Below are 54223 nucleotides of genomic sequence, written 5' to 3'. Positions count from 1 at the left end.
GGGGCGGGTGGGGTCTGTTGTGTGTCCAGGGGTGGGTTTACCTCAACACAACAGGCCCCTCCGGCCCGCCCCCTCCCGCCCGGTGGAGCGCCCCCGCCCCGGTGGGGATGTGTCAAAAAGACCAGAAGCTCGGCCCGTCACGATGCGGCCGAGCTTCTGGTCTTTTCGTCTTCCCCACCGGGGTGGGGTCCCGTTCGCCACCGGCACCCACCACCCACCCGGGGCCCCACCCCACAACCCACCCCGCTCCCGCCGAAGGCGGGGAAAAACGCACAGAAGAGACGCGGCGGGTCAGCCGGCAACGTGGGAAACAGCCCGCAGCAGCGCCTGCGCGCGGGGGTCCGCCGTCACATTGCGCTGCATGCCGTTGGTGACATAGCCGAAGGCGACCCCGCTTTCGGGGTCCGCGCACGCCAGCGCGCCCCCGCGCCCGGGGTGACCGAACGACCCGGGCGCGAGCAGCGGCGAGGCCGGGCCGTGCAGCATGAAGCCGAGGCCGAAGCGGGTGTTGACCAGGAGGGTGCGGTCGAGACCGGCGGACTCCTCGGTGCGGGCGAGGGTGAGGGTGGCCGGGGCGAAGAGCCGGGGCTGGTCGTCGACGGCGCCGATCAGCGCCGCGTAGCAGCGGGCCAGCGAGCGGGCGGTGGCGATGCCCGCGGAGGCGGGCAGCTCGCCGGCCCGGTAGGCGGGGTCGTTCTCGTCGGGGCCCGGGGAGATGGCGCCGAAGGCGCGGCTGGTGAGGGAGGTGGGGTCGGCGTAGGCGTCGGCCACCGACCGCTTCGGCCGGGCCCGCAGGCCCGACGCGGCCGGCGTCGCCGGCGGCTCGACGGCCGCGAGGCGGCCCACCCTCTCCTGCGCCGCGCGCGGAAGCCCGATCCACAGGTCGAGGCCGAGCGGCCCGGATATCTCCTCGGCGATCCAACTGCCGATGGTGCGTCCGGTGACCCGCAGCACCAGCTCGCCGATGAGCCAGCTGTAGGTCTGCGCGTGGTAGCCGTGGTCCGTGCCGGGCTCCCAGGCGGGCGCCTGGGCGGCGACCGCGGCGGGGCCGCTGACGCCGTCGACGGCCTGGGCGGGGGTGAGCGGGGTGTCCAGGACGGGCAGGCCGGCGCGGTGGGACAGCAGATGCCGGACGAGGACCCGTTCCTTGCCGGCGGCCTTGAACTCGGGCCAGTACGTGCCGACCGGCGCGTCGAGGTCGAGCTGTCCGCGCTGGTGCAGCAGCAGCGGGACGATCGCGGCGATGCCCTTGGTCGCGGACCGGATCACCTGGGCGGTGCCGGCCTCCCACGGCGCGGCGCCGCGCGCGTCGGCGTCGCCGTCCTTCGTACCGGCCCACAGGTCGACGACCTTCCGCCCGTGCCGGTAGACGGCGACCGCCGCCCCCCGCTCTCCGCGCTGGGCGAAGTTGGCCGCGAAGGCGTCCCGGACCGGCTCGAAGCCGTCCTCGACCGTGCCCTGGACGTCCACCACTGATTCCCGCTTCCCACTCATCCGTCGCTTTCGTGACCCATCAATGGTGCAACGCGCGGATCAGTGCTGATGACCAGGGCCACGGCCCGTGGTGTTCGTCACACGGCGACGGGGCGGCCGGCCGGTGCCCCGGGTCACCGGGGGACGGTCACCGACCGGGGGTCGAAGCCGAAGGGCAGCTCCAGGCGGTGGCTGCGCATCAGTTCCTCGTCGCAGAGCAGGTCCTGGGTGGTGCCGTCGGCGACCAGCACGCCCCCGGAGAGCACGACGGAGCGCGGGCACAGCTCCAGCGCGTACGGCAGATCGTGGGTGACCATCAGCACGGTGACGTCCAACGACCGCAGGATGTCGGCGAGTTCCCGGCGGGAGGCCGGGTCGAGGTTGGAGGAGGGCTCGTCCAGGACGAGGATCTCGGGGCGCATCGCCAGGACCGTGGCGACGGCCACGCGCCGGCGCTGGCCGAAGGAGAGGTGGTGCGGCGGACGGTCGGCGAAGCCCTCCATGCCGACCCGGGTGAGCGCCTCGGTGACCCGCGCCTCCAGTGCGTCGCCGCGCAGCCCCGACGCGGCCGGGCCGAAGGCGACGTCCTCGCGGACGGTGGGCATGAACAGCTGGTCGTCGGGGTCCTGGAAGACGATGCCGACCCGGCGGCGGATCTCCGCGAGGTTCTGTCCGGCGACCGGGAGCCCGGCCACCGCGACGCTGCCGGCGCCCGCTTCGAGGATGCCGTTGAGGTGCAGTACGAGGGTGGTCTTGCCGGCGCCGTTGGGGCCGAGGAGGGCGACCCGTTCGCCGCGGCCGACGGTCAGGTCGACGCCGAAGAGCGCCTGGTGGCCGTCGGGGTAGGCGTAGGCGAGCCCGGAGACGGCGAGGGAGGGGGCGGGCGTGGCGGTGCTCAAAGGGTCCATCCCAGGAGGCAGACGGCGAGGGCGGCGAGCGGGAGCGCGGCCGCGCGGGTCCATTGTGTGCGGGTGCCGGTGGTGGCGTCGATGACGGGCATGGTGCCGGTGTAGCCGCGGCTGACCATGGCGAGGTGGACCCGCTCACCGCGCTCGTAGGAGCGGATGAACAGCGCGCCGGCGGACTTGGCGAGCACGCCCCAGTGGCGCACGCCGCGGGCTTCGAAGCCGCGCGAGAGCCGGGCGATCCGCATCCGCCGCATCTCGTCGGTGATCACATCGCCGTAGCGGATCATGAAGGACGCGATCTGGACGAGCAGCGGCGGCATCTTGAGCCGCTGCAGACCGAGCAGGAATTCCCGCAGCTCGGTGGTGGCGGCGAGCAGCACGGAAGCGGCGACGCCCAGCGTGCCCTTGGCGAGGATGTTCCAGGCGCCCCAGAGCCCGGACCGGCTCAGGTCCAGTCCGATGAGGTGGATCTGCGGGCCCTCGGCGACGAACGGCATCAGCAGGGCGAAGGCGACGAACGGCACCTCGATCAGCAGCCGTTTGAGCAGGAACCCGGCCGGGATCCGGGCCGCCGCGGCGGCGGCCGCGATCAGCAGGGCGTACAGCCCGAACGCCCAGACCGCCGCGCGCGGGGTGGCGACGACGATCAGGACGAAGCCGAAGACCGCGGCGAGTTTGCACTGCGCGGGCAGGGCGTGCACCAGCGAGTGCCCGTGCCGGTAGAGCTTGTGGGCGTGGCCGGCTCCCATGTCAGACGTTCTCCGTCTGCCGCGCGGCGGGCCGAGCGCCGGTGTTCCTGCGGCGGCGCAGGACCACGAACACCCCGGTGCCCACCGCCAGTGTCGCGCCCACCCCGATGACACCGGCCAGGCCGCCGGACAGCCGCGGGTCGGTGATGTCCTTGACGCTGTAGTCGGCGAGCGGTGAGTCCTTGGTGGCGTGGTCCTTGGTCTTGGCGTCGATGCCCTGGTCGTGGGCGACCTTCTCCAGGCCGTCGGGGCTGGCGGAGGCGTAGTAGCTGACGCCGCCCGCGCACACCAGGGCGGCGGCCACCCCGGCCAGCCACACCCGGCGGGCCGAGCGGCGCGGGGCGGCGACAGCCGTGGGGGCGGGCGCGGTGGCGGGTGCGGTGGTGGCCGCCGCCACCGGCTCGGCGGTGCCCGGGGACGCAAGGGGCGAGGTCCGCAGTTCCAGCGGCTTGGTCAGCCCGCGCGCGCCGTAGACGAGATCGGGCCGTACGGCGATGACGGCCCCGACGGTCAGTGCGGTGATCGCCGCCTCGCCGATGCCGATCAGTACGTGCACGCCGACCATGGCCGTGAAGACCTTGTCGATCGCCACGTCCGCGGTCCCGCCCAGCGCGTAGAGGGCGGTGAAGGCCACCGCGGCGGCCGGCACCGAGACCAGCGCGGAGACGAACGACGCGACGGTGATCGAGCGCCGCCTCCTGGGCAGCACCTTCACCAGCCCCCGGAACAGGGCGTAGGCGACCACGGTCGTCACGAGCGCCATGTCGGTGATGTTGACGCCCAGGGCGGTCAGCCCGCCGTCGGCGAACAGCACCCCCTGCATCAGCAGCACGACCGAGACGCAGAGCACGCCGGTGTAGGGGCCGACGAGTATCGCCGCCAGCGCCCCGCCCAGCAGATGCCCGCTCGTACCGGCCGCGACCGGGAAGTTCAGCATCTGCACGGCGAAGATGAACGCCGCCACCAGCCCGGCCAGCGGCGCCGTGCGCTCCGCGGCCGCGGCGCCGCCCTGTCCCGCACCGGCCAGCTCCCGGCGGGCACCGCGCAGACTGACCGCGACCGCGACCGCGGCGACGGCGCCGGCCGCCACCGACACCGGCGCGTTGATGAATCCATCGGGTACGTGCATCTGGGGCTCTCCGCTTCGGGCTCCGCAAACCAGCCAGGGCTGGTACAACCGGCCAATCGTCGCGGCTACTGCAACCGATTCGCAAGAGCGCCCGTCATGCGGATGCGCGCCCCCCGCCGGGCAGCCGTCTCCGCCTGCGGGTCCGCGGGTGGCGACGGCGGGGTGGAGCGCCGCTCGCCGCGCGCTCGCGGGCCGGGCCGCCGCTGTCCGAGACCCGCCGGCCCGAGTTGCCACCCTCACCCCCGGCCGAAACCATGGATGGGTGAGCGATGCCCCAGAGGCCGTCGGGCCGCGAACGGAGTCGAAGGCCAAGCCGCGTGGCCGGCTGCGCCGCATGCCGACCACGCCCGACGCACCGCCCGGCTCGTACCTGCGCTTCCCCCATCTGCACGGTGACCTGCTCTGTTTCGCCGCCGAGGACGACCTGTGGGTGGCCCCGATCGCCCCGGACGGCCAGGAACCCGGCCGCGCCTGGCGGCTGACCGTCGACCGCACCCGCGTCGGACACCCCCGCTTCTCCCCCGACGGGCGGCACATCGCCTTCACCACCTGGCGCAGCCTCGACCCCGAGGTGTACCTCGCGGCGGTCGACGGCGGCCCGGCGCGCCGGCTGACGTACTGGGGCAGTACCGACGCGCGGGTGTGCGGTTGGACGCCGGACGGGCACATCCTGGCGGTGTCCTCGCACGGGCAGCCGTTCTCGTACTACTCCTGGGCGTACAAGCTGCCGACCGACTCCGGTCCGGGCGGGAAGCTGCCCTGGGGCCCGGTCTCCGACATCGCGGTCGCCGATGTCGCCGGTGAGCACAAGACGCTGCTGCTCAGCGGTACCCCGCCGCACGAGCCCGCCTCCTGGAAGCGCTACCGGGGCGGTGCGACGGGCAGGATGTGGCTGCACGGCGTCCGGCTGCTGCCGGACCTGTACGGGCATCTGGACTCGGTGATGTTCGTCGGGGAGCGGATCGCGTTCCTGTCCGACCACGAGGGCATCGCCAATGTGTACTCGTGCCGGCAGGACGGCACCGACCTGCGCCGGCACACCGATCACGCCGACTTCTACGCCCGGCACGCCTCGACCGACGGCGAGCGGATCGTCTACCAGTGCGCGGGCGACGTCTGGCTGATCGAGGACCTCGGCCCGCACGCCGTGCCGCGCAAGCTGGGGGTGCGCCTGGGCGGCCCGCGGGCCGGCCGCCGCAGCTACCAGGTCCCGGCCGCCTCGCACGTCACCTCGCTCGCGGTGGACGCCACCGGGCGGGCCAGCGCGGTCGGCGTACGCGGCAGCCTGTACTGGCTCACCCACCGCGACGGCCCGGCCCGGACGATCCACGACACCCCGGGCGTGCGCGTCCGGCTGCCCGAGATGCTCGGCTCCAGCGGCCGGATCGCCTACGTCACCGACGCCGAGGGCGAGGACGCCGTGGAGATCACCGATCTGCCGCGGGCCAGCGCGCCGGGCGAACCGCGCCGGCTGGCGGCCGGGCAGCTGGGCCGGGTCCACGAGATGACCGCCTCACCGGACGGCGAGCGGCTGGCGGTGGCCGCGCACGACGGCCGGCTGCTGCTGGTGGACGTGACCCGGCCGGAGGAGGGATCGACCGAGGAGGACCGGTCCGAGGAGGACGAGGCGGCCGGCCCCGGCGGCGTCACCGAGCTGATCCGCTCCACCAACGGGCCGGTCCGCGACCTCGCCTTCTCCCCCGACTCCCGCTGGCTGACCTGGTCGCATCCGGGCATCGGCCGTTCGCTGCGGCAGATCAAGATGGCCCGGCTGTCCGACCGGCACATCGTGGACGTCACCAACGGCCGCTTCGAGGACGAGCAGCCGGTGTTCACCCGCGACGGGCGCTATCTGGCGTTCCTGTCCTGGCGCGGCTTCGACCCGGTCTACGACGTGCACACCGGGGACCTGTCCTTCCCGCTGGGCTGCCGGCCCTACCTCGTACCGCTGTCGTCGGCGACCCCCTCCCCCTTCGCGCTGTCGCCGGAGGGGCGGCCCGCGGCGGGCGGCCTGGACCCGGACGAGATCCCTCCGCCGGCCGGCGAGGGGCCGGTGCTGGTGGAGGTGGAGGGGCTGGCGAACCGGGTCACGCCGTTCCCGGTGGCCGCCTCCAAGTACTCCTCGCTGGAACCGGTCGCCGGCGGCGGCCTGGTCTGGCTGCGCTGGCCGATCTCCGGCGCGCTGGGCGAGACCTTCGCCAACCCCGACAACACCTCCGGCAAGCCCACCCTCGAACACTTCGACCTGCCCAAGGCGCGCCGCACCGAACTCACCAGCTCCCTGGACGGTTTCGCGCTCAGCGGCGACGGCTCCCGGCTGGTGGTCAACGACGACGGCGAGCTGCGCGCGGTGCCGGCCACCGAGCCGGCGGACAGCGACTCGACGGTCTACCTGGACCTGCGGCGCATCCTGCACGACGTCGATCCCGAGGCGGAGTGGCGCCAGGCGTTCGACGAGGCGGGCCGGATCATCCGGGCGTACTTCTGGGAGCCGCGGATGTGCGGCATCGACTGGGACGCGGTGCTCGCGCAGTACCGTCCGCTGGTCGAACGGGTCGCCTCCCCCGACGAGTTCGCCGATCTGCTGCGCGAGGTGCTGGGCGAACTGGGCACCTCCCATGCGTACGTCACCGGCGCCCGGCGCAACGAGGGGCCGCCGCACTACCAGCGCGCGATGGGGCTGCTCGGCGCCAACTTCGCCTGCCGGGACGGCCGTTGGGTCGTCCAGCGGATCCTGCCCGGCGAGTCGTCGGACTCCAAGGCCCGCTCCCCGCTGGCCGGTACGGGCATCCGCGACGGCGCGGCGCTCACCCATGTCGACGGCCGGCCGGTGGACCCGGTCGCCGGCCCGTATCCGCTGCTGGCCGCGGCCGGCGGCACCACCGTCGAGCTGACGTTCTCCCCGGCGGAGGGCAACGGCCACGCCCGCCGGGTCGCGGTGGTCCCGCTGATCGACGAGCGGCCGCTGCGCTACCAGGACTGGGTGGCCAAACGGCGGGCCGTGGTACGGGAGTTGAGCGGCGGCAAGTGCGGCTATCTGCACATCCCCGACATGGGCGGCTCCGGCTGGGCGCAGTTCAACCGCGATCTGCGGATGGAGGTCTCCCGGCCCGCGCTGATCGTGGACGTACGGGGCAACGCCGGCGGCAACATCTCCGAGCTGGTGATCGAGAAGCTGACCCGGACCATCATGGGCTGGGACCTGACCCGCGACGCCGAGCCCGTCTCGTACACCGGCAACGCGCCGCGCGGCCCGGTCGTCGCGGTCGCCGACGAGATGACCTCGTCCGACGGCGACATGATCACCGCGGCCTTCAAGCTGCAGGGCATCGGGCCGGTGGTCGGCATGCGCACCTGGGGCGGGGTGGTCGGCATGACCGGGCGGCACCGGCTCGCCGACGGGACGACGATCACCGTGCCGATGAACGCGGCGTGGTTCCGGCTCTACGGCTGGGGCGTGGAGAACCACGGCGTGGAGGTGGACATCGAGGCACTGCGCTCGCCGCTGCACTGGGCCGAGGGCCGGCACCCGACGCTGGGGGTGGCGGTGCGTACGGCGCTGGAGTTGCTGGAGCGGCATCCGGCGGCGACGCCTCCGGACCTGTCGGACGTACCGGACCGGCGACGGCCGGCACTGCCGCCACGCAGCAGCGGCGCCACGGGGGCGGCGGGGGCCTGAACGGTCCGGCGACCGGGGCGAACCCGACGGGCGGCGAACTCGACGGGCAGGCGACCGAGGCGAACTCGCCTTCGCCCACGAACGAGGAACGGACGAGGAACGGACGAGGAAGGGCCTCGGCCGACAAGCCGATGGGGCGCACCCGGTCGACCGGGTGCGCCCCTCACGCATGGCGCGTACGTCGCCGCGCGTGGTGTTCAGGACGTGGCGTCAGCTCTGGTAGCGACCCTCGGCGTCGTCCAGCGCGTCCTGAGCGGTCCGGCGGCCCTGCTGGCCGCGGTCACGCTGCGGGTCGCGCTCCTGGCCGCCCTGGCGCCGGCCGCGCTCCTGCTCCTCGCGCCGACCGCGCTCGGGGGAGTTGCCGGCGCGAGGGCCGCTCGCGGCCTGGTTCGCCTGGTCACGGAGCTCGTTGGCCTTGTCCTGGAACTGGTCCTTGATGCCCATACTGTTCACTCCTAGTGGGGTGTGGGGGGCGGTTGGGCCCCGAAACAGCGTGACACGCCCGGACATTGCTCGCATTTCGATCACGAACGGCTACCCTCCGTGATCCGCGCGGCGGCCGGACAGGGCGGACTCAGGAGCCGAACTCGCAGGTCAGCGCGCCTTCTCGGCGGCGCGGGCCTTTTCGTCGGCCTCGCCGCCCGCACCGACCAGCCCGATCCGCATCCCGTCCAGCCGGTCCCCGAACCTGCGGATCTCGCGCTGGCCCACCGACCCGATGACGGCCGGCAGATACCCGCGCAGCGACTGCATCCCGCGCAGCCACCACTGCCCGTAGACATGGGCGGAGCGGCGCTCGATGCCGGCGACGATCCGGTCGACGGCGGGGCCCAGCGGATAGGTCTTGTTCGACGGCCAGGGCAGCCGGGAGCGCAACTCGCGCATGGTGTCGTCCTGGTCGGCGCCGCGCACCATGTCGGTGTCGGTCCAGCTCAGATAGCCGACGCCGACCCGTACGCCCTTGTGGCCGACCTCGGCCCGCAGGCAGTGCGCGAAGGCCTCCACGCCCGACTTGGACGCGCAGTACGCGCTCAGCATCGGCGCGGGGGTGATCGCGGCGAGCGAGGCGATCTGCAGGAAGTAGCCGCGGGACTCCATCAGGACGGGCAGGAAGGCCCGGCCGGTGACCGCGCTGCCTATCAGGTTGACCTCGACGACCCGCTTCCAGGCGACCGGGTCGGAGTCGACGAACGGGCCGCCGGTCGCCACACCGGCGTTGGCGACGACCACATCGACCTTCCCGAAGCGGTTCTTGACCCCGGTCGCGACCCGGGCCATGGCCTCGTGGTCGGTGACATCGGCGTGCCAGTGGTGGGCCGGGCCGTGCAACGAGGCCGCGACCTCGCGCAGTTCGTCCGGCTCCAGGCCGACCAGCGCCAGCGTCGCGCCGCGCGCCGACAGCTTGCGGGCCAGCAGCGCGCCGACCCCGCGCGCCGCGCCCGTCACCACCACGACCTGGCCGTCCAGGTTTCCGCTCGTCCTCATGCCGTCCGCTCCTTCTTCTGCCGCTGCTTGCCGTGGGGTGCCTGGGCGGGGACTTCCGAGCCGGCCGCCGGCTCTCCGGCACCGGTGCCGGCCGCCTTGAGGTGATCGCCTACGAGTTCGCGCAGCCGGCCGGCGACCGCGCCCGGGTCCTCGACCGGTGTCATGTGCCCCCGCCCCGGCAGCTCGGTCAGCCCCAGGAAGTCGGGGAGCACGGAGGCCATCCGGCGGGCGTGCACCGGCGGGGTGAGCCGGTCGGCGGTGCCCGCGAGGACCGCCGTCGGCACGTCCAGCCGGCCGACCTCGCCGGTCAGTTCGAGTTCGGCCAGCACCATGCCCCAGCGGGCCCGGACGCCCGGCGGGCAGCCGTGCACGATGCGCGCACAGGCCTCGACCTGCTCGGCGGTGGAGGCGGCGCCCATCGTCGCGTACTTCAGTGCGCTCTTGGTGAGCGGCGAAACGGGGCCCAGCGGCGCGCGGGAGCCCAGCAGCAGGCGGTGTGCGCGGCGCCGTCCGGCCGGGCCGCGCAGGGGGAACACCCGGGATTCCGCGGGTAGTTGAGAGAAGCCGGTGCTGCACAGCAGCGCGGCGGCGGCCCGTGCGCGCAGCTCCGGCCGGTCGGCGGCGGCCATGATCGTCATGCCGCCCATGGAGTGGCCGCCCACCACGGCGCGTTCGTCCGCCTCCAGGGTCGCCTCCAGTACGGCGGCGAGGTCGTCGGCGAGCGCACGGGTGCTGTAGCCGGCCGGGGCGACGGCCGGGCTGCGGCCGTGTCCGCGCTGGTCGTAGACGACGACCTTGTGATCGTCGGCCAGCTCGCGGACGACCGGGGCCCAGAAGGCCGTCGAGCAGGTCCAGCCGTGCGCCAGCACGACGGCCGGGGCCTGCTCGGGCCCGTGGAACTCGGCGTGGATCCGGGAGCCGTCGGCCGAGGTGACGGTCACTGTCCGGCGCGGCACCGGCGGGGCGTAGGGACCACTGGTGACGTGTCCGGGGCGGCGGCTCATGCGGCCACCTCCGCTCGCGCGTCGGCGGACCGCCCGGCCGTGGTCCCGGGTGGCCGCAGCACCTCGTACTCGGCGAGATCGACCTGCCGGGTCACCCTCTTGAACTCCGCGGTCGTCCCCGGCCAGGCGGTGGTGTTGCGCCCGTTGGCGTCCAGATACCAGCTGTCGCAGCCGCCGGTGTTCCACACCGTCCGCTCCATCCGCCGCTGGATGTGGCGCGTCCACTCGTCCACGGCGGACTGCCGGGCGCTCAGCGCGATCTTCCCGCCGAGAATGTCCAGTTGGCGCATGAAGTCCACCATGTAGTTCAGCTGTGCCTCGATCATCAGGATCATCGAGCTGTTGCCGAGACCGGTGTTGGGCCCGATGATCGTCAGGAAGTTCGGGAAGCCGGCCGCGCTGGCTCCGCGCAGCGCCGCCATCCCGTCCTTCCACTCCTCCGCCAGCGTCGTCCCCCTGGCGCCGGTGACCCGCTGCGCGATCGGCATGTCCGTCACATGGAAGCCGGTGCCGAAGACGATCGCGTCGGCCTCGACCTCGCTCCCGTCGGCCCCCACCAGGGTGCTGCCGCGCACCTCCTTCAGCCCGGCGGCGACGAGATCCACATTGGGCCGGGCCAGCGCCGGGTAGTAGGTGTTGGAGAGCAGTATCCGCTTGCACCCGATGCGGTAGTCCGGCGTCAGCGCGCTGCGCAGCTCCGGGTCCTTGATCGCCTTCTTCATGTGGCTCTTGGCCAGGAACTCGATCATCCCCAGCTCGTCGGGGCGCTTGGTGAAGGCGCTGACCTGCAGTTCCCTGATGCCCCAGAGCAGTCCGCGGCGTGCCGCGCGGGTGGCCGGCAGCTTGGTGTGCAGCCATTTCTCGGCCGCGCTGATCCTGCGGTCGGCACGCGGCAGCACCCAGGGCGGGGTGCGCTGGAAGAGCGTGAGCCGCTCCACGTCCGGCTGGATGGCGGGCACGATCTGGATCGCCGACGCACCCGTGCCGATCATGGCCACGCGCTTCCCGCGCAGGTCGTAGTCGTGGTCCCAGCGCGCGGAGTGGAAGACCTTCCCCGGGAAGGAGTCCAGCCCCGGCACGTCCGGGAGCTTGGGGTCCGACAGCGGCCCGGTGGCCGACACCACCACGTCGGCGGTCAGCGGCCCACCGGCCGTCTCCAGCTCCCAGTGCAGTTCGCTGTTGCTCCAGCGCAGGCTCCGCACCTCGGAATGGAACCGTATGTGCGGGCGCAGCCCGAAGGTGTCCGTCACCCGCTCCAGGTACGCCCGGATGTGCGGCTGCCCGGAGAAGTTCCGGGGCCACTGCGGGTTGGGCGCGAAGGAGAACGAGTACAGGTGCGAGGGCACATCGCATGCGCACCCCGGATAGCTGTTGTCGCGCCATGTGCCGCCCACCGAGCCGGCCCGTTCCAGGACCACGAAGTCGGTGATCCCCTGGCGTCGCAGCCGTACGGCCGCCCCCAGGCCACCGAAGCCCGATCCGATCACCGCCACGCGCACATGCTTCCGCTCGCGCTCGGCCATCCGCCGCCTCCCGAGTTCGACGCTCTGCACCGCAAACCTACGACGCCGACAGCCGCAGGCCCGCCCAATCGCGCCAGCAATCACTGGCACAGTTGGGCACAGGGGGAGAGTAGGGCAGCCGCGTACTGAGCGGTAGGGGTCCGGCGCCAGGAAGTTACCGCCGGTCGCACCCCGGTCCGCTGACACACCCCCGGCATAGGCTGACCCCGTGGCAGCGAACGAGAACTCCCAGGACGAGCGCCCGGCCCCCACCGCCCACACCCCCGCCGCGCGCGAGTTCCGCATGGCCGAGCTGGCCGAGGAAGCCGGCATCACGGTCCGTACGCTGCGGTTCTACCGCGAGCGCAAGCTCATCCCGCCGCCCCGCCGCGAGGGCCGGATCGCCTGGTACAACGAACACCACCTCGCCCGGCTGCGCACCATCGGCGCCCTGCTGGAGCGCGGCCACACCCTCGGCGGCATCGCCGAGCTCCTCTCCGCCTTCGAGTCCGGGCGCGACGTCGGCGAACTGCTGGGCCTGCAGACCCCGCTGCTCCCCCCGTGGTCCGAGGAGACCCCGGTCCGCCTCACCCCGGAGCAGCTCGCCGACCACTTCAGCCGGGACATCACCCCCGAGAACCTCACCACGTCCCTGGACATCGGCTATCTGGCCGTCGACGGCGACGAGTTCGTGCACATCAGCCGCCGCCTCCTGGACGCCTCCACCGAGCTGGTCAACAAGGGCGTCCCGCTGGCCGCCGTCCTGGAGGCCGGGCGCCGGGTGCGCGCCCACGCCGACGCCCTCGCCGACATCTTCACCACCCTCATCCGCACCCACCTCCTGGCCGACGTCCTGTCGCACCCGGGCGCGGACGGCCTGCCCGACCCCCAGGAGATCGACCGCATAGCCCAGACGATCGAGAAGCTCCGCCCGCTGTCCAAGGGCGTGGTGGAGGCCGAGCTCTCCATGGCCATGGACCGCCGGGTGCGCACGGAGCTGGAGCAGTGGCTGCGGGAGGACAAGGAGGAGGACGAGCCGGGCACCTGACCTCGGGGCGCGGGCGGCCGTAGCTCAGCCGCGCGCCGGCCGGGGCCGGGTGAAGTGGTCCAGCAGCCGCCGCACGGCGAGGTCCTGCGCGGACCGCGACTCCTCCGAGGCGACGCGTTGCGCGGCGTACAGACGCACCAACTCGGAGCGTACGTAGTGCCCCTGGGCCTGCTCCTGGAGCAGATGGGCGTCGCACAGCTCGGCGAGGTGGCGGCGGGTGCGTTCGAGGTCCTGCCCCGCCAGTGCCGCGGCGGCGGGCAGCTCCACCCCGGGTCCGGGGTGCAGACCGAGGACACGGAAGAGCCGGGCGGCGCCGCTCGACAGGGCACGGTAGCTGAGATAGAGATTGGCCTCCACGGCCAGATCGGCGTCGTGCGCGGACAGCTCCTGCAGGCGGCGGCGCTCGTCGGCCAGCTTCTTCGTCCAGAACTCCAGTGGCCATTCGGGGTGGGCCATCAGCCGTGCCGCGGCGATCCGCAGCGCCAGCGGGAGCCGTTCGCACCACTCGACCAGTCCCCGGGCGGCCGCCGGGTCCGCCTCGATGCGCTGCCGCCCCAGCGCGTTGCCCAGCAGCTGCAGGGCGTCGCCGGGGGCGAGCGGCCCCACCGTCACCAGTACGGCCCCGTCCCGGACCACCAGCCCGCTCAGCCGCCGCCGGCTGGTGACCACCGCCAGGCAGCCCGGCGCCGAGGGCAGCAGGGGCCGCGTCTGCTCGGCCGTGCCCGCGTTGTCCAGCAGCACCAGCATCCGCCGCCCGGCGAGCAGCGACCGGTACAGCGCCGCGCGCTCCGCCACGGACTCGGGGATCCTCGCCTCCGGGACCCCCAGCGCCAGCAGGAACGACGACAGTACGGTGCCCGCCCGCATCGGGGGGCGCTCGAAGCCCCGCAGATCGGCGAAGAGCTGACCGTCGGGGAACTCGGCCCGCAAGCGGTGCGCCCACTGCACCGCCAGCGTCGTCTTGCCGGCCCCGCCGCCGCCCGCCAGCACCACGCAGTGCGGCCGCGGCACCCGCTCCAGATGCTGGTCCAGCACCGCCAGCTCCCGTTCCCGGCCGCAGAAGTCCAGGACGCCGGGCGGCAGTTGGGCGACCCGCGGCAACGGAGCCGGCCGGTGGTCGGCGGCGTACGGAGCGGCGGGCGGCGACGCGGCCACCGGGCGACCGGGGCCCTGCCGCGCGGCGGCGCCGTTCCCGTCGAGCACCGCCAGGTAGGCCTCGCTCAGCACCCGGCCGGGGTCGATGCCCAGCTGGTCCTTCAGATGCCGGCGGGTGCGGTGGAAGTGGTCCAGGGCCTCGGCCTGCCGGCCGCTCGCCTGCAGGGCGCGCATCAGCAGCGCGGTCAGCTCCTCGTGCAGGGGATGCTCCGCGATCCACGCGGTCAGCTCCGTGACCACCTCGCCGTACCGGCCGAGCAGCAGCAGCTGCGCACCGAGCTCGTGCAGCGCGGCCACCCGCGCCTGGGCCAGGCCCGCCCCCACGGTCCGGCGCACCCGGTCGCCGGGCACATCCGCCAGTGCCTCGCCCCGCCACAGGCCGAGGGCCCGGCGCAGCATCGCGACCGCGGCCTGCGGCTCGGCCTCCCGGGCACCGGAGACCAGGCTCTGGAACCGGTGGACGTCCACCGCGCACGGATCGGCGAGCAGCACATAGCCCTGCCCCCGCGTGGCGAGCTCGGCCTGGCCGGCCAGCAGTTGCCGCAGCCGGTGCACGTGGTTGTGGACCACGCCGCGCGCGCTGGCCGGCGGATCCACGTCCCACGCCAGATCGATCAGCCTGCTCAGCGTGACCACCTGGTTGACCTCGCTGATCAGCACCGCGGTCACGGTACGGATCCGCCCCGACCCCAAGGCCAGCGGGCGGCCGTCGTCCGTCTCGCACTCCACCGGCCCCAGCAGCTTCAACTGAACCATCGTGCCCTCAAGTTCGTGACGCCGAACGGGCGCCTGCAGTCCGCCCCCTGTCTGCAAGGACCACCGGAAGGAAGGTCGGGTTCCGCTTGGCCGCCTCCCTCTCACTATGTGGACATAGTCCGCGAGTTGACAGAAATTCAACGCAAGTGCCGATCGGGCACACCCGCCCCATGAGCCCCACGTGAGCCGATCATGAGCGGCCCGGCCGAGCATTACTGCCGTACCGGTCGTGGCGGCCCACCCTTCCCGCCGCTCCGGCCGACTCTCCGCATCCCCGCGGTCCGGAGAGGTCGCACCCCCCACTCATGGAGGAGAACCATGTCCACTTCGGGCATCGTGAAGAAGAGCCTGGCAGCGGTGGCCCTGTGCGCCGCGCTCACCGCGACGGGTGCCGCCTTCCCGGCGACCGCCATGGCCGCACCGGCCGCCGCCGCGGCGCCGGCGGGTGACTCGCCGGTCGACATCGGCGCCAACGCGAACCTGAACTTCAACGTCGACGTGCTCGGCATAGCCAACAAGATCGAGTCGTCGATCAAGACCGCCCAGAACCGCGAGGGCTTCGTCAAGAACCTGATGGAGTCGGCGTTCTACGCCAGCAACGGCCAGTACAACGTCATGGTCCACAACCTCAGCCAGCCCTACGAGGAGCACGTCAACGGCGTCAAGGCGTACGGCTCGGCCACCTACGACGGCGTCGTCTACGGCATCTGGGTCTTCGAGGACGGCGAGTTCACCAACCAGGGCGACGGCGGCTTCATCAACTGGGCCTTCAAGGGCTGGTGGGAGCGCCCGAACAACGGCGGCTACGTGAAGTTCACCCGCCCCTGACCCACCCTCCCCCCAATCGGCCACCACCAAGGCCACCGACGGCCCGCCCCACCCCCGGCGGGCCGTCCCCCAACCGGGGCGCCCTCGTACTCCCCCGGAGGGCGCCCCACCTCACAGCGTCATGGACCGGCAGACGGAGGGGCGTTGTCACACGATCCAGGAGTCAGCCGGATCGTCCAGCCATACCCGCTGACTCTTGGCACTCACGGTCAGCCCGAACCGCGATGGGCCCGGCCGCCCATGGCCGTCCCACCATCGGAACGCGGCCTCCACGTCGTCCCACAGTCGGCGGGGTCCGTACTGCCAGACGCGCGCAGTGTCCCCGTCCCGGAACATGCAACACGCCCAGGACCGGTCGCTCAGGCTGTAGAACCAGACCGGCCGGGCTCCGTCGCTCTTCTCCGCCACGAAGTGCCAGCATTGCTGGACTCGAAGGCCCAGGGCGAACCGCTCCGGGCCGAATTGCTCCCCGACGAACTCCCCTTCCGTGATGGTCGTGGACGACTCGTCACCGTCGGCCACGCTGCCCGTGACGTACTCCTTGTGGACCACGGGCGATATCCGCTGGGACCGGAGTTTCATGAACTCCACGGGCCCGGTGAACTTCCCGGATGCGCTCTCTCCGTCCGACGCTACGACCAAGCGGGCCACCGCGTCGCCGTGGCTGTAGTTCGTCCCCCAGGGGGCCACGATGACGCCGCCGGGCCGGCACTGCTCCACCCACGCGAACGGGAGGGAGCGGAGGCCGCACGTGGCAATGACGCGGTCGTACGGGGCTCCCTCCGGGTAGCCCTGGAGCCCGTCGCCGTGGACGACGCGGACGGGGCTTCCCAGCCGCTCCACCGTCGCCATGGCAGCCGTGGCGACCGCTCGGTCCACCTCCATGGTGGTCACACTCCCCGGCCCCGCGCGGTGAGCCATCAGCAACGCATTCCAGGTGGTGGCCGTGCCGATTTCCAGGGCCGTATGACCCGGGTGGAGGTCCAGGGCCCGAAGCATCCGGAACACGACGGAGGGCATGGACGCGGAGCTGGTGGGGACGCGGCCGGGTTCGGTACCGGCGTGCATACCGTCGTCCCACTGGGTGACGATCGGTACGTCGGAGTCCGCGAACTCCTGCCACTTGGCGGGATCGTCCGCCTTCGATACGGCCACGCTCCGGCCGGCCTCCATGTCGAAAGGCCAGATGAGGACGGGCAGGACGGTGGAGCGGGGAACGGCCGCGTACGTGGGGGCCCAGTCGGAGGAGAGGGCCCCGGAAGACATGAGGGCGCGCCCCAACCCATCAAGGTCGGGACGGCCCTTGTGTGCGTCGGCGGTCACTCAGACAGCCTTGGGCGGGTTCGGCTGCCCTGGGCCCCCGTCGGGGGACGGGGGCTGATGCGGACCGGGGTACGGCTCTCCGGGGAGCTTGTCGCCACCGTCGTTCCGAAGTACTGCGTTCACGCTTCCTCCTCTTGAGGCTGTCGGCACGGAGTCTTTCCCTCGCATGGGCTGCTCAGGCACGGTGACCACGCTCGTGGTTCCTGATCCGCCGGCTCGCCACGACAGCCGTAGCGAACTGCCGGGATTTACGGGCCTCTTGGCGTTCCTTGTCCCATGCGCTGCACTCGACACAGCCAGGGCGTCAGGGTTCGCTCCCACCCCGGCGGGCCGTCCCCCAACCGGGGCGCCCTCGTACTCCCCCGGAGGGCGCCCCACCTTCTTCACCGCCCGAAGTCACCAGTGCGGAAAGGGCAGTTCCCTCCCGTGCGCCTGCCGCACATGCCGCCGCATCCGCACCCGCGCGTCCACCTCCAAGCTCGGATCGCGCGCGTCCCGCCCCCGGGCCTCCTGCGCCGCAAGCAGCTCGCACACGCCACATCCGTCATCTCTCCGCGTCTCGCTCTCCATACCGTGATGCTCCCGAGCCACGACAGGCCACTGCGACGGCATCAGGGCGTCATTCGGGCGTCACTCGAAGGCGTCAATCCGGTGTCATCGGGCAGGGCCAGGGGCTAGCGTGAAGCCATGACGACCGCCGAGCACGTACCGAACGACATGCTGCGCGCCGTACGCATCGGTCTGCGGCTCAGCCAGGACGACTTGGCCCGTGAGCTGCGGCAGGCAGGTGCCGAGGCCGGGGAGCCGAACGATGCCAGCAAGCGGCTCGTGCAGCGTTGGGAAACCGGCATCAGCCGTTCGCCGCGGCCCGTCTACGCCCGCGCCCTGGAGAAGGTGACCGGCCTGCCCGTCGAGGCGCTGGGATTCCGGCTTCCCGTCCCCATGGCCAGAGTCCGGGAGGACAGCGCGGGCGGCCACGACATGGCATCGGGCCCCGACGGGGTCGCCCCGCCGACCGGGAGCAGCCCCCGGCCGGTCGCGGAGGAGACCTCCCAGAGTGCGGGAGCGCACTACTCCGGGATCTGGCTGAGCCGCTACGAGTTCTTCTCGTCCGGGCGCGGCGAGACCTTCAGCGCCACCCACCATGTCGTCCTGGTGCAGCACGGCGCCCGCCTCACGGGCCACTCGCTGCCCGGTGCATCGTCGAACCCCGACTCGCCGCTGTCCCTCGACCTGAGCGTGGACGGCAATGTCGTCACCGGTACGTGGGTGGAACAGACCGCGGCCTCCGGCTACTACGCGGGCGCCCGCTATCACGGCGCACTCCAGCTCCTGGTGGAGCCCACCGGTCGGCGCATGGCCGGCAAATGGGTCGGCTTCGGCAAGGACTTCGACGTGAACACCGGCCCCTGGGAGCTGGTCTTCAAGGACCTGTCGATGAGCAAGGCCACGATGGACCGCTACAGCCGACCCCCCGAGTAGCGGCCGGGCCCGGGTACAGGAGCCGGCCCTGCACCCGATGCGTTCCTACTGCCCGTACGCCACCGTCACCGGCGCGTGGTCGCTCCAGCGCTGGTCGTACGCTGCCGCCCGCTCCACGTAGGCCTTGACCGCGCGCTGGGCCAGGCCCGGGGTCGCCAGGTGGTAGTCGATACGCCAGCCCGCGTCGTTGTCGAAGGCGCGGCCCCGGTAGGACCACCAGGAGTAGGGGCCCTCGGCTTCGGGGTGGAGGGAGCGGACGACGTCGACGTAGCCGCCGCGGGTCTCGTCGAGGACGTCGGTGAGCCAGGCGCGCTCCTCCGGGAGGAAGCCGGACTTCTTCTGGTTGGCCTTCCAGTTCTTCAGGTCGGCCTCCTGGTGGGCGATGTTCCAGTCGCCGCAGACCACGACCTCGCGGCCGTCGGCCGCGGCGCGCTTGCGCAGGTCGACGAGGTAGGGGAGGAACTCCGCCATGAAGCGTTCCTTCTCGTCCTGGCGCTCGGTGCCGACCTCGCCGGAGGGCAGGTAGAGGCTGGCGACGGTCACCCCGGGCAGATCGGCCTCGACGTAGCGGCCGCTGTCGTCGAACTCCGCCGAGCCGAAGCCGACCTGGACCCGGTCCGGCTCGCGGCGGGTGTAGAGGGCGACGCCGGCGCGGCCCTTGGCGGCCGCCGGGGCGAAGACCGTGTGCCAGCCGGCGGGCTCGCGCACCTCGTCCGGGAGCTGCGCGGTCTCGGCCCGTACCTCCTGCAGGCACAGCACGTCGGCGGCGGTCTGCGCCAGCCACGGGACGAAGCCCTTCTTGGCCGCGGCGCGCAGCCCGTTCACATTCACGGAGGTCACGGTGATCACAACGCTCGCCCTATCCCTTTCCGGCCCCTGCTCTCTCGTCGGGCCAGGGGTCAGGCTCCCATACCGGTAGTCGCCTCGATGACGGCCGGGCGCCACGGCCCGGCCGCCCCGGCTCGGCCGCGCCGCGCGCACACTCCGCCGTAGCCACACATATCCGGCATGTTCAAGCCCCGACTTCTCGGGTCGGGACGCGGTCGTCGCGACGGGTTTCCATCGGATCAGGCATTTCGCCGAACCAGGCTTCCCCCCGACGAAAGGAACCCGTCATGCCGATCCACCACTCCAAGCGCCGCCTCGCCTGCGCGGCCCTGCTCGTCGCGACGATCGCGGGCCCGCTCGCGACGAGCGGCACCGCGACGGCCGACTCGCACCCCCCGAAGCCCGTGATCAAGACCGGCCCGATCAAGGTGAAGAAGGGGCCGGGCCAGGCCGTGGCCCAGCAGTCGGGCCCGTCCACGGAGGGGCCCGACAGCGCGGTCATGCCCAACGGATGGAAGGTCGAGCAGGGGCACCAGTACACGCGCTGCTGGGAGGACCACGAAACGCTGCAGAGCGTCTGCGAGACGTTCATCAGCTGGCCCGACGGCAGCGAGACCGTGGTCGGGTGAGGGTGCGCCCCTCCCGCCGGGAGCGACCGCGGCCCGTCCCGGTCACGCGGTCGCTCTCCCGTCCCGCCACGCCCGCCACTCGCACGCCCGTACGCTTCATGGCATGGAGACTCGCCCCACCGGGACACCCCACGTCGAGATACGCGCCGTCCGCTACGACCACCCCGACGCCGTCGCCCTCGACGGACTGGTCCAGCAGGAGTACGCCCGGCGCTACGGCGACGGCGATATGACGCCGCTGGATCCGGAGATGTTCAACCCCCCGCACGGCGCGTATCTGATCGCGTACGAGGGCGGCCGGGCGCTGGCCAGCGGGGGCTGGCGGGTGCAGGACGACACCGGCAAGGGCTACGCGGTCGGGGACGCCGAGATCAAGCGGATGTTCGTGCTGCCCGAGGCGCGGGGGCGGGGGCTGGCGCGGCGGATCCTGGAGGTGCTGGAGGCGGACGCGCGGGCCGCGGGGCGGTCCCGGATGGTGCTGGAGACCGGCATCAAGCAGCCGGAGGCGCTGCAGCTGTACGCGTCCTGCGGCTATGCGCTGGTGGAGAAGTTCGGTCTGTACCGGACGTATGAGGAGAGCCGGTGCATGGCGAAGCCGCTGACGGGGACGGCCGGCTGAGGGGCGCCCCACCCGCTCACCGGCTTTGTTGACAGGCGTCCGGGCCGCTCCCCATACTCATTCCACTAATGAACTAGCTAAAGGGGGGATCCGGGTGAGCGACCCGAGCCCGTGGGCCGTCGAGGCCGTAGGACTGGGGAAGAGGTACCGCCGCGGGTGGGCGCTGCGAGACTGCTCCTTCCGGCTCCCCGCCGGCCACATCTGCGCGCTCGTCGGCCCCAACGGCGCCGGCAAGAGCACGTTCCTGGGCACCGCGACCCGGCTGGTGCAGCCCACCACCGGGACGCTGAAGCTGTTCGGCGTCCCGGTCTCCGACCCGGCCGCCCTGGAGCGGATCGCCTTCCTCGCGCAGGACAAGCCGCTCTACCCGCGCTTCACCGTGGCCGACACCCTGCGGCTCGGCCGTGAGCTGAACCCGCGCTGGGACCAGGCGCTGGCCGAGCGGATCGTGCGGTCCGGGAACGTGCCACTGACGGCCCGGATCGGCACCCTCTCGGGCGGCCAGCGCACCCGCGTCGCCTTCGCCCTCGCCTTCGGCAAGCGGCCCGAGCTGCTGCTGCTCGACGAGCCGATGTCCGACCTCGACCCGCTCGCCCGGCACGAGCTGTCGGGCCTGCTGATGGCCGAGGCCGCCGAGCACGGCACGACCGTGCTGATGTCGTCCCACATGCTCGCGGAGATGGAGGAGATGTGTGACTACCTCGTCGTCCTCGCCGAGGGGCGGCTGCGGATGGCGGGCCCGACCGAGGAGCTGGTGCCCTCCCACCTGCTGGTGACGGGCGTGGCCGACGGAGCGGACGGGGTGCCCGAGGAGCTGCGGCGGCAGCACACCGTGATCGAGTCCCGGGTCAGCGGGCGGCAGTTCAGCGCGCTGATCCGGTCCGGCGGACCGCTCGCCGAGCGCTGGGAGGCCCTGGTGCCGAGCATGGAAGAGGTCCTGCTGGCCTACCTGCGCTCGCCCGAGGCGCCCGACCTGATCGCGGACGGGGCACGGATCGACGGCGGAACGCAGGAGGCGGCATGAGCCGGACCGGCACCACCCACGACGCCGTCGCGGCGGCCCCGGCGGCCGGCCCGCCCACGTCCGCCACCGCGGACAACCGTCGCCGCGCCCTGCTGCGCGGCCTGCCCTGGCTGGTCTGGCACCGGCACCGCGCCTTCCTGCGCACCGGTCTGCTGGTCACGGCCGCGGCCTGCGCGCTCTTCGCCTACCAGCGCATCGGCGTGACGGAGTTCCTGGACCTCAAGGGCGCCACCCCGGACGCGGACGGGGAGCTGCTCAACGACTTCCGCAACCACTTCCATTCGGCCTTCGACCTCGACGTGGAGTTCCTGCAGTTCCTGCCGCTCTTCGTCGGCATCTTCCTCGGCGCACCGCTGATCGCGAGCGAGCAGGAGCACGGCACGCTCAAGCTGGTCACCACCCAGTCGGTGAGCCGCGGCCGCTGGATCGCCGCCACCCTCGGCCTGCCGCTGGCCCTCGCCGCGCTGTGCACCGGTCTGCTGTCGGCCGCCTTCACCTGGCTGTGGTCGCCGGCCCGCAACCTGGCCCTGGGCGGCGACTGGCTGGCGGGCGGCGCCTTCGACACCACCGGCCCGATACCGGTGGCCACCACCCTCTTCCTGACCGCCTGCGGCATCGCCATCGGCATGCTGGTCAAGCGGACGGTGCCGGCGATGGCGGCCACCGCCGTCTTCGCCGTGGTCGCCTCCCTGATCTGGAGCGAGAAGGTCCGCGACCGCCTCGGCACACCGCGCAGCGTCAGCTACCCGTACAACGGCGACGGCCCCGACCTGCCGCTGGGCTCCGTACGCATCGACGACTGGGTGTCCACCGCCGACGGCAGGCTCTACGGCTACGGCACCTGCGTCGACGGCGATGCCGAGGCCTGCCGGGCCAGGCTGGGCATCGTCAACCGCGTGACCCAGTACTTCGACTACGAGCAGATGGCCGGGATGCAGTGGCTGGGCGCGGGGATCCTGCTGGCCCTGACCGCCGTGGTGCTCGCGTTCGTGGTCTGGCGGGCCCACCGGCGGCCGCTCTGAACAGCCGGGCGCGGCACACGCCGGGCGGCGCTTTGACACCCGGCACCGGCGGCCGGATCATCAATCGGTCGGGCGGCCGAGGCCCGGCGGCGCCGCCACCGGCCCGGTTGGCGGCATGGTCGGCCCGCCGGGCGAGAGCATCGGCCCTACGGGCGAGAGCAGCAGAGAGGTGGTGAGCGTCGTCGAGTTCCGCATCGACCGCCGCAGTGGTGTCGCCACCTACCTCCAGATCGTCCAACAGGTCCACCAGGCGCTGCGTTTGGGCATCCTCGTGGAGGGCGACCGCCTGCCGACCGCCGCGCAGGTCGCCGCCACGACCAAGGTCAACCCCAACACGACCCTGAAGGCCTACCGCGAACTGGAACGCGAAGGCCTGGTCGAACCGCGCCCCGGCCTGGGCACCTTCGTCAGCCGCACGCTGGCCCGCCCCGAGTCCGCGGCGGACGCCCGGCTGCGCGAGGAACTGCGCTCCTGGATGGCGCGGGCACGGACCGAGGGCCTGGACCGGGAGGACGTCCAGGCACTGGTGAACTCGGTGCTGGAGGAGCGGTACGCGCAGGAGTGAGACGTACGGGAGTACGGAGTGCGGGGAGGGGCGGTCGTCTTGGCGGACGGCCGCCCCTCCTTCCCGTTTCGGCCCGCCGCTCCTCCGTCTCTCCCCCCCCGCTTGACCCTTACGTAACGTCAGGCCGCAGCCTGGGCGGCGGCGTGGACGGCTCGTCCGCCGTCCACGCCGCGTCCCCGTCACCACGAACGAAAGGCGCCGAGCGTGGGCTACTCGGTCGGGCAGGTCTCCGCCGTCGCGGGAATCACCGTGCGCACCCTGCACCACTACGACAAGGCCGGACTCCTCTCCCCCACCGACCGCAGCCCGGCCGGCTACCGCCTCTACAGCGACACCGACCTCGCCCGGCTGCAGCAGATCCTCTTCTACCGGGAACTCGGCTTCCCGCTCGACGAGATCGCCACGATCCTCAAGGACCCGCAGGCCAACGCCCTCGACCACCTGCGTGCCCGGCACCGCCTGCTCAACGAGCAGATGACCAAACTCCAGCGCCTGGTCGAGGTCGCCGAACAGGCCATGGAGGTCCAGCAGACCGGCGTGGAGCTGACGCCCGAGGAGCGGTTCGAGGTGTTCGGCGAGGTCGCCTTCGACCTCACCTACGCCACCGACGCCCAGCTGAAGTGGCATGACCGCGCGGGGCACCAGCGCTCCATGGCGAGCGCCGCCACCCACACCAAGGAGGACTGGGCGCAGATCATGGCCGAGGCCGCCGAGTGGCGGGCCCGGCTGACCGCCGCCTTCGACGCCGAGGACCCCGCGGACGGCGAACGCGCCATGGACCTGGCCGAGGAGCACCGGCAGAGCATCAGCCGCTGGTTCACCCCGTGCCCCACCGATATGCACGGCCGGATCGCCGACGACTTCGCGGCCGACCCCCGGGCGTTCGCCCTGATCGTCCCGCCGAGCGAGCAGCGGCCCGGCCTCGCCTCCTACCTGCGCACGGCCGTCCACGCCAACGCCGTACGCCAGTCGAAAGGCTGCTGACGCCCCATGAAGATCGTGATCACGGCCGCCGGCTCGTACGGCGACGTCGCCCCGTACACCGGCCTCGGCGCCCGGCTCCGCGCAGCCGGCCACGACGTCGCCCTCGCCACCCACGACGCCTACGCCCCGCTCGTGCGGACCGCGGGCCTGGAATTCCGCCGGCTGCCCGCCGACCCGCGCGCCGGGCGTCCGGGCGGCGGGCAGGCACCGGAGGCCTCCACCGGCGACCGACGCGCCCTGATGCGCAAGGCCGCCGCCTTCATCCGGGAACTGGGCACCGGGGTGGCCGAAGCCACCACCGAGGGCACCGAGTTGCTGCTGCTGTCCACCACCACCGCGCCGCTCGGCCGGAGCCTCGCCGAGGCGTACGGCATCCCGTCCTTGGAGCTTCCCCTCCACCCCAACGCCCCCACCGGCGACTTCGCCCCTCCCGTCGGCGGCGCCCGCTCCCTCGGCCGCTGGGGCAACCGCGCCGTCGGCCGCCTCTCCCACCGCGTCGTCGACCGCCTCTACGCCGACGCGAGCCGCGAACTGCGGGCCCGCCTCGGCCTGCCGCCCGCCACGCCCCGTACGCTCCGTCGCCGCGCCGAAGCGACCGGCCGGCCGGTCCTGCACGGCTTCAGCGAGGTCCTGGTGCCCCGCCCCAAGGACTGGCCCAGCGGCCTGGAGGTCGTCGGGAACTGGTGGCCCTGGCACGCACCCGACGCCCAACTCCCCTCCTTCGTCGAGGACTTCCTCGCGGCCGGGCCTCCTCCGGTGTTCATCGGCTTCGGCAGCATGGCGGGCGGCGAGGGCGAGCGGCTGAGCGCCCTGGCGGTGGCGGCCCTGCGCCGGGCCAAGGTCCGCGGCGTCCTCCAGTCCGGCTGGGCCGGTCTGACCACCGGCCCCGACGCCCTCGCGACGGACGACGTCCTCACCGTCGGCGAGGTCCCGCACGCCCTGCTCTTCCCGCACATGGCGGCGGTGGTGCACCACTGCGGTGCCGGTACCACCGCGGCGGGTCTGCGGGCCGCGGTCCCCACCGTCCCCGTACCGGTCACCGCCGACCAGCCCTTCTGGGCCGCGCGGCTGGCCGCCGTGGGCGCCGCCACGGCCCCGATCCCCTTCCGGGACCTCGCAGCCGAGCACGCCGCGGACCGGCTGGCCGACGCCCTCACCCGGGCCACCGCCGACCCCGCCCACCGCGAGCGCGCGCGGGGCGCCGCCGGCCGTCTCGCCGTCGAGGACGGTGCCGGCGCGGTCGCCGAGGCGGTGGCCCGCCTGACCGCGTAAGGCCGCACGCCGTGAGGCCCCGTCGCGTAAGCCCCCACCACGCAGGGCGGCACAATAGCCAGATTCCCGGCGCACCGATATAGGACCAATTTCTCATACCGAAGATCCTTGACGGCCGGATGGCGTTCCCGCAGGCTCGTGCTGAAATCCTCACGCCCTCAGCATTCAGGTAATCACCCCCTGGAGCACGTCTTGCCGGAAAGCCTGGAAACAGGGCGCTCCACCTCATCCTTATCCGATGAGGAACGAGCGCCGCTCGACGTACTGGGTGTCGGGTTCGGCCCCTCGAATCTGGCCCTCGCCATAGCTCTGCGCGAAACCTCCCACCCACGGTCCGGGGTGCACTTCTACGAGCGGCACCCCGGATTCTCATGGCATGGCGGCATGCTGCTGAAGAACGCCACCATGCAGGTGCACTTCCTCAAGGACCTGGTGACACTGCGCAACCCGCGCAGTGAATTCACCTTCCTCAGCTATCTGCACGACCGGGACCGGATGGTTGATTTCATCAACCACAAGGCCCTCTTTCCGAGTCGTGTGGAATTCCACGACTACCTGGAATGGGCCGCGGGCGCGCTGGCGGACCGGGTCAGCTACGGCCATGAGGTGCTGCGGATCGAACCGGCGGCATCGGCGGGGCGGGACCAACTGGACGTGACGATCGGCATACCCGGTTCCGACGGCATCCGGCGGATCGTGCGCCGGGCCGGGAACGTGGTGCTGGCACCCGGTCTGCGCCCGTCCCTGCCGGACGGTGCACGGGAGTCGGAGCGGATCTGGCACAGCAGCGGCCTGCTCCACCGGCTCGACGGCATACCGAGCGCGGCGCCCCTGCGCTTCACCGTCGTGGGTGCGGGCCAGAGCGCGGCCGAGGTCACCGCCCACCTCCACGAGCGCTTTCCCAACGGGCGGGTACGGGCCGTCTTCGCAGGCTACGGATACAGCCCCGCGGACGACTCCTCGTTCGCCAACCGGATCTTCGACCCGGTCGCCGTGGACGACTTCCACCGGGCTCCGCACTCCGTCCGGGACATGCTCGTCGACCGGCACCGGAACACCAACTACTCGGTGGTCGACAACGAGCTGATCTCGGAGCTCTACCGCATCTGGTACCAGGAGAAGGTGACCGCCGAGCAGCGGTTGCTGATCGACCACACCTCCTGCCTCATCGATGTCGAGGAGACCGCCGGCAGCCCGCTGTCGCTGACGGTCGAGTCCCTCACCTCGGGCGAGAAGCGCACCCTGGAGTCCGACTATCTGGTGTACGCGACCGGCTACCGCCCGGTCCCGCCCGACGAGTTGCTGAGCCCCGAGCTGCTCGGCCTGTGCAAGCGCGACATCACCGGCCGGCTGGACGTGGGCCGCGACTACCGCATCCGCATGGAGGACGGGGTGCGCTACGGAATCTATCTGCAGGGCGCCACCGAGCACACGCACGGCCTGTCCTCGACGCTGCTGTCCAATACGGCGGTCCGGGCCGGAGAGGTCGCCGACTCGCTCCTGCGCCGCCGGTAGCCGTCGGCGCAGAATCTCGGCCCCGAAGGAGAACCGCGCTATGTACGTTCCCGCACATTACAAGGGGAGTTCGGCGGCAGCGGTGGCCACGGTGCGCGCCAACCCGCTGGCCACTCTCGTCACCGGAGCGGAACCGGTGCCCTTCGCCACCCACCTGCCGGTCGTGCTGCCCGAGGACGTGGCCGACGCCGTCGACAACGGGCCCGCGGATCTGCGCGGCCACCGGGTGCTCGGGCATCTGAACCGGGCCAATCCGCACTGGCGCCACCTCACCGCCGGGCAGTCCGCCCTGCTGATCTTCCGCGGCCCCGACGGATACGTCTCGCCCGAGGTCTACGGATACACACCGGCCGCGCCCACCTGGAACTTCACGGCCGTCCACCTACGAGGCACGATCCAGCCGCTGCCGGCCGGCGAGGAGACCCGCCGCGTCATCCACCGCACGGTGCGCGAACTGGAGGGCCGTTTCGGCCGCCAGTGGGACATGGCGGGGTCGCTCGACTACTTCGACAAGATCCTGCCCGCGGTGGGGGCGTTCGAACTGCACGTGGAAGACGTCGACGGGATGTTCAAACTCAGCCAGGAGCTGGACCCGGAGACCAGGGACACAACCACTTCGCACTTCGCCGCCAGCCCGGAAGGCACACACCGGGAGTTGGCGTGCGCCATGGAGCGGTGGACCGGCGCCGATGGCCGGCCACCCGAGGGGAGACTCTGAAATGGGCAAGCAGTACGACGTCGCCGTGGTCGGCCTGGGCGGACTGGGCAGCGCGGCCGCCAACGCGCTGGCCGCGGCCGGCCTGAAGGTCCTGGGCCTGGAGCGCTACAGCCCGGTCCACGACCTGGGTGCCAGCCACGGCGAGTCCCGCGGCGTGTGGCAGGCGTACTTCATGGGCCCCGAGTACGTGCCGTATCTGCGCCGCGCCTACACCCTGTGGTCGGAGCTGGAGGAGGCCAGCGGCGAGCGCCTCTTCCACCGCACCGGCGGTCTGTGCCTCGGGCCCGCCGACGGCGCCCTGATACCCGCGGCCCGCGCGAGCGCCGAGAAGTGCGGACTGGAGCACGAGTACCTCACCGCGGACGAAGTGCACGCCCGCTACCCGCAGTTCGAGCCGGCGCCGGACTGTGTCGCGGTGTACGACCCGGGCTCCGGCTACGTCCAGCCCGAGCAGACCGTCCGGGTCGGACTGGCCCTCGCCCGGCGGCACTCCGCCGACCTGCACTTCAACGAGACGGTGCGGGAGATCACCGAGAACCCCGGTGGTGCGCGGGTGTCCACCGACCGCGGGACCTACGAGGTGGGACACGTCGTGGTGACCGCGGGCTGCTGGTCGCCGGACCTGCTGCCCGAACTCACCTTCCCCGTCGACGTGCTGCGCAAGGTCATGTTGTGGTTCGAGCCGGGCGGCGGCGCACAGGACTTCCAGCCCGGTCGTTTCCCGTACTGGATATGGGAGGGCGACGGCATGGTCGGATACGGGCACCCGGCCGCGAACGGCCTGAACGGCGGGGTGAAGGCGGGTGTGCACAGCGGCGGCACGCCCACCGACGCGGACGGCGTGGACCGCTTCGTGCAGCAGCGCGAGATCGCCGAGATCCAGGACTTCCTGCGTACCCGCATTCCCCGCCTCGGCGCGAGCGGCCGCTACCGCAAGAGCGCCGTCTGCCTCTACGACAACACCCCGGACCAGGCGTTCGTCATCGGTCCGGCCTCCGCGCACGGCCGCGTCGTCGTGGCGGCCGGCACCTCCGGCCATGCGTTCAAGTTCCTGCCGGCCATCGGCGAATCCGTCATGGAGATCGTGACGAAGGGAGCCGCAAGCCAGAATCTCTCGATCTTCGACCCGGCTCGTTTCGCGGGCAGCCGCTGACCACAGCGGAGGATGAACGGTCCCGCGATCAGGCTCGCCGCGGCGCGGAAGGCGGTCATCGGCAGGAACATCGTGCCGGCCTTCCTCGCCGCGGCGGCGCTGCCGTCGACCATGGCGCTGCCGACGGCGCGCCCTGCTCCTCGCCCCCTGGCAGGAAGTTGTCGGCGTCGGCTCCAGGGCCCTCAGCGCCGGTAGCGTCGCCGACAGTTGAACCCCCGGGGACCGTCGCCGACCTCGCAGCCGTCCGCGCTCGTGACCTCGCATGCCGACCGCAGAGCGGCGGAACGATGTGGAGGACGTACGCGTGGCTGGATCACCTGCGTTTGACGAGAAACACGGCAGCACCGGACGAGTGGCCGCCGTCGCCCCTCTCACCCCTCGTGAACTCGACGTCCTCCGGCTCGTCTCCAGGGGACTGGCGAATCGCCAGATCGCCCGCGGCCTGGGCATCTCCGAGAAGACCGTCAAGAACCACCTCAGCGCGATCTACGCGAAGATCGGCGCGGCCGACCGCACCCAGGCGGCGATGTTCGCCCTGGCCGCCGACGCCACCGGCGCCCCGCGGACGGACATCCGCGACGAGGAGCGCCGCGCCCGGCGACGGGAGGGAACAGCGGATCACGAGGAGCACCCCGGACCGCGCAACCGGCCCGCCGGCCTGACCGTTCGGGAGATGGACGTCCTTCGGCTGGTCACCCGCGGGATGACCAACCGGATGATCGCCTGCGACCTCGGCATCTCGGAGAAGACCGTCAAGAACCACCTCAGCGCGATCTACACCAAGATCGGCGCGGCCGACCGCACCCAGGCCGCCCTGTACGCGGTGACGAGCGGGCTGCGCGCTCCGGGACGCCGGGTGACGTTCCGCCTCACCGAGGCAGCACACCTCCCGGCCTGATCCACCCCTACTGGCAACAGCCTGCCACCGCGAAAGACCAGGTCGAAAAGGGCGTACCTCGACGCGCCGGGTACCCCACACTGGACCGGGGGGAAGCCCTCGATGCCGGGAGGGGCGCGTCGTCCTGCGGAAGCGGTCCCACCACCAGCGCGGAGGCGTCACCGCGGTGCCCTAAGGGACCCCCGACGCACCCGACCGCCCCTCCCGGCCCTCTCCCCGCCCCCACACCGCCGGCCACTTGGCACCCTCGCGGGTGCACTCCGCTGCCGGGCGATGGTTCGCAAAAGGTCCCGGCACTGACGGCGAAGGCGCCTGCGCCGCATGAAGCCCGCTGTTCCTGTGACCGCTCGCCGGCTGCCTCAAGGTGCCGGGTTCTTCGTCAGCGGCTCGTCCTCACGCAGTAGTTCGCGCTCGACCGGCGTCGATCTCGCATGCGAAACGTCCAATGACGTTGGCACCGGGCGACCGGTGGCGGCAAGCCGCGCTCGTGAACTTCCTTGGCCGGGCGGGGAACAGGTGGTCCGCGTCGATCCGCTGGACCGATCCGCATGGCCGAAAACGCGGGTGTTCCACCGCGGAAACGGCCCAAGTAGATCACCGCCGATCCCGCACCTTCGGCCACACTTCCGCGGAACCGTCCGGCAAGGCCGCGCAACGGCATCCAGTCGCTCGTCGCACAGCAGGACAGCCCCGAGGACGGTGCGGATGATCGCCCCGAGCGCGGGCGCGACGACACCGGCGACGCCCGACGGACTGCTCAAGATGATCGGCCGGGTCCGCGCCTCACCGCGGCACGGCGCGAAAAAGCCCCCACCGGATCTTCCCGGAGGGGGCTTTGACGTGTGCGGTGGACCTGAGGGGATTCGAACCCCTGACCCCCTCGTTGCGAACGAGGTGCGCTACCAGCTGCGCCACAGGCCCTTGCGACGAGTGAAACTCTAGCATCTCGGTCGCGGTGCTCGGAAATCGCTTCCGGCGCTGGTCAGCGGAGGGACCGTGCCGCGCCCGCCGGTGCGACGTGGGTCACTCGTTCGCGGCGCGCGGGCGGTCCTCGTTCTCGTACTGGTCGAAGAGCGGGGTGCGGCCGCGGGGGCGGCGGGCCGGGGCGTCGGGCTGGGGGTGGTCGGGGGCGGCGCTGGAGCGGGCGGAGCTCCAGGCGTCGTCGGCCTCCAGATCGACGTGGCTGGTGGCACGCGGGGCGACCGGGGCGGTGACGTAGGTGGGGAGCGGGACCGGGACGGGCTCCCAGCTGCCGGCCGCGGGGCGCGGGCGTTCGCGCTCGCGCTGCTGGTCGACCCACTCGGCGTGGTCGGTCTCCTCCACCACGGCCCGGCGGCCCGCGGTGTGCGCGGGGGGCGCGACGCGGGGCGGTTCCGGGACGGCGTCGACGGGGGCCTCAGCGCGGGCGTCGGCCGGGTGGTCGTCGGCGGGCGGCTGGTCGGCCGCCTGCCGAGGGCGGGGCCGGCCCTCCCGCAGTCGCTGCGCCGCCGCCTCCGCCTTGCGCTGGTCCATGGTGAACGTGAAACGGCGGCGCTCCTGGGCGCGCAGGTAAACGATGTAGGAGGTGAGCAGCAGGGCGGGCAGGGCGGGGGCCCACAGGAAGGGCAGGCCGCCCACCGCGGCGACGACGGCGCCGACCGTGAAGGCGAGGAAGAGCACGGTGATGGTGCGCCGGCGGCGGGCGAGGACCTTGGCCCGCTTGGCGCGCTCGGAGAGCGACGGGCGCGGCGGGGCGGGCTGCACCCGGGTGTGGTGGGCCTCGGGCTCATCGGCCGCGGGGTCGCCGAAGGGCCCGGCGACGGCCTCGTCGGCCGGGGCGTCCGGGTCCTGCTCCTCGCCCTCATCGTCGGCGGGGTACTCCCCGCGCTCCTTGTCGTAGCGGCGCTGCATGGCCGCGCGTCCGGACAGCAGCCGGATGGCGGTGCTGAAGCGCTCGGTCGGACGGGCCTCGTTGAGCTCATCCTGTCTACGGAGCCACATCGGCACCAAGTAGGCGGCCCAGGCCCCGACGATGACTGCGTAGATGAGGCCGCTGCTTCTCACAACTCACACGGTAGAGGGGTTTGCAGGGGGCCATCCGCCAATTGGGCCGGTGTGTCGCACGATCTGGCTGATATCTCGAACTTTTTTGTGATGGTAGAGATCCGCGCCCTCACCAATCCGGCCAATCGGGAATTTTGTTCGAACATTTATTTCATTTGTGGTGCGTGCCGGGCCTGCTGGGATTCTCCCGGTGCCAGCGGTGGAGCAGGCCCCCGGGCACCTCTTCCGCGGTGAGGGCGAAAACCGCGTGGTCGCGCCAGGCCCCGTCGATGTGCAGGTAGCGGGGCCGGATGCCTTCCTCGCGAAAGCCGAGCTTTTCGACCACCCGGCGGCTGGGGACGTTCTCGGGGCGAATGCAGACCTCAATGCGGTGCAGCCCCACGGCGCGGAAGCAGTGATCGACGGCGAGCGCCACGGCGGTCGGGATCACACCGCGGCCGGCCACTTCCTGATCGACCCAGTAACCGATATGGCCCGAGCACATCGAACCCCAGGTGATGCCGGCGACCGTCAGCTGTCCGACGAGCTGCCCGCGGTATTCGACGACGAACGGCAGCATCCGGCCGGCGTGTGCCTCCGCGCGCAGATGGCGGACCATTTGACGGTACGTGGGACGGTGCGGCGGGGCCAGGCCGGGCGGGGGCGGCGGGATGGTGGCTTCCCAGGGGCGCAGCCAGTCGCGGTTGCGGCGGTTGACCTCGCGCCAGGCGCGTTGGTCGCGCAGCCGTATCGGGCGGAGGGTGACATCACCGTCCGTCAGGACCACCGGCCAGGGCGCGTTCAGCTCGGGCTCCCGGAGGGGCGGGGGTGGTCGCCGCCGCGGATCTGGTCCACGGCGTGCGGGAGGAGGTCGGCGAGGACGGCGAGGCCGTCGCGGACGCCGCCCGTCGAGCCGGGGAGGTTGACGATCAGCGTCGTGCCGGCGACACCGGCCAGGCCGCGGGAGAGGGCGGCGGTGGGGACCTTCTCGCGCCCGGCGGCGCGGATCGCCTCGGGGATGCCGGGGACCTCGTGGTCCAGGACCCGGCGGGTGGCCTCGGGGGTGCGGTCGGTGGGCGACAGGCCCGTACCGCCGGTGGTGAGGACGACGGCGTAGCGGTCGGCGCCGACGGCTTCGCGCAGGGCGGCCTCCACCGGGTCACCGTCGGGGACCACCTGCGGGCCGTCGACCTCGAAGCCCATGGCCGTCAGGCCCTCGACCAGCAGCGGGCCGCCCCTGTCGGGGTAGACGCCGGCCGCGGCGCGGTTGGAGGCGGTGACGACCAGGGCGCGGGCGGGTCTCATGACCGGCTCCAGTCGCCGGACTTGCCGCCGGTCTTCTCCTCGACCCGGATGTCGGAGATCACCGCGGCCTTGTCGACGGCCTTGATCATGTCGACGACGGTGAGGGCGGCCACCGAGACGGCGGTCAGCGCCTCCATCTCCACGCCCGTGCGGTCGGTGGTCTTGACCGTGGCCACGATCTCGACGGCCTCGTCGGTGAGGGAGAGGTCCACCTTCACACCGGAGACGGCGAGGGGGTGGCAGAGCGGGATCAGCTCGGGGGTGCGCTTGGCGCCCATGATGCCGGCGATCCGGGCGGTGGCCAGGGCATCGCCCTTGGGCATGCCCTCGCCCCGCAGCAACTCGATGACCTGCGGCGATACCAGGACCCGGCCGCGGGCGCGGGCCGTGCGGGCGGTGACCTCCTTCGCGGAGACGTCGACCATCCGCGCCGCGCCCGACGCGTCGAGATGGGTGAGGTGTTGCTGGCCGCTGCTCATCGTTCTCCCGGTCGAAACTGCCGCCTGTGGGACGACACCGTACCCCCGGCGGCTCCGGGTCACCCGGCGGGCTGTCCCAGCGGGACGACCTCCACGGTCCCGCCCGCGGGAACCTCGGTGGTGTCCTCGGGGACGACGATCAGCGCGTTGGCGTGCGCCATGGCCTTGATCAGGTGGGAGCCGGCGCCGCCGACGGGGGTGACCGTGCCGGCCTCGGCGTCGTAGGAACCGCGCAGGAACTGCCGCTTGCCCTTGGGCGAGGAGGTGATGGCCTGGGCGCACCGGGCGGAGGCGGTCGGGCGGTGTACGTCCGCCAGGCCCATCAGGGCGCGGATGGCGGGGCGTACGAACACCTCGAAGGAGACGTACGAGCTGACCGGATTGCCGGGCAGGGCGAGGAGCGGGGTGCGGTCGGGGCCGATGAGACCGAAGCCCTGGGGCTTGCCCGGCTGCATGGCGAGCTTGCGGAACTCCACGCCGCCGCCCGCGAGGGGTGAGTCGTCGGGCTCGGCGGCGGACAGCCCCGCGAGGGTCTCCTTGACCACGTCGTACGCGCCGACGCTGACCCCGCCGCTGGTGACGAGGATGTCGGCCCGGATGAGCTGGTCCTCCAGCGTGGCGCGCAGCGTCTCGGCGTCGTCGGCGACGGCGCCCACGCGGTAGGCGATGGCGCCGGCGGCGCGGGCGGCGGCGGCGAGCTGGAAGCTGTTGGAGTCGTGGATCTGGCCGGGGCCCAACGCCTCGCCGGGCTGGACCAGTTCGCTGCCGGTCGACATCACCACGACGCGGGGGCGGGGGCGGACCCGGACCGTGCCGTGGCCGAGGGCGGCGAGCAGGCCGATCTGGGAGGGGCCGAGGACCGTGCCCGCCGCGAGGGCCGGCTCGCCTTCGGTGACGTCGCTGCCGCGGCGGCGGATGTGGGCGCCGGCGGCGGCCGGGCGGTGGACGCGGACCTCGCCGCCGGCGTCCTGCGGGGCGGCGCTGTGGGCGCGCATCGTGGCGGCCGGTCCCTGGCCCGTGCCGCCGTCGGTCCACTCCACGGGGACGACGGCCTCGGCGCCGGGCGGCAGGGGGGCTCCGGTCATGATCCGGGCGGCCTGGCCGGGGCCGACCTCCGGCAGCGCGCCGCTGCCCGCCGCGACATCGCCGATGACGGTCAGGGCGACCGGGGCGGCTTCCGTGGCGCCCGCCACGTCGGCGGCGCGGACGGCATAGCCGTCCATGGAGCTGTTGTCGAAGGGCGGCAGGGCGACGGCGACCGTGACGTCCTCGACCAGGACGCAGCCCTGGGCGTCGAGGAGCTGCAGCTCGATCGGTTCCAGCGGGGTGATCTGGGACAGGACGTCGTCGAGGTGCTCGGCCACCGACCAGACGCGGTCCTGGTGGCTGGTCCGGTCGGTGGCGTGGTTCAACGTCCTACATCTCCTCGGTCACGTAACTGCGCAGCCAGGTCCTGAAGTCCGGGCCCAGGTCCTCACGTTCGCATGCCAGTCTGACAATGGCACGCAGATAGTCGCCACGGTCACCGGTGTCATAGCGGCGGCCCTTGAAGACCACGCCGTGCACCGGCCCGCCCAGGGACGGGTCGGCGGCCAGCGCCTGGAGGGCGTCGGTGAGCTGGATCTCGCCGCCGCGGCCCGGGTCGGTCTTGCGCAGCACCTCGAAGACGGCCGGGTCGAGGACGTAGCGGCCGATGATCGCGAGGTTGCTGGGGGCCTCGGCCGGGTCGGGCTTCTCGACCAGGTCCGAGACGGTCACCACGTCGTCGTCGCCGGTGGGAGCGGCGGCCGCGCAGCCGTAGAGGTGGATGTTCGCCGGGTCGACCTCCATGAGGGCGATGACGGAGCCGCCGTACTGCTCCTGGACCTCGACCATCCGCGCCAGCAGCGGGTCGCGGGGGTCGATCAGGTCGTCACCGAGGAGGACCGCGAAGGGCTGGTCGCCGACGTGGGGAGCGGCGCAGAGCACGGCGTGGCCCAGGCCCTTGGGGTCGCCCTGGCGTACGTAGTGCATGGTCGCCAGGTCGCTGGACTCCTGCACCTTGGCGAGGCGGGACTCGTCGCCCTTGCGGTGCAGGGCCTCTTCGAGCTCGTAGTTGCGGTCGAAGTGGTCCTCGAGGGGGCGCTTGTTGCGGCCGGTCACCATCAGGACGTCGGAGAGCCCGGCGGCGGCCGCCTCCTCCACCACGTACTGGATGGCGGGCTTGTCGACGACCGGGAGCATCTCCTTGGGTGTGGCCTTCGTGGCGGGGAGAAACCTGGTGCCGAGGCCGGCTGCTGGGATGACAGCCTTGCTGATCCGTGTGTGCGATGGGGTCATGCGCGACACCATAACCGGCCCTATCGGAACGATGATGAGGGTCCGGTCAATAGAGCACGAGAGCGGGAGCAAGGGCACACAGTGAGCACGAACCACGATAGAAAGCGCAGGTTGCGGCGCGATCTCCTGGAGGTGAGGAGATCGTTGCCGGCGGATGTCATCGCGGCGACGGGCGAGGCGCTGGCCCGACGGACGCTGGAGCTGGACGAGTTGGCCCCCTATGTCGCCCCGCCGCCGGACGCCCCGCGCCCCGAGACCCCGCCGACCGTCGCCGCATATGTCTCGATTGGTGGCGAACCTTCCACCCGCGCCCTGCTGGACCGGCTGCGGGCGGCCGGGGTGCGGGTGCTGCTGCCGGTGCTGCTCCCGGACAACGATCTGGACTGGGCGCTCTACGAGGGCGCCGAGCGGCTCGTACCGGCGGGCTGGGGGCTGCTGGAGCCCGACGGCGAGCGGCTGACCCCGAAGGCCGTCACACAGGCGCAGGTGGTGCTGCTGCCGGGGCTGGCGGTGGACCGGCGGGGGTTGCGGCTGGGGCGCGGCGGCGGCTCGTACGACCGGGTGCTGGCGCGGCTGGAGCGCGCCGGTGCGCAGGCGTCGCTGGTGGTGCTGCTCTACGACGCGGAGGTGCTGGCCGAAGTGCCGGCCGAGCCGCACGACCGGTATGTGCACGCCGCGGTGACGCCGTCGGCGGTGCACCGCTTCCGGCACTGAGCACCACGGGCGGGCCGCGTACCGGCCTGCGGCGCAAACGCCTACGGGCGGGCCGGGAGACCTTCGTGGAGGTCTCCCGCCCGCCCGTAGGCGTCACAGGACGGCGGCGCCCCGGCGGGGCGGCGTCTGCCCTAGGGGGACAGCGTCAGCGTGTCCTTCCCGGCCTTCTTGACCGCCTCTTCGCCGAACGCCCAGGGCAGCAGTTCGCCCTTGGCCCACTTGTCCGTCTGGTCGTAGTAGTGGGTGTCGTAGGCGTGCCCGGAGGCGCCGGTGAGGTTGATCCAGCGGGACTTGTCGAGGTCGGCGAGGTTGACCACCATCCGCATCGACGGGACCCAGGTGACCTTGTAGCCGCCGGCGGCGTTCCAGCCGGTGGCGTCGACCGCGGCCTCACCGCCACCGAGGTTCCAGGGGCCGCGGTTGAACAGGCCCTGCAGCATCCCCGGCCCGTCGGTGCCCAGGGTCTGGTTCTTCAGGAACAGCTGGTGCAGCCGGCCCCAGCTCCAGTTGTCGATGTTCTTGCCCAGCTTGGAGGTCAGCTCGTAGCGCGCGTCGGTCATGGCGTGCGCGAGGAGCTGGTCGCGGTTCTTGTCGCCGGGCCGGCCGGGCCGGTCCTCGGTCTTCCACCAGGCGTTGTCGGGGTCGTCGAGGATGTTGCGGACCACCTCGTACCAGCGGTCGCCGCCGTCGGGCTGGGCGGTGTCGCCGTCGCGCTCACCGCATTCGCGGACGTAGGTGTCGTTCTCGTCGGCGGGGCCGGTCTCGTCGGCCGGGCGGACGTTGAGGCACTGGCCCTGGACCCGCAGCTCCTTGGGCATCTTGTTGCCGAAGGCGAGCTTGAGGGTGTTGCGCCAGACGGCGTTGAAGTAGGCGGCCGCGGCGGAGTCGGGCTCCTGGGTGAAGTCCCAGCCCTCCAGCAGCTGCTGGGCGTCGCGGACGTAGCCGTCCTTGATGTCGATCTTCGTCAGGTAGGGCGTCAGCAGCCGGGCGATCTCGCTGCTGTTGTCCTTCTGGAAGGTCTGCATGTCGTCGGTGGAGACCTTGCCGCCGTCCTTGATCTTCGACTGGATCAGGTCGTTGATCCGCTGGCTGCGGGAGCCGTAGCCCCAGTCCTTGGTGATCAGGTAGGGGTACTTCTCGTCGACGACGGCCTGGTTGGCGGTGACGATGTAGCCGCGCCGGGGGTTGTACTCGTACGGCAGGGACTTCTGCGGGATGTAGCTCTTCCACTGGTAGGCCGGGTCCCAGCCGGGCGCCGGGTAGGTGCCGTCGAAGTGCCCGTCGCCCTTGCCGCGGACCGGGATCCGGCCGGGCGCCTGGTAGCCGATGTTGCCCTTGGTGTCGGCGTAGATCAGGTTCTGGGAGGGGACCTCGAAGTGCTCGGCGGCCTTGCGGAAGCCGCTCCAGTCCTTGGCGCGGTTGAGCTCGAAGACGCCGTCCATGGAGTTGCCGGGGTCCAGCGCGGTCCAGCGCAGCGATACGGCGTAGCCGTCGCCGCGGTCCGGTGCGGCGTTGCCCACGGGGGCGTCCTTGCCCACGTTGCCGAGCTCGTCGTCGCGGTCGGAGACGATCGGCCCGTTGTTGGTGGAGCGGACGGTGATCTCGCGGCTCTCACCGCCGGCGACCTTGATGGTCTCCTTGCGGGTGGTGAAGGGCCGCTGCCGGTTGTCGTAGAGGTACCCCTCGGCGTTGATCTTCTCCAGGTACAGATCGGTGACGTCCGCGCCGAGGTTGGTCATGCCCCAGGAGATGTTCTGGTTGTGGCCGATGACGACGCCGGGCATCCCGGAGAAGGTGAAGCCGGAGACGTCGTAGTTGCACTTGGGGCCGGTGGTACGGCAGTGCAGGCCCATCTGGTACCAGAGCGAGGGCATCTGCGGGGCCAGGTGCGGATCGTTGGCGAGCAGCGGCTTGCCGGTGGTGGTGTGCGCACCGGAGACGACCCAGGAGTTGGAGCCGATGCCGTTGCCGTTGGGGCCGAGCAGCGCCGGGATCTCGTCGAGGGTCTTGGACAGCGAGGACAGCTGCGTCTGCAGGCCGCCGACGGCGGTGCCGGTGCCGGCGGGGGCGGAGTTGGCCGAGCGCTTGGGCGTGAACTGCTTGGTGGCCGGGTCGACCGTGCCGCCGTCGACGATCGGCTGGTTCCGCTTGTACGGGTACGCCGGGTAGAGCTGGGCGATCTGCTCCGGGGTGAAGCGGCTGGTCATCAGGGAGCGGTCGATCTCCTCCTGCATGTTGCCGCGCAGGTCCCAGGCCATCGCCTTGAGCCAGGCCACCGAGTCGACCGGCGTCCACTTGCCGGGCTTGTAGTCGTTCTCGAAGTCCAGCGCCGCGTACTCCAGGGACAGCGCCGACCCCTGGTGGTCCTTGAGGTAGGCGTTGACACCGGCGGAGTAGGCCTGGAGGTACTTCTTGGTTCCGGGCGACAGCTTGGTGTCGTACTCCTTCTGCGCCACGTGGTGCCAGCCCAGGGTGCGCAGGAAGGCGTCGGTCTTGACCTGGCTCTTGCCGAACATCTCCGAGAGCCGGCCCGCGGTCATGTGGCGCCGGACGTCCATCTCCCAGAAGCGGTCCTGGGCCTGGACGTAGCCCTGGGCGCGGAAGAGGTCCTCGTCGGTGTCGGCGTAGATCTGCGGGATGCCGTTGGCGTCGCGGACGACGTCCACCGGGTTTGTCAGACCCGGGAGTTTGAGCGATCCGGTCGTCTGCGGAATGGAGGCGCGTACGGTGCTGACCCCCCAGAACGCGCCGAAGCCGATGCCCGCCACGAGCAGCAGCACGACAGTGATCGCGACGAGACGGCCGCGCCGCCCCTTCTTCTTCCTGGGGACTGGGCCGGACTTGTTGGCGGGCATCTCGGTCCTTCGAGGGGCAGGGTGGGAGTGCTGGAGCAACCATAGGCGCACGGGTTCGGCGACCCCTACGCGGAGTCACCACCAGCACATCCGACTTTCAAGTAATGGTAAATTGTTAGTCTCAGTAACTAGATACGGTAAGGAAAGCTACCCACCGGCCCACCGCCCGAACCTGTGCGAGGAAGGACCAGCTCCCTGACTGTCGAACACCTCAACGAACTCCTGCTGATCTGCTCACTCGTGCTGCTCATCGCCGTCGCCGCGGTGCGGGTGTCCTCGCGCAGCGGGCTCCCCAGCCTGCTCATCTACCTGGGGATAGGCGTCGCCATAGGGCAGGACGGCATCGGCGGCGTCGCCTTCGACGGTGCCGAGCTGACCCAGATCCTCGGCTATGCCGCACTGGTCGTGATCCTCGCCGAGGGCGGCCTGGGCACCAAGTGGAAAGAGATCAAACCGGCGCTGCCCCAGGCGGCGGCGCTCTCCACGGTCGGCGTCGCGGTGAGCGTGGGGGTCACCGCGGCCGGTGCGCATTATCTGGCCGGAATTGACTGGCGGCAGGCGCTGCTGATCGGCGCCGTGGTCTCCTCCACGGACGCCGCGGCGGTCTTCTCCGTACTGCGCAACGTGCCGCTGCCCTCCCGCCTGACAGGTGTTCTGGAAGCCGAATCCGGCTTCAACGACGCCCCGGTGGTCATCCTCGTCGTCGCCTTCTCCACCGTGGGACCGGTCGACGAGTGGTACCTCCTGCTCGGCACCATCGCCCTGGAGCTGGCGATCGGCGCCGCCGTCGGACTGGCCATCGGCTGGATCGGCGCGTACGGGCTGCGGCATGTGGCGCTGCCCGCGTCCGGCCTCTACCCGATCGCCGTCATGGCCATCGCGGTCTCCGCGTACGCGGCCGGCGCGCTGGCGCACGGCTCCGGCTTCCTCGCCGTCTATCTGGCCGCGGTGATCCTCGGCAACGCCAAGCTGCCGCACGCACCGGCCACCCGCGGCTTCGCCGAGGGCCTCGGCTGGATCGGCCAGATCGGCATGTTCGTGCTGCTGGGCCTGCTGGTCACCCCGCACAAGCTGGTCGACGACTTCGTGCCCGCGCTGGTCATCGGGCTGATCCTGACGATCGTGGCCCGGCCGGCGTCGGTGTTCACCGCGCTGCTGCCGTTCCGGGTGCCCTGGCGGGAGAAGACCCTGCTGTCCTGGGCCGGGCTGCGCGGCGCGGTCCCCATCGTGCTGGCCACCATTCCGATGGTGAGCGACGTACCCGGCAGCGAGCGGGTCTTCAACATCGTCTTCGTCCTGGTCGTGGTCTACACCCTCGTCCAGGGGCCGACGCTGCCGTGGCTGGCCCGACGGCTGGAACTGGGCAACGGCAAGGAGGCCGCCGACCTGGGCATCGAGTCGGCTCCCCTGGAGCGGCTGCGCGGCCATCTGCTGTCCACGTCCATCGGCCCGACGTCCCGTATGCACGGCGTCGAGGTCGGCGAGCTGCGGATGCCCGCGGGCGCCGCGGTCACCCTCGTCGTACGGGACGGCGCCAGCTTCGTGCCCGCGCCGACCACGGTGCTGCGGCGCGGCGACGAGCTGCTGGTGGTGGCCACGGACCAGGTGCGCGACGCGGCCGAGCGGCGGCTGCAGGCGGTCTCCCAGGGCGGCAAGCTGGCCGGCTGGCTGGGGACGGACGGCGCCGCGCGGCGGCACCCCCGCGGGTAGGGCCCGCGCCGCCCGGGGGCCGGGCCCCCGCGGCGCGGCCGCCCGGAAATGTGCTGCAGATCTCCACGGAACCCAAGGAAATTTACGTGAAGCCCTGGCTAATCCCAGGGCTTCACGCGCTTGGGCCTGTAGTATGAAAAGGAACAACGACGAACCAACTCTGCCTGACGCAGAGCTGGCGCGACCGCTCGGCGGCCGCGGTCCCCTGCCACACGCAGCCACCTCTCGGGGTGCGGACCATGCGGTATCACTCGGTCCTGCGCGAGAGGACAGCTCTCGGCGCGTACCCGTGACGACCTCGCGGGTGGCGCGCTACCAGGCGGCAGAAAGGCCCGGCCGTGGCATCCGCGGTCAAGGACTCCCGTCCCGGTTACGGACAACTGCTCCGCACCCCAGGTGCATGGACATTCCTGCTGCCCGGCTTTCTGGCCCGGCAGCCCTTCGCGATGCTGACGATCGGCATCGTGCTGCTCGTCGAGTCCACCACCGGCTCGTACGGCACCGCGGGCGCGGTGTCCGCCGCCACCGGTGTCTCGATGGCGCTGTTCGCCCCGCAGAGCGGCAAACTCGCCGACCGCTTCGGCCAGCGCGCGGTACTGATCCCCGGCGTCCTGGTCCACGTCGCCGGCGTCACGGCACTGATCACCCTGGCCCTCGTCCACGCCCCCCTGTGGGCGCTGCTCGCCGTGGCCGTCCCCACGGGCGCCTCGACTCCGCAGGTCGGCCCGATGGTGCGGGCCCGCTGGGCCTCCCGGCTCGGCGGCAGCCCGTTGATGCCGACGGCCGCCGCCTTCGAGTCGGTGACCGACGAGTTCACCTTCGTGGTCGGCCCCGTCCTGGCGACCGCGCTGTGCACGGGCATCCACCCGGCGGCCGGCCTGATCGCCGAGGCCGCGCTGACGCTGGCCGGCGGGCTGCTGTTCGCCTCGCAGCGGCGCAGCCAGCCTCCGGTGCACCGGGCCGGGGCCGGCGACCGGCCGCGCGTCTCGGCGCTGTCGGTGCCCGGCGTCCGCGTCCTGATCGTGGCGTTCCTCGGCATCGGCGCCGTCTTCGGCGGTATGCAGGTCTCGCTGACCGCGTTCACCCAGGACATCGGGCAGCCCGGCATCAACGGCGTGCTCTACGGGATCTTCGCCGGCGGCAACATGCTCGCCGGGGTCGCCTGCGGCGCGATCGCCTGGAAGGTCGGCCCGCGACGCCGGCTGCTGGTCGCCTACGGCCTGCTGGCGCTGGCCACCACTCCGCTGTGGACGGTGACCGCCGTGCCGCTGCTGGGCGCCGTCGGCCTGGTCGTCGGCCTGTGCATCGCCCCGGCCCTGATCACCGGCTACACGCTCGTCGAGTCGCTGGTGCCGGCCGCCGCCCGTACCGAGGCCTTCACCTGGCTGACCGGCGCGGTCGCGCTGGGCCAGGCGGCCGCGGCCACCTCCGCCGGCCAGCTGGCGGACCGCTTCGGCCCGAGCACCGGCTTCCTGGTGCCGCTGGCGGGCACGGCGCTGGCCCTGGTGGTACTGGTCGCGCTCCGCGCCCACCTGCTGCCGCGCTCCTCGACCGTGGTCGCCTCCCAGGGAGACGCGGCTGTGTCCCCCGCTGCCGCCGACGACCGGGAGCGGGAGCTGACGAGCGCCTGAACGGACGTGGAGTCGGTCACCGTATCCCCGTCACGGTGGACTGACGGGCGGGAATACTGCAATATGGAGCGTCGTTAGCACTCATCGAGTGAGAGTGCCAGGAGGAAGTCAAGTGCCGACGTACCAGTACCAGTGCACCGAGTGCGGCGAGGGCCTCGAGGCGGTGCAGAAGTTCACCGACGACGCGCTCACGGAGTGCCCCAGCTGCAACGGACGCCTCAAGAAGGTGTTCTCCGCAGTCGGCATCGTCTTCAAGGGCTCCGGCTTCTACCGCAACGACAGCCGCGGTGCGTCGTCCAGCAGCAGCCCCGCGAAGAGCTCCCCCTCGTCGAGCGGCACGTCCTCCTCGGACTCCGCCGGCTCCTCGTCGAGCAGCTCCGACTCCGCGTCCTCCACCCCGGCCGCGGCGACCTCCAGCAGCACGTCGAGCACCAGCTCCGCGGCCTGAGCCGCACCCCGCACTTCTTCGGACCCCGCCGTCTTCGTGGACGGCGGGGTTCGGTTGTTCCGGGGGTCCGGCCGTGGTCGGGTGGCTCCGGTGCCTCAGGGCCTCTGGTGCTCCACGAGGCGGCCGGATCGCTGATCACGGGGCCGACCGGCACCCGCTCCCGCTAGTGTGGCCCGCATGGCTGACGCGGAGATAGGTGTCATCGGCGGCTCGGGGTTCTACTCCTTCCTCGACGACGTGACCGAAATCACGGTGGACACCCCCTACGGTGCCCCCAGCGACTCGCTGTTCCTGGGCGAGATCGCCGGCCGCCAGGTCGCCTTCCTGCCCCGGCACGGCCGCGGCCACCACCTCCCGCCGCACCGCATCAACTACCGCGCCAACCTGTGGGCGCTGCGCTCCGTCGGCGTACGGCAGGTCCTCGGCCCGTGCGCGGTCGGCGGTCTGCGCCCCGAGTACGGCCCCGGCACGCTGCTCGTCCCCGACCAGCTCGTCGACCGCACCAAGGCGCGCCCGCAGACCTACTTCGACGGCCATCCGCTGCCGGACGGCAGCGTCCCCAACGTCGTCCACCTCACCTTCGCCGACCCGTACTGCCCCACCGGCCGTCGGGCCGCCCTCACGGCCGCCCGCGGCCGCGACTGGGAGCCGGTCGACGGCGGCACGCTCGTCGTCATCGAGGGTCCGCGCTTCTCCACCCGCGCCGAATCGCGCTGGCACGCCGCCCAGGGCTGGTCGGTGGTCGGCATGACCGGCCACCCCGAAGCGGTCCTGGCCCGCGAACTGAGCCTGTGCTACACCTCGTTGTCCCTGGTCACCGACCTGGACGCGGGCACCGAGACCGGTGACGGGGTCTCCCACGAAGAGGTTCTCGCCGTCTTCTCGCAGAACGTCGGCCGGCTGCGCGAGGTGCTCTTCGACGCGGTCGCCGCACTGCCCGACAACACCGCCAGGGACTGCCTGTGCGTCGACGCCCACGCGGGCTGGGAGCTGGGCATCGAGCTGCCGTGAGCCTGTTCCGCCCGGCTCCCTCTCCCGGGTGGCCGGGTTGTCCACAAGGGCGGGGTCGTCCACAGCCCGGAGCGGGCGCGGGCGGACTGCGGCACGGTGAGACGTAGCCCAAGGCAAACCCCTCGTCACAGGCGGTCCTTCATGCCCAGCACATTCACCGACCCGACGCCGCAGCCCCTCCGCTCGGCCCCGCCCGCCCCTCTCCTGCCCACGCCTCCGCGCCGCGAAGTGGCGCAGTTCGCTCCGGTGCAGGTCACGCCCTCCCGTCATCGGTTACGAAGGTTCGCGCGACAGCGCCGCGGGGCCCTGGCGGCAGTCACCATGACCGCGGCCGCTCTGGCCATTACCGTGCAGCCGGAGACCGACGACGCACGAACTCGGTGCTCAGCGCACCTCACCACACACAAAGATCGCTTTATGCGACCCCACGGGCGACTGCACGTACCCATAGCCCAGAAATGAGAAGTGCGTCACCAATCGAAAGCCTTCACCCAGGCGCACATTTGATCGCGATAGCGCTCATGACAGCGGCGACATTTCAGAGAACTTTCAACGAACTCCCCTAGGCGAGGGCCATATCCGTCCTCTCCCTCCGCCCCCTTTACCCGCTCACCCGCAGACTTCCTTTGCGCTTGCCGCTGCCCGCCGCAAGACCGTCACGCACACGGGACGTGAACGTCGCGATCACCACCCCTTAAAGCCCGCCTTGTCATCCGAGAATCACTTATTGGCGACGACGAGCCGCCCGGCACCGCGGGCGCCCGCCCTGGGAGGGAGCAGCGCTCAGGACGGGGACAGCGGGCCCGCCGGGCCCAGGGGCAGCACCCTTCCATCCCCTACGGAGCAAGAATTTCCCCTTTCCCGTCTCCTTCCGACCCGGCTCGGAAACAAGTCGGACGTCAAATGTCCATACGTGGCCATGAAACGGAAGGGCAGGCATTCGGCCACGCGCCCACGCTCGACTCGCCTCACCACACCGATCCATGAAACAAAGCGGAGATCACCCATATCTCGACCCGAGCCAAAAGGGAGCCTTATGGAAAAACATCTCACCTGACCCGAGTTGCGCAGCCTGAGCAGGTCCGGGATCATCCTTCGAGGCGCATCGGCCAGACGAGAAAGGGTCCTCATCGGTGAGCACGGAGAAGAGAAGCGTCCTCGCAGGCTTCAGGGAATTCCTGATGCGAGGCAACGTGGTCGAACTCGCGGTCGCGGTCGTCGTCGGTGCGGCGTTCACCAACATCGTCAACGCGGTGGTGAAGGGCGTCATCAGCCCCATCGTGGGCGCCCTCGGTTCGCAGAACCTGGACCACTACCAGTCCTGTCTGACCGCGACGTGCGCCAAGGACCCCAAGACGGGCGCGTTCACCGACGGCATCTACATCCTCTGGGGCTCGGTGCTGAGCGCCGCGCTGACGTTCCTGATCACCGCCGCCGTCGTCTACTTCCTCATGATCCTTCCGATGAACAAGTGGAAGGAACGCCAGGAGGCCAAGAAGCCGGTCGATGACGCCCCGGCGTCCCAGACCGAGGTCGAGCTGCTCACCGAGATCCGCGACGCGCTGATCGCCCAGCGCGCCGGCTCGCCCACCCTGCCGTCCTCCGCCTCGGGGACCATCGGCAGCCAGAAGACCCACGAGTAGCAGGCGCCAGAGGCCGGCACACGCCGCCCCCTCGCCTCGCTCAGAGGTGGTGGGGCGGCTTTTCGTCGAGGAAGCGGGCGAGATCGGCGGCGCTGTCACCGCCGGCCGGGCGCTCGCCCCAGCCGCGATCGGTGTCGTCGGAGGACTGCTGGTTCAGCGGGTCGTCGAAGATCAGCCTTGCGGCGGGCCTACGGGCCGGGCGCGGTGCCGGCGCGGCCGCCGGAGCCTGGTCGCCGCTGCCGTCGGCATCGGTAGCCGCGGCGGCCTCGGGCCCAGGGGTCTGCTCGGATTCGGGGGTGGTGCTCACGCCTCCAGGGTACGGGCGGGCCGGGCACTGCCGGGCCCTGCCGCCCTGCAGCACCCGCCTGTGCCCTCCCGTCGGCTTCCCCTTCGGACCCAGGTCGCCTCGGCACGGACCGGCAAGCAAGCCCAAGCCGCCGGTCAGGCGGCCAGCCGGTGAAGTGGTCCGCCGGGCGAGCGGTCACTCACTCAGGCGCTCAGGCGGCCAGGAGGCCCGCCGGTCACTCGCTCAGGCGGCCAGCCAGTAGGACGTTCCTTCGCTCAGGCGGCCACCCAGTCAGGTGGCCAAGCGCAGTTCGCCGACAACCTGGTCGCCGCTCATCTCTCCGGTCCGTACGAAGCCGAGTCGCCGGTAGAACCGTTCCGGCCCGTGCTCGCCCGGGACCCAGGTCACCGTCGCCCGGGTCTGCCCGCGCCCGCGGATCTCCTCGCACACGGACTCCACGGCGAACCGGCCGTAGCCCCGGCCCTGTTGATCGGCGGCGATGTTCAGGCGCCAGATGCCCGAGCGCAGCCTGTCCCGAGGGTTCTCCGGGTCGAAGCGCACGAGGAAGAAGCCCATGACGAAGCCCACGAGCTGTTCACCGTCAAAGATCAACCGGGGCCAGGCGATCTCGGGCTGCGCATACGCCTCGGCCAGCGAGCGCGCCACCGGCGCCACCAGCCCCTCCTGGTCCGGCCGGACCCGTAGCCGGCATGCGGCCTCGACGTTGTCCGGCGTGACCGTCTCCAGGCGTAGCGATGATGACGTCATGCCGGAAAGCTACCGGCCGTTCGCCGAGGACTCGACGGGTTAATCGGTGCCCGCGGCGGACCGGCCCTGGCTGCCCTTGTCGTGGGTGGGTACGGGGTGCGGGCGCTGCCCGTCGTGGGGCCGGGTCGGCGGGCTCTGGGAGGCGTGTTTGCGCTTGCGGGGGCGGCCCGGGGCGGTGCCGGGGAGGGCGTGGCTCGCGTATGCCTGGTCGTGGGGCATGGGTGATCACCCTTCCGTTGGCCGTGGCACGGGTCCGTCGGCGGTGACACAGGTCCGTGGCTGTGGCACAGGTCCCACGCTAGGCAGCGAGGGGGCCGACCGCCTGTTGTGCGGCCTTTTCGGGTGAGTGCCCCTGGGAAAAGGGAAAGTCGGGTGTCCGCTGAGCCAGGGCGGCCGTGGCCGTCAGCGGCTCTTCACCGCCCCGTCCAGCGCCTCGTGCCACCACATGTCGCGGCCGGGCTTCCAGGACACCGGACGCGAGCAGCGGTTCACCACCAGCACCGTGCGATCGGACGCGCCCCCCGCGGCCGCGCCTCGCGCCAGTGCATGGTCGAGCAGGGCCTTCACCGGCCGTACGGCCCCGTCCCAGAACGCCGCGTCCGCGGTGATCACCACCCGGGCGTCCGACTCCCGGGTCCGCGCGACCAGTTCGGGCACCGTCAGCGAGACCGGCAGCGTGGTACGTATCGCATCCAGCCGGCCGCAGGCGAGGGTGGCGATCACCGACTCCGGGACCAGCGGCAGATGGACCGCCACCCGGTCGCCGGCCCGGACCCCGAGCCGGGCGAGCGCGGCAGCGGCCCGTGCGGCCTGGTCGAGGAGCATGCCGTGCGTCAGTTCCTCCAGACGCCCCGGCTCCCCACTCCAGGTGAGGGCGATCCGCGACGCTTCCGGCTCTTGCACTTCGCGGGCGTCTTCTACATGCTCTGTGATCACACTGCGCAACATGCGGATCAGCATGTAGATCACCGATCAACGATCGCTTAACGTCCGCTGTACGGGGCCGGCGCACGCCCCTTCCCGCACCTCGGCGGGCAACACCCCTACGGGCTCTTCCCCTAGAGGAACTCCCCTACGGGCCGTTCCCCTCAGGGCCCAGGACCCTGCTTCCTTCGGTCCCGGCCCTGCTGTCTACGGGTCCCGGCCCTGCTGCCCAGGGCTCCCGCCGCCTACGGGTCCTTCCCCCTTCTGGTGCACCCCACCCCTCCTCTCCCCTGCAGTTTTCCGCCAACCCCTGAGCCATCCGTGCCCGGGGGCTCATGAGACTCGTGAGAGGTGCCCTCATGCCCGCCACGCCGCAGTCCGTACCGCCCCCGCGTCCGTGCCCGGACCCGCCCGCGCGCTCTGCCTCCTCCGCGCGCTCGCGGGCCCGTTGGGCGCTGGCCGCCGTCGCCACCGGCGCCTTCTGCGTACAGCTGGACGCCTTCGCGCTGAACCCCGCGCTCCCCGTCATCCGCACCGACCTGGACGGTTCCCGGACCGCCCTGCCCTGGGCGGTCGGCGGCTATCTGCTCACCGCCGGCTCCCTGATGCCGGTCGCCGGCCGGCTGGCCGACCTGTGGGGGCGCCGCCGGACGCTGGCCCTGGGGCTGGCGCTCTTCGCCGCCGCAGCCGCGCTGTGCGCGCTCGCGCCGTCGCTGCCGCTCCTGGTGGCGGCGCGGTTGCTGCAGGGTGCGGGCGGCGCGCTGATCATGCCCGCCGGGCTGGCCCTGCTCACCAACGCCTGCCCACCGGGGCGCGTGCAACGGGCGATCGGGCAGGCGCTGGGCCTGGCCGGACTGGCCACCGTCTGCGGTCCGTTCGTCGGCGGCGCGCTCGCCCGGTTCGTGTCCTGGCGAGCCGTCTTCTGGCTGACGGTGCCGCTCGCCGTGGCGGCCGCCGCCTGCGCCCTCCGGACGGCCGAATCACATGCCCCGGATGCGGGAAGGCACCCCTTCGACCTCACGGGCGCGGTCGCCGCCACCGGCGCGCTGGCCTGCCTGGCCCGTTGGCTGGAACACCCCGCGGACTGGGGCTGGGCGGCCGCCGCGCCGGCGCTCGGCGCGCTCTTCCTACGGGCCGAGCGCCGCTCCCCCGACCCACTGGTGGACCTGGCGCTGTTCCGCAACCGCCCGTATGTGGCGCTGACCGTGGCCGGTGCGGTCGCCAACTCCGCGACCGTGGCCCTGTTGTACGTGGTCCCGCTGCTGCTCCAACAGGGCCGGGGGTGGTCCGCCCTGGACGCGGGGGTGGCGTTCCTGGCTCCGGCGGCCGCCCTGGCCGCCGGCGGCCCGCTGGCCGGCCGGGTGCGGCCGGAGCGGGCCGTGCCGGTGATGGCGGTCTGCCTGTCGGCCGCCGGGGCCGCACTGTGGGCCGTCGGTCCCCGCACGGACGTGCCCGCCCTGGTGGCGGCCTCGACGGTGGCCGCGGCGGCGCTGGGCGTGGCCGGCGGGCTGGCCCTCACCGGCACCCAGGCGGTCGTACGCCGCGAGCGCGCCGGCGAGGCCTCCGGGGTGACCAAGGCCGTGATGACGGCCACGGCAGGGGTGGGGCTGGCGCTGGTCGGTGCCGGCACCGGAGCGGGGAGCGGCCCCCGTCCGGCCCTGGCCCCGCCCGCTGCCGCCTGCCTCGTCGCCGCCGTGGCCATCGCGCTGGTACGCGTACTTCGCCGGAAGGGCCGGCGGCGGTGAACGGACGGTCGTGGCGCGGGCGTTCAGTCCCTCCCCGCGGCCACCGCCTCGTACCCGCCCACCACATCGCACACATCCCCGAACCCGTGCGCCTCCAGCAGCGCCGCCGCGATCACCGACCGGTTCCCGCTGCGGCAGTAGAGGACGACCGGGCGCGACGGGTCCAGTTCGGCGAGGCGGTCGGTGAGGCCGGCCAACGGGATGCTGTGGGCGCCGGGGAGGGCGCCCGTCGCGAACTCGGCCGGATTGCGGACGTCGATCAACTGGGCGCGCGCCACCCGGCCGTCGGGCGACGCAGCCGTGTCGGCCACCCGGGCGTCACCGGGCGCCTCCCGCTCCGCCCCCCTGCCGTCGACCGCCTCCGCGCCGAGCGCCCGATCACCGCCCGGTCCGCCTGCCTCCAGGGGCAGTTCCTCGGGACGGATGCGACGGCTGTGCCGGACCAGTGCGGACGTGGACGCGGACGCACGGTCCAATACGGCGGCGGGGTCGGGCAGATGGCCGAGGACGCGGTCATAGCCGATGCGGGCCAGGCGAAGGCGGGCCTCCTGCTCCTTGCCGGGGTCGGCGAACAGCACGATCGGGGTGCCCGGGGGGACCACGCTGCCGGCGTACTCCGCGAACCGGGTGTCCAGGCTCGTATGCAGCGATCCGGCCAGGTGCGCGCGGGTGTACGCGGCCAGCGGACGGCAGTCGAGGAGGGCGGCGCCGTGCTGGTCGCGGGCCGCGAGCGCCTCCTCCAGGGTCAGGGCAGGCAGCGGGGCGGACTCCAGCAGGGGGTGGCCGTCCCGGTTGAGTGCCGCATCGTGCGCGAAGTAACCGGGGGTGGCGGGCTGGCCCGCGGTGACCAGCCGGACGAACGCGTCCTTCGCCATGGGCTGCAGGGCGTAGTTGAGGCGGCGCTGGTCTCCGATGGTGGAGCTGGTCTCGGTGGACAGGCTCCGGCCGCAGGCCGAGCCGGCGCCATGTGCGGGGAAGACCCGGGTGGCGTCCGGGAGAACCATGAGTTTGGTGTGCAGGGAGTGGTGCAGCCGCAGGGCCATGTCCTCCGGGGAGTGGCCGGCCGCGGAGAGCAGATCGGGGCGGCCGACATCGCCGACGAAGAGGGTGTCGCCGGTGAGCACCCCGAACGGCACGTCGTCGTCGGGGTGTTCGTGGACGACCAGGCAGATGGACTCCATGGTGTGGCCGGGAGTGGCGAGGACGGTGAGGGTGACCCCCTCGGCGCTCCCCTCGCCCTCGCCGGCCCCCAGCCGGATGCGCTCGCCGTCCCGTAACCGCCTGATGGGGAAGCCGGTTTCGGCGGCCTCCCCGAAGGCGATGGCGGCGCCGGTGGCCCGTGCGATCTCAAGGTGGCCGGAGAGGAAGTCGGCGTGAATGTGCGTCTCGATGACGAGTTCGATGCGCAGGCCGGCGGCCTCCGCGTCGTGCAGGTAGTCGTCGATGTCGCGGCGCGGGTCGACGAGGACGGCGCGTCCGGTGGTCCGGTCGCCGATCAGGTACGACGCCTGGGAGAGGCAGTCGAGGTAGTACTGGGCGAAGTGCACGGTCGGCCTCCAGGGGGCGGGCGGACGCCGGGCGCGGGGGCGGAGTCCGCTTTGGGCGGGGTGCGGGTGGAGCGCGTTGTGCGGATGCACGGATGTACGTACATTAAGGAGCCGGGTCGGCGGGCGACAAGCGGGGGGTGGCCTCTCGCGCCATCCACCACCCCCTCGCATCAGCCCGCACCCCACGCCGGCTTGACACCGCTTCAATCCGATGCGGCGTCAGCTGACGAGACGTTCGCGACCGCACCCGCGCACCCACCCGTACGTTCCGGAGGAGCCACCATGACGACCGAGCCGCCACCGGACGGCGCCGCCGCCGGCGGGCACGCACCGCGCCCCCTGGACCGGCGCTCACCGCTCCCCCTCTGGGCGCAGCTCTTCGACGATCTGCGCCGCCGGATGGCAGCCGGTGCGTTCACCGACGAGTTCCCGGCCGAGCACCGGCTCACCGGCGAGTACGCGGTGAGCCGGCACACCGTCCGCGAGGCGCTGCGCAAACTGCGCGCCGACGGCCTGGTGATCGCCGAACGCGGCCGCGCCAGCCGGCTGGACACCCGCCGCATACAGCAGCCGCTGGGCTCGCTCTACAGCCTCTTCCGCGAGCTGGAGGGGCAGGGCGTCGAGCAGCGCAGCGAGGTGCTGCGGCTGGAGCGGACCGCGGACGCGACGGTCGCCGGTCAACTGGGGCTGATCCCGGACGCACCGCTGGTCGTACTGGAGCGGCTGCGGCTCGCGGACGGCGAACCGCTCGCCCACGACACCGCCTATCTGCCCGCCGAGATCGCCGAGCCGCTGCTGGAGGCCGACTTCGGGCACACCTCGCTCTACGGTGAGCTGTCGCGGCGCTGCTCGGTGAAGGTCACCGGCGGCCGGGAGCGGATCCAGCCGTTCCTGCCGGACGTCCGGCAGGCGTGGCTGCTGGGGCTGGCCGACCGGGAGGCGGCGTTCGCCATCGAGCGGTTGGGCCGGGCCGGGGAGCGGCCGGTGGAGTGGCGGGAGACGGTGGTCCGCGGCGACCGGTTCACCTTCGTCGCGGAGTGGTCGGACGACAGCCGCAACGTCGCCCTCGCGCCACGCGCCGCCGCCCCGTCCCCGGACGGGTATCCGTCCCCGGCCTCCTGTCCGTCCGCGTAGCGTGTCCGTCCTCTTAGTCGTCGCGGCGCTGCCGTGCGGGCTGCTGATAGGGCTGCTGCTGGGGGCGCTGGGCGGTGGCGGTTCGGTGCTGGCGGTGCCCGCGCTGGTGTATCTGCTGGGGCAGTCGCCGCACGAGGCGACCGCGGGCGCGCTGATCGTCGTCACGGTCGGCGCGGTGACCGGACTCGTCTGCCATGCCCGCGCCCGCCGGGTCCGCTGGGCGGCCGGCGCCGCCGTGGGCGTACTGGGTACGGCGGGCAGCTACCTCGGCTCCCGTTGGAGCGCGGAGCTGCCGTCCGGCGTCCTGATGGCGGCGTTCGCGGGGCTGATGCTCGTGGTGGCGGCGATGCTGGCGCGGCGGGCGCTGCGCGAGCGGCGCACGACCGGCACCCCGACGGAGGGCGCAATGGGGGCCCCGGCGGCCACCACTTCCCTACCGGACCCCGTACGGGACGGCGCCCTACCGGATCCCGTACGGGCCCCCGTCAGGGTCTCCCGGGTCGCCGCCACCGCCTCCGCCATAGGGCTGCTCACCGGCTTCTTCGGAGTCGGCGGAGGCTTTGTCGTCGTCCCCGCCCTCACCCTGGTCCTGGGCCTGGAGATGCCGGTGGCCATCGGCACCTCGCTGCTCGTCGTCCTGATCAACTCCCTCACCGCACTGGGCACCCGGGCCGGCACGATCGCCCTGGACTGGCCGCTGCTGGCCGGCTTCGCGGCCTGCGCGGCGATCGGCAGCCACCTCGGCCCGCGGCTGACCGCGCGCCTGCACCCGCGGACACTGGCCTGCGCCTTCGCGTTCCTCGTCACCGTCGTCGCCGTCGTCATGGCGGCCACCGCCGTCCCCCGCCTCTGACCGACCGTCAAGAACCGACCACCGAAGCCACCGTCCCGGCACTCCGGGCCGAACACCAGGAGGAACCGCATGACGTCCCCCACCGCAGCCCAGGCCCACCACCGCGTTGTGATCGTCGGCGGCGGCACCGCGGGCATCACCGTCGCCGCCCGCTTACGCCGCGCCGGCGTCCGGGACATCGCGCTGCTGGAGCCCTCCGAGACGCACTGGTACCAGCCGCTGTGGACGCTGGTGGGCGGCGGCCAGGCCCCGCTGCGCGCCGCGCTGCGCACCGAGGCGGAGGTCGTCCCGCCCGGTGTGCGCTGGCTGCGCGAACGCGCCACCGCCGTCGACCCGACCGCCCGTACGGTCACCACCGCCTCCGGCCGGGTGCTGTCCTACGAACGGCTGGTCCTGGCGCCCGGCCTGCGGCTCGACTGGGACGGCGTGCCCGGCCTGGCCGCGGCCCTCGGGCACGGCGGCGTGACCAGCAACTACCGCCCCGACCTCGCCCCGCTCACCTGGGACCTGATCCGCCGGACGCGCCGCGGCACCGCGCTGTTCACCATGCCGTCCGGGCCGGTGAAGTGCGGCGGCGCCCCGCAGAAGATCGCGTATCTGGCGGCCGACCACTGGCGCAAGCGCGGTGTCCTGGGCGCCATCCGCACCATCCTGGTGCTCCCGGAGCCTGCCATGTTCAAGGTGCCGGTCTTCAGCCGCGCGCTGGAGGAGACCGCACGGCGGTACGGCATCGAGGTACGCCTGCGCTCCGAGATGACCAGCCTGGACGGCGCGGCACGTACGGCGGTGATCACCGATCACGCCACCGGTGAGGCCGAGACCGTCCACTACGACCTCCTGCACGCCGTACCGCCGCAGCGCGCCCCCGAGTGGCTGGCGAACGGCCCGCTCGCCGACCCCGACTCCCCCTACGGGTACGTCAAGGCCGACCGGCAAACCCTCCAACACCCCGACTTCCCCGAGGTGTTCGTCCTCGGCGATGTCGCCAACCTGCCCACCTCCAAGACGGGCGCGGCGATCCGCAAGCAGGCCCCGGTCGTCGTCGCCAACCTCCTCGCCGGTCTGCGCGGACGCCCCGCCA

Annotated in this window: 48 protein-coding genes and 1 tRNA gene (1 of these 49 running past the window's edge); 25 read left to right on the top strand and 24 right to left on the bottom strand. The window is 72.4% G+C overall.

All coding sequences use genetic code 11. The annotated features are described in order from the left end of the window. Positions 1-291: 291 nt before the first annotated feature. The 4 genes from ACFWZH_RS25420 to ACFWZH_RS25405 form a co-directional block, all read right to left on the bottom strand. The gene (locus ACFWZH_RS25420) at positions 292-1494 is read right to left on the bottom strand and encodes a serine hydrolase domain-containing protein (protein ID WP_384435489.1); all 1203 of its coding nucleotides are present in this window, start codon (positions 1492-1494) and stop codon (positions 292-294) included. A gap of 113 nt (positions 1495-1607) precedes the next feature. Further along, on the bottom strand, positions 1608-2381 hold the full coding sequence (locus ACFWZH_RS25415; protein WP_384435486.1) for an energy-coupling factor ABC transporter ATP-binding protein: 774 nt from the start codon (positions 2379-2381) through the stop codon (positions 1608-1610). Beyond that, the gene (gene cbiQ / locus ACFWZH_RS25410) at positions 2369-3130 is read right to left on the bottom strand and encodes a cobalt ECF transporter T component CbiQ (protein WP_384435483.1); all 762 of its coding nucleotides are present in this window, start codon (positions 3128-3130) and stop codon (positions 2369-2371) included. The genes ACFWZH_RS25415 and cbiQ overlap by 13 nt, the downstream gene beginning before the upstream one ends. A 1-nt stretch (position 3131) precedes the next feature. Further along, positions 3132-4259: an energy-coupling factor ABC transporter permease gene (locus tag ACFWZH_RS25405; RefSeq protein WP_384435480.1), complete on the bottom strand. Its 1128-nt coding sequence runs from the start codon at positions 4257-4259 to the stop codon at positions 3132-3134. Between the two features lie 334 nt (positions 4260-4593). On the opposite strand from ACFWZH_RS25405, the gene ACFWZH_RS25400 reads away from it, so the two are divergent. Beyond that, a complete protein-coding gene (locus ACFWZH_RS25400; protein WP_384435513.1) occupies positions 4594-7938 on the top strand; it encodes a S41 family peptidase in 3345 nt (1114 codons plus the stop codon). Between the two features lie 210 nt (positions 7939-8148). On the opposite strand, the gene ACFWZH_RS25395 is transcribed toward ACFWZH_RS25400, so the two are convergent. The 4 genes from ACFWZH_RS25395 to ACFWZH_RS25380 all read right to left on the bottom strand — a co-directional run bounded on the left by ACFWZH_RS25395 (position 8149) and on the right by ACFWZH_RS25380 (position 11950). Further along, on the bottom strand, positions 8149-8382 hold the full coding sequence (locus ACFWZH_RS25395; protein ID WP_384435478.1) for a hypothetical protein: 234 nt from the start codon (positions 8380-8382) through the stop codon (positions 8149-8151). Between the two features lie 150 nt (positions 8383-8532). After that, complete coding sequence (locus ACFWZH_RS25390) at positions 8533-9423, bottom strand: SDR family oxidoreductase (protein WP_384435475.1); 891 nt, start codon at positions 9421-9423, stop codon at positions 8533-8535. Beyond that, on the bottom strand, positions 9420-10427 hold the full coding sequence (locus ACFWZH_RS25385; RefSeq protein WP_384435472.1) for an alpha/beta fold hydrolase: 1008 nt from the start codon (positions 10425-10427) through the stop codon (positions 9420-9422). Before ACFWZH_RS25385 ends, ACFWZH_RS25390 begins: the two co-directional genes overlap by 4 nt. Beyond that, positions 10424-11950, bottom strand: coding sequence for a flavin-containing monooxygenase (locus ACFWZH_RS25380; protein ID WP_384435469.1), 1527 nt, complete (start codon positions 11948-11950; stop codon positions 10424-10426). The genes ACFWZH_RS25385 and ACFWZH_RS25380 overlap by 4 nt, the downstream gene beginning before the upstream one ends. A gap of 208 nt (positions 11951-12158) precedes the next feature. Between ACFWZH_RS25380 and ACFWZH_RS25375 the strand changes: the two genes are divergently transcribed. Further along, positions 12159-12977 carry a MerR family transcriptional regulator gene (locus ACFWZH_RS25375; protein WP_384435466.1) on the top strand — a complete coding sequence of 273 codons (819 nt, stop codon included), beginning with the start codon at positions 12159-12161 and terminating at the stop codon, positions 12975-12977. 24 nt (positions 12978-13001) lie between these two features. Here ACFWZH_RS25375 and ACFWZH_RS25370 read toward each other — a convergent pair whose 3' ends face one another. Further along, positions 13002-14888 (bottom strand): BTAD domain-containing putative transcriptional regulator, encoded by a 1887-nt coding sequence (locus ACFWZH_RS25370; RefSeq protein WP_384435463.1) that lies wholly within the window; start codon positions 14886-14888, stop codon positions 13002-13004. A 318-nt stretch (positions 14889-15206) separates the two neighbouring features. On the opposite strand from ACFWZH_RS25370, the gene ACFWZH_RS25365 reads away from it, so the two are divergent. Beyond that, complete coding sequence (locus ACFWZH_RS25365; protein WP_384435460.1) at positions 15207-15716, top strand: stress protein; 510 nt, start codon at positions 15207-15209, stop codon at positions 15714-15716. A gap of 147 nt (positions 15717-15863) precedes the next feature. On the opposite strand, the gene ACFWZH_RS25360 is transcribed toward ACFWZH_RS25365, so the two are convergent. Then, positions 15864-16982, bottom strand: coding sequence for a protein-L-isoaspartate(D-aspartate) O-methyltransferase (locus ACFWZH_RS25360; RefSeq protein ID WP_384435457.1), 1119 nt, complete (start codon positions 16980-16982; stop codon positions 15864-15866). Positions 16983-17726: 744 nt separating this feature from the next. On the opposite strand from ACFWZH_RS25360, the gene ACFWZH_RS25355 reads away from it, so the two are divergent. Then, positions 17727-18521 carry a helix-turn-helix domain-containing protein gene (locus ACFWZH_RS25355; protein ID WP_384435454.1) on the top strand — a complete coding sequence of 265 codons (795 nt, stop codon included), beginning with the start codon at positions 17727-17729 and terminating at the stop codon, positions 18519-18521. A 45-nt stretch (positions 18522-18566) separates the two neighbouring features. Here the strand turns inward: ACFWZH_RS25355 and ACFWZH_RS25350 are convergent, their stop codons facing one another. Further along, positions 18567-19370 (bottom strand): exodeoxyribonuclease III, encoded by an 804-nt coding sequence (locus ACFWZH_RS25350; RefSeq protein ID WP_384435452.1) that lies wholly within the window; start codon positions 19368-19370, stop codon positions 18567-18569. A 266-nt stretch (positions 19371-19636) separates the two neighbouring features. Here ACFWZH_RS25350 and ACFWZH_RS25345 point away from each other — a divergent pair, with 266 nt between their 5' ends. From ACFWZH_RS25345 to ACFWZH_RS25295, 11 genes are all read left to right on the top strand, one after another. Next, the gene (locus tag ACFWZH_RS25345; protein WP_384435449.1) at positions 19637-19978 is read left to right on the top strand and encodes a hypothetical protein; all 342 of its coding nucleotides are present in this window, start codon (positions 19637-19639) and stop codon (positions 19976-19978) included. Between the two features lie 103 nt (positions 19979-20081). Beyond that, entirely contained in the window at positions 20082-20597 is a 516-nt protein-coding gene (locus ACFWZH_RS25340; protein WP_384435446.1) for a GNAT family N-acetyltransferase, read from the top strand. Positions 20598-20691: 94 nt separating this feature from the next. Next, positions 20692-21621, top strand: a complete 930-nt coding sequence (locus ACFWZH_RS25335) for an ABC transporter ATP-binding protein (protein WP_384435443.1) — start codon at positions 20692-20694, stop codon at positions 21619-21621. Beyond that, positions 21618-22643 (top strand): ABC transporter permease subunit, encoded by a 1026-nt coding sequence (locus ACFWZH_RS25330; RefSeq protein ID WP_384435440.1) that lies wholly within the window; start codon positions 21618-21620, stop codon positions 22641-22643. The genes ACFWZH_RS25335 and ACFWZH_RS25330 overlap by 4 nt, the downstream gene beginning before the upstream one ends. 169 nt (positions 22644-22812) lie before the next feature. Further along, positions 22813-23208: a GntR family transcriptional regulator gene (locus tag ACFWZH_RS25325; RefSeq protein ID WP_384435510.1), complete on the top strand. Its 396-nt coding sequence runs from the start codon at positions 22813-22815 to the stop codon at positions 23206-23208. A 204-nt stretch (positions 23209-23412) separates the two neighbouring features. Next, positions 23413-24192 carry a MerR family transcriptional regulator gene (locus ACFWZH_RS25320; protein ID WP_384435437.1) on the top strand — a complete coding sequence of 260 codons (780 nt, stop codon included), beginning with the start codon at positions 23413-23415 and terminating at the stop codon, positions 24190-24192. Positions 24193-24198: 6 nt separating this feature from the next. Further along, entirely contained in the window at positions 24199-25464 is a 1266-nt protein-coding gene (locus ACFWZH_RS25315; RefSeq protein ID WP_384435434.1) for a glycosyltransferase, read from the top strand. Positions 25465-25602: 138 nt separating this feature from the next. Next, a complete protein-coding gene (locus ACFWZH_RS25310) occupies positions 25603-26979 on the top strand; it encodes a lysine N(6)-hydroxylase/L-ornithine N(5)-oxygenase family protein (RefSeq protein WP_384435431.1) in 1377 nt (458 codons plus the stop codon). Between the two features lie 40 nt (positions 26980-27019). Further along, entirely contained in the window at positions 27020-27697 is a 678-nt protein-coding gene (locus ACFWZH_RS25305) for an FMN-binding negative transcriptional regulator (protein ID WP_384435428.1), read from the top strand. Between the two features lies 1 nt (position 27698). Continuing rightward, a complete protein-coding gene (gene solA / locus ACFWZH_RS25300; RefSeq protein WP_384435425.1) occupies positions 27699-28850 on the top strand; it encodes an N-methyl-L-tryptophan oxidase in 1152 nt (383 codons plus the stop codon). Positions 28851-29154: 304 nt separating this feature from the next. Beyond that, entirely contained in the window at positions 29155-29748 is a 594-nt protein-coding gene (locus tag ACFWZH_RS25295; protein WP_384435422.1) for a LuxR family transcriptional regulator, read from the top strand. A gap of 848 nt (positions 29749-30596) precedes the next feature. Here ACFWZH_RS25295 and ACFWZH_RS25290 read toward each other — a convergent pair. The 7 genes from ACFWZH_RS25290 to galU all read right to left on the bottom strand — a co-directional run bounded on the left by ACFWZH_RS25290 (position 30597) and on the right by galU (position 35873). Continuing rightward, positions 30597-30669, bottom strand: a tRNA-Ala gene (locus ACFWZH_RS25290). Between the two features lie 102 nt (positions 30670-30771). Beyond that, on the bottom strand, positions 30772-31791 hold the full coding sequence (locus ACFWZH_RS25285; RefSeq protein WP_384435418.1) for a hypothetical protein: 1020 nt from the start codon (positions 31789-31791) through the stop codon (positions 30772-30774). 151 nt (positions 31792-31942) lie between these two features. Continuing rightward, positions 31943-32557: a GNAT family N-acetyltransferase gene (locus tag ACFWZH_RS25280; protein WP_384435415.1), complete on the bottom strand. Its 615-nt coding sequence runs from the start codon at positions 32555-32557 to the stop codon at positions 31943-31945. A 14-nt stretch (positions 32558-32571) separates the two neighbouring features. After that, entirely contained in the window at positions 32572-33075 is a 504-nt protein-coding gene (locus tag ACFWZH_RS25275) for a molybdenum cofactor biosynthesis protein B (protein ID WP_384435412.1), read from the bottom strand. After that, on the bottom strand, positions 33072-33554 hold the full coding sequence (gene moaC, locus ACFWZH_RS25270) for a cyclic pyranopterin monophosphate synthase MoaC (protein WP_384435409.1): 483 nt from the start codon (positions 33552-33554) through the stop codon (positions 33072-33074). The genes ACFWZH_RS25275 and moaC overlap by 4 nt, the downstream gene beginning before the upstream one ends. 59 nt (positions 33555-33613) lie before the next feature. After that, complete coding sequence (gene glp, locus ACFWZH_RS25265; RefSeq protein WP_384435406.1) at positions 33614-34966, bottom strand: gephyrin-like molybdotransferase Glp; 1353 nt, start codon at positions 34964-34966, stop codon at positions 33614-33616. A gap of 4 nt (positions 34967-34970) precedes the next feature. Continuing rightward, positions 34971-35873, bottom strand: coding sequence for a UTP--glucose-1-phosphate uridylyltransferase GalU (galU, locus tag ACFWZH_RS25260; protein ID WP_384435403.1), 903 nt, complete (start codon positions 35871-35873; stop codon positions 34971-34973). Between the two features lie 111 nt (positions 35874-35984). Between galU and ACFWZH_RS25255 the strand changes: the two genes are divergently transcribed. Then, positions 35985-36587: a 5-formyltetrahydrofolate cyclo-ligase gene (locus tag ACFWZH_RS25255; RefSeq protein WP_384435401.1), complete on the top strand. Its 603-nt coding sequence runs from the start codon at positions 35985-35987 to the stop codon at positions 36585-36587. Between the two features lie 131 nt (positions 36588-36718). On the opposite strand, the gene ACFWZH_RS25250 is transcribed toward ACFWZH_RS25255, so the two are convergent. Next, positions 36719-39442 (bottom strand): penicillin acylase family protein, encoded by a 2724-nt coding sequence (locus tag ACFWZH_RS25250; protein WP_384435398.1) that lies wholly within the window; start codon positions 39440-39442, stop codon positions 36719-36721. Positions 39443-39616: 174 nt separating this feature from the next. Here ACFWZH_RS25250 and ACFWZH_RS25245 point away from each other — a divergent pair, with 174 nt between their 5' ends. The 5 genes from ACFWZH_RS25245 (at position 39617) to mscL (ending at position 45885) form a co-directional block, all read left to right on the top strand. Further along, positions 39617-41152: a potassium/proton antiporter gene (locus ACFWZH_RS25245; RefSeq protein ID WP_384435395.1), complete on the top strand. Its 1536-nt coding sequence runs from the start codon at positions 39617-39619 to the stop codon at positions 41150-41152. A gap of 338 nt (positions 41153-41490) precedes the next feature. Then, positions 41491-42783 (top strand): MFS transporter, encoded by a 1293-nt coding sequence (locus tag ACFWZH_RS25240; protein ID WP_384435392.1) that lies wholly within the window; start codon positions 41491-41493, stop codon positions 42781-42783. A 112-nt stretch (positions 42784-42895) separates the two neighbouring features. Continuing rightward, positions 42896-43231, top strand: a complete 336-nt coding sequence (locus ACFWZH_RS25235) for an FmdB family zinc ribbon protein (RefSeq protein WP_384435389.1) — start codon at positions 42896-42898, stop codon at positions 43229-43231. A 177-nt stretch (positions 43232-43408) separates the two neighbouring features. Then, a complete protein-coding gene (locus ACFWZH_RS25230; RefSeq protein WP_384435386.1) occupies positions 43409-44242 on the top strand; it encodes an S-methyl-5'-thioadenosine phosphorylase in 834 nt (277 codons plus the stop codon). Positions 44243-45375: 1133 nt separating this feature from the next. Beyond that, positions 45376-45885: a large conductance mechanosensitive channel protein MscL gene (gene mscL / locus ACFWZH_RS25225; protein ID WP_384435383.1), complete on the top strand. Its 510-nt coding sequence runs from the start codon at positions 45376-45378 to the stop codon at positions 45883-45885. 40 nt (positions 45886-45925) lie between these two features. Here the strand turns inward: mscL and ACFWZH_RS25220 are convergent, their stop codons facing one another. The 4 genes from ACFWZH_RS25220 to ACFWZH_RS25205 form a co-directional block, all read right to left on the bottom strand. Further along, a complete protein-coding gene (locus tag ACFWZH_RS25220; RefSeq protein ID WP_384435380.1) occupies positions 45926-46192 on the bottom strand; it encodes a hypothetical protein in 267 nt (88 codons plus the stop codon). Positions 46193-46462: 270 nt separating this feature from the next. Further along, entirely contained in the window at positions 46463-46939 is a 477-nt protein-coding gene (locus ACFWZH_RS25215) for a GNAT family N-acetyltransferase (RefSeq protein ID WP_384435378.1), read from the bottom strand. A 39-nt stretch (positions 46940-46978) separates the two neighbouring features. Beyond that, positions 46979-47158: a hypothetical protein gene (locus ACFWZH_RS25210; RefSeq protein WP_384435375.1), complete on the bottom strand. Its 180-nt coding sequence runs from the start codon at positions 47156-47158 to the stop codon at positions 46979-46981. Positions 47159-47341: 183 nt separating this feature from the next. Continuing rightward, positions 47342-47842 (bottom strand): AMP-binding protein, encoded by a 501-nt coding sequence (locus tag ACFWZH_RS25205; RefSeq protein ID WP_384435372.1) that lies wholly within the window; start codon positions 47840-47842, stop codon positions 47342-47344. Positions 47843-48222: 380 nt separating this feature from the next. Between ACFWZH_RS25205 and ACFWZH_RS25200 the strand changes: the two genes are divergently transcribed. Beyond that, the gene (locus ACFWZH_RS25200) at positions 48223-49608 is read left to right on the top strand and encodes an MFS transporter (RefSeq protein WP_384435369.1); all 1386 of its coding nucleotides are present in this window, start codon (positions 48223-48225) and stop codon (positions 49606-49608) included. A 23-nt stretch (positions 49609-49631) separates the two neighbouring features. Here ACFWZH_RS25200 and ACFWZH_RS25195 read toward each other — a convergent pair whose 3' ends face one another. Next, positions 49632-51155 carry a rhodanese-like domain-containing protein gene (locus ACFWZH_RS25195; RefSeq protein WP_384435366.1) on the bottom strand — a complete coding sequence of 508 codons (1524 nt, stop codon included), beginning with the start codon at positions 51153-51155 and terminating at the stop codon, positions 49632-49634. A 282-nt stretch (positions 51156-51437) separates the two neighbouring features. Here ACFWZH_RS25195 and ACFWZH_RS25190 point away from each other — a divergent pair, with 282 nt between their 5' ends. The 3 genes from ACFWZH_RS25190 to ACFWZH_RS25180 form a co-directional block, all read left to right on the top strand. Beyond that, positions 51438-52289: a GntR family transcriptional regulator gene (locus tag ACFWZH_RS25190; RefSeq protein ID WP_384435363.1), complete on the top strand. Its 852-nt coding sequence runs from the start codon at positions 51438-51440 to the stop codon at positions 52287-52289. Position 52290: 1 nt separating this feature from the next. Then, a complete protein-coding gene (locus tag ACFWZH_RS25185) occupies positions 52291-53142 on the top strand; it encodes a sulfite exporter TauE/SafE family protein (RefSeq protein ID WP_384435360.1) in 852 nt (283 codons plus the stop codon). A gap of 69 nt (positions 53143-53211) precedes the next feature. Further along, positions 53212-54223 carry the 5' portion of an FAD-dependent oxidoreductase gene (locus tag ACFWZH_RS25180; RefSeq protein ID WP_384435357.1) on the top strand. It continues 203 nt past the right edge of the window, so 1012 of the gene's 1215 nt are visible here — the first part of the coding sequence; the start codon lies at positions 53212-53214; the stop codon falls past the right edge of the window.

The organism is Streptomyces sp. NPDC059008, assembly GCF_042749045.1.
Taxonomy (GTDB): domain Bacteria; phylum Actinomycetota; class Actinomycetes; order Streptomycetales; family Streptomycetaceae; genus Streptomyces.
The sequence above is the reverse complement of the archived record's forward strand: the minus strand, read 5'-3'. Positions and strand labels throughout refer to the sequence as shown.

What these genes read in the sequence shown, in the direction of transcription:
- ACFWZH_RS25420 (WP_384435489.1), bottom strand. Translation starts at nt 1,494, where the DNA reads ATGAGTGGGAAGCGGGAATCAGTGGTGGACGTCCAGGGCACGGTCGAG.
- ACFWZH_RS25415 (WP_384435486.1), bottom strand. Translation starts at nt 2,381, where the DNA reads ATGGACCCTTTGAGCACCGCCACGCCCGCCCCCTCCCTCGCCGTCTCC.
- cbiQ (WP_384435483.1), bottom strand. Translation starts at nt 3,130, where the DNA reads ATGGGAGCCGGCCACGCCCACAAGCTCTACCGGCACGGGCACTCGCTG.
- ACFWZH_RS25405 (WP_384435480.1), bottom strand. Translation starts at nt 4,259, where the DNA reads ATGCACGTACCCGATGGATTCATCAACGCGCCGGTGTCGGTGGCGGCC.
- ACFWZH_RS25400 (WP_384435513.1), top strand. Translation starts at nt 4,594, where the DNA reads ATGCCGACCACGCCCGACGCACCGCCCGGCTCGTACCTGCGCTTCCCC.
- ACFWZH_RS25395 (WP_384435478.1), bottom strand. Translation starts at nt 8,382, where the DNA reads ATGGGCATCAAGGACCAGTTCCAGGACAAGGCCAACGAGCTCCGTGAC.
- ACFWZH_RS25390 (WP_384435475.1), bottom strand. Translation starts at nt 9,423, where the DNA reads ATGAGGACGAGCGGAAACCTGGACGGCCAGGTCGTGGTGGTGACGGGC.
- ACFWZH_RS25385 (WP_384435472.1), bottom strand. Translation starts at nt 10,427, where the DNA reads ATGAGCCGCCGCCCCGGACACGTCACCAGTGGTCCCTACGCCCCGCCG.
- ACFWZH_RS25380 (WP_384435469.1), bottom strand. Translation starts at nt 11,950, where the DNA reads ATGGCCGAGCGCGAGCGGAAGCATGTGCGCGTGGCGGTGATCGGATCG.
- ACFWZH_RS25370 (WP_384435463.1), bottom strand. Translation starts at nt 14,888, where the DNA reads ATGGTTCAGTTGAAGCTGCTGGGGCCGGTGGAGTGCGAGACGGACGAC.
- ACFWZH_RS25365 (WP_384435460.1), top strand. Translation starts at nt 15,207, where the DNA reads ATGTCCACTTCGGGCATCGTGAAGAAGAGCCTGGCAGCGGTGGCCCTG.
- ACFWZH_RS25360 (WP_384435457.1), bottom strand. Translation starts at nt 16,982, where the DNA reads ATGTCTTCCGGGGCCCTCTCCTCCGACTGGGCCCCCACGTACGCGGCC.
- ACFWZH_RS25355 (WP_384435454.1), top strand. Translation starts at nt 17,727, where the DNA reads ATGACGACCGCCGAGCACGTACCGAACGACATGCTGCGCGCCGTACGC.
- ACFWZH_RS25345 (WP_384435449.1), top strand. Translation starts at nt 19,637, where the DNA reads ATGCCGATCCACCACTCCAAGCGCCGCCTCGCCTGCGCGGCCCTGCTC.
- ACFWZH_RS25340 (WP_384435446.1), top strand. Translation starts at nt 20,082, where the DNA reads ATGGAGACTCGCCCCACCGGGACACCCCACGTCGAGATACGCGCCGTC.
- ACFWZH_RS25330 (WP_384435440.1), top strand. Translation starts at nt 21,618, where the DNA reads ATGAGCCGGACCGGCACCACCCACGACGCCGTCGCGGCGGCCCCGGCG.
- ACFWZH_RS25315 (WP_384435434.1), top strand. Translation starts at nt 24,199, where the DNA reads ATGAAGATCGTGATCACGGCCGCCGGCTCGTACGGCGACGTCGCCCCG.
- ACFWZH_RS25305 (WP_384435428.1), top strand. Translation starts at nt 27,020, where the DNA reads ATGTACGTTCCCGCACATTACAAGGGGAGTTCGGCGGCAGCGGTGGCC.
- solA (WP_384435425.1), top strand. Translation starts at nt 27,699, where the DNA reads ATGGGCAAGCAGTACGACGTCGCCGTGGTCGGCCTGGGCGGACTGGGC.
- ACFWZH_RS25275 (WP_384435412.1), bottom strand. Translation starts at nt 33,075, where the DNA reads ATGAGACCCGCCCGCGCCCTGGTCGTCACCGCCTCCAACCGCGCCGCG.
- moaC (WP_384435409.1), bottom strand. Translation starts at nt 33,554, where the DNA reads ATGAGCAGCGGCCAGCAACACCTCACCCATCTCGACGCGTCGGGCGCG.
- galU (WP_384435403.1), bottom strand. Translation starts at nt 35,873, where the DNA reads ATGACCCCATCGCACACACGGATCAGCAAGGCTGTCATCCCAGCAGCC.
- ACFWZH_RS25250 (WP_384435398.1), bottom strand. Translation starts at nt 39,442, where the DNA reads ATGCCCGCCAACAAGTCCGGCCCAGTCCCCAGGAAGAAGAAGGGGCGG.
- ACFWZH_RS25230 (WP_384435386.1), top strand. Translation starts at nt 43,409, where the DNA reads ATGGCTGACGCGGAGATAGGTGTCATCGGCGGCTCGGGGTTCTACTCC.
- ACFWZH_RS25215 (WP_384435378.1), bottom strand. Translation starts at nt 46,939, where the DNA reads ATGACGTCATCATCGCTACGCCTGGAGACGGTCACGCCGGACAACGTC.
- ACFWZH_RS25210 (WP_384435375.1), bottom strand. Translation starts at nt 47,158, where the DNA reads ATGCCCCACGACCAGGCATACGCGAGCCACGCCCTCCCCGGCACCGCC.
- ACFWZH_RS25200 (WP_384435369.1), top strand. Translation starts at nt 48,223, where the DNA reads ATGCCCGCCACGCCGCAGTCCGTACCGCCCCCGCGTCCGTGCCCGGAC.
- ACFWZH_RS25190 (WP_384435363.1), top strand. Translation starts at nt 51,438, where the DNA reads ATGACGACCGAGCCGCCACCGGACGGCGCCGCCGCCGGCGGGCACGCA.